This is a genomic window from Rugamonas rubra, from assembly GCF_900114705.1.
GTDB lineage: Bacteria > Pseudomonadota > Gammaproteobacteria > Burkholderiales > Burkholderiaceae_D > Rugamonas > Rugamonas rubra.
The window spans coordinates 1-55,063 of the sequence record NZ_FOTW01000017.1; the positions used below are offsets into that span (position 1 = coordinate 1).

Annotated in this window: 55 protein-coding genes, 1 tRNA gene and 2 pseudogenes (1 of these 58 cut by a window edge); 22 read left to right on the top strand and 36 right to left on the bottom strand. The window is 66.9% G+C overall.

What is annotated here, in order from left to right:
- Window positions 1–271, bottom strand: a 271-nt coding sequence (locus tag BM252_RS17700) for a transposase domain-containing protein (RefSeq protein WP_245774319.1), incomplete at its 3' end; no start/stop codon positions are given.
- Between the two features lie 117 nt (window positions 272–388).
- Here BM252_RS17700 and BM252_RS17705 point away from each other — a divergent pair.
- From BM252_RS17705 to gloA, 3 genes are all read left to right on the top strand, one after another.
- Window positions 389–1,720, top strand: coding sequence for a PQQ-dependent sugar dehydrogenase (locus tag BM252_RS17705; protein WP_093389002.1), 1,332 nt, complete (start codon window positions 389–391; stop codon window positions 1,718–1,720).
- Window positions 1,721–1,825: 105 nt separating this feature from the next.
- Window positions 1,826–2,251 (top strand): OsmC family protein, encoded by a 426-nt coding sequence (locus BM252_RS17710; protein WP_093389003.1) that lies wholly within the window; start codon window positions 1,826–1,828, stop codon window positions 2,249–2,251.
- Window positions 2,252–2,333: 82 nt separating this feature from the next.
- Window positions 2,334–2,741, top strand: a complete 408-nt coding sequence (gene gloA, locus BM252_RS17715) for a lactoylglutathione lyase (RefSeq protein ID WP_093389004.1) — start codon at window positions 2,334–2,336, stop codon at window positions 2,739–2,741.
- Window positions 2,742–2,918: 177 nt separating this feature from the next.
- On the opposite strand, the gene BM252_RS17720 is transcribed toward gloA, so the two are convergent.
- The 4 genes from BM252_RS17720 to BM252_RS17735 form a co-directional block, all read right to left on the bottom strand.
- A complete protein-coding gene (locus tag BM252_RS17720; protein WP_093389005.1) occupies window positions 2,919–4,265 on the bottom strand; it encodes a TolC family outer membrane protein in 1,347 nt (448 codons plus the stop codon).
- A gap of 135 nt (window positions 4,266–4,400) precedes the next feature.
- The gene (locus tag BM252_RS17725; RefSeq protein ID WP_093389006.1) at window positions 4,401–4,724 is read right to left on the bottom strand and encodes a rhodanese-like domain-containing protein; all 324 of its coding nucleotides are present in this window, start codon (window positions 4,722–4,724) and stop codon (window positions 4,401–4,403) included.
- 16 nt (window positions 4,725–4,740) lie between these two features.
- Window positions 4,741–5,394, bottom strand: coding sequence for a protein-L-isoaspartate O-methyltransferase family protein (locus tag BM252_RS17730; RefSeq protein ID WP_093389007.1), 654 nt, complete (start codon window positions 5,392–5,394; stop codon window positions 4,741–4,743).
- Window positions 5,395–5,565: 171 nt separating this feature from the next.
- On the bottom strand, window positions 5,566–6,216 hold the full coding sequence (locus BM252_RS17735) for a TetR/AcrR family transcriptional regulator (protein ID WP_093389153.1): 651 nt from the start codon (window positions 6,214–6,216) through the stop codon (window positions 5,566–5,568).
- 161 nt (window positions 6,217–6,377) lie between these two features.
- Here BM252_RS17735 and BM252_RS31415 point away from each other — a divergent pair, with 161 nt between their 5' ends.
- On the top strand, window positions 6,378–7,010 hold the full coding sequence (locus BM252_RS31415; protein ID WP_093389008.1) for a GIY-YIG nuclease family protein: 633 nt from the start codon (window positions 6,378–6,380) through the stop codon (window positions 7,008–7,010).
- 300 nt (window positions 7,011–7,310) lie between these two features.
- Here BM252_RS31415 and BM252_RS31720 read toward each other — a convergent pair.
- Window positions 7,311–7,559: pseudogene (locus tag BM252_RS31720) on the bottom strand (BrnA antitoxin family protein); the annotation flags it as partial.
- Between the two features lie 174 nt (window positions 7,560–7,733).
- Between BM252_RS31720 and BM252_RS17750 the strand changes: the two are divergent.
- Genes BM252_RS17750 through ampC form a run of 3 tightly spaced genes read left to right on the top strand, consistent with a single transcriptional unit; the run spans window position 7,734 to window position 11,166 of the window.
- A complete protein-coding gene (locus tag BM252_RS17750; RefSeq protein WP_093389010.1) occupies window positions 7,734–8,120 on the top strand; it encodes a BlaI/MecI/CopY family transcriptional regulator in 387 nt (128 codons plus the stop codon).
- Window positions 8,117–9,964 (top strand): class D beta-lactamase, encoded by a 1,848-nt coding sequence (gene blaOXA, locus BM252_RS17755; RefSeq protein WP_093389011.1) that lies wholly within the window; start codon window positions 8,117–8,119, stop codon window positions 9,962–9,964. Before BM252_RS17750 ends, blaOXA begins: the two co-directional genes overlap by 4 nt.
- A 38-nt stretch (window positions 9,965–10,002) precedes the next feature.
- A complete protein-coding gene (ampC, locus tag BM252_RS17760) occupies window positions 10,003–11,166 on the top strand; it encodes a class C beta-lactamase (RefSeq protein WP_425442340.1) in 1,164 nt (387 codons plus the stop codon).
- A 57-nt stretch (window positions 11,167–11,223) separates the two neighbouring features.
- On the opposite strand, the gene BM252_RS17765 is transcribed toward ampC, so the two are convergent.
- Entirely contained in the window at window positions 11,224–11,811 is a 588-nt protein-coding gene (locus tag BM252_RS17765; protein WP_093389012.1) for a TetR/AcrR family transcriptional regulator, read from the bottom strand.
- Window positions 11,812–11,955: 144 nt separating this feature from the next.
- Here BM252_RS17765 and BM252_RS17770 point away from each other — a divergent pair, with 144 nt between their 5' ends.
- The gene (locus BM252_RS17770; protein WP_093389013.1) at window positions 11,956–12,372 is read left to right on the top strand and encodes a 4-oxalocrotonate tautomerase; all 417 of its coding nucleotides are present in this window, start codon (window positions 11,956–11,958) and stop codon (window positions 12,370–12,372) included.
- A gap of 94 nt (window positions 12,373–12,466) precedes the next feature.
- Here BM252_RS17770 and BM252_RS17775 read toward each other — a convergent pair whose 3' ends face one another.
- Window positions 12,467–12,931: a cache domain-containing protein gene (locus BM252_RS17775; RefSeq protein ID WP_093389014.1), complete on the bottom strand. Its 465-nt coding sequence runs from the start codon at window positions 12,929–12,931 to the stop codon at window positions 12,467–12,469.
- A gap of 262 nt (window positions 12,932–13,193) precedes the next feature.
- Here BM252_RS17775 and BM252_RS17780 point away from each other — a divergent pair, with 262 nt between their 5' ends.
- On the top strand, window positions 13,194–14,840 hold the full coding sequence (locus BM252_RS17780) for a CehA/McbA family metallohydrolase domain-containing protein (RefSeq protein WP_245774321.1): 1,647 nt from the start codon (window positions 13,194–13,196) through the stop codon (window positions 14,838–14,840).
- Here the strand turns inward: BM252_RS17780 and BM252_RS32140 are convergent.
- A pseudogene (locus BM252_RS32140) lies at window positions 14,824–16,197 on the bottom strand (putative bifunctional diguanylate cyclase/phosphodiesterase); the annotation flags it as partial. The gene BM252_RS17780 and the pseudogene BM252_RS32140 sit on opposite strands and share 17 nt — an antisense overlap.
- Window positions 16,198–17,357: 1,160 nt before the next feature.
- On the opposite strand from BM252_RS32140, the gene BM252_RS17790 reads away from it, so the two are divergent.
- The gene (locus BM252_RS17790) at window positions 17,358–18,098 is read left to right on the top strand and encodes a response regulator (RefSeq protein WP_093389016.1); all 741 of its coding nucleotides are present in this window, start codon (window positions 17,358–17,360) and stop codon (window positions 18,096–18,098) included.
- Between the two features lie 34 nt (window positions 18,099–18,132).
- On the opposite strand, the gene BM252_RS17795 is transcribed toward BM252_RS17790, so the two are convergent.
- Entirely contained in the window at window positions 18,133–18,831 is a 699-nt protein-coding gene (locus BM252_RS17795; RefSeq protein ID WP_174900576.1) for a ribonuclease T2 family protein, read from the bottom strand.
- Between the two features lie 149 nt (window positions 18,832–18,980).
- On the opposite strand from BM252_RS17795, the gene BM252_RS17800 reads away from it, so the two are divergent.
- The 3 genes from BM252_RS17800 (at window position 18,981) to BM252_RS17810 (ending at window position 21,199) form a co-directional block, all read left to right on the top strand.
- Entirely contained in the window at window positions 18,981–19,997 is a 1,017-nt protein-coding gene (locus BM252_RS17800; protein ID WP_093389017.1) for a M14 family zinc carboxypeptidase, read from the top strand.
- Window positions 19,994–20,779: an alpha/beta fold hydrolase gene (locus tag BM252_RS17805; RefSeq protein WP_093389018.1), complete on the top strand. Its 786-nt coding sequence runs from the start codon at window positions 19,994–19,996 to the stop codon at window positions 20,777–20,779. Before BM252_RS17800 ends, BM252_RS17805 begins: the two co-directional genes overlap by 4 nt.
- Window positions 20,780–20,920: 141 nt before the next feature.
- Window positions 20,921–21,199: a YkgJ family cysteine cluster protein gene (locus tag BM252_RS17810; RefSeq protein ID WP_093389019.1), complete on the top strand. Its 279-nt coding sequence runs from the start codon at window positions 20,921–20,923 to the stop codon at window positions 21,197–21,199.
- Between the two features lie 24 nt (window positions 21,200–21,223).
- On the opposite strand, the gene BM252_RS17815 is transcribed toward BM252_RS17810, so the two are convergent.
- Both BM252_RS17815 and BM252_RS30255 read right to left on the bottom strand, forming a co-directional pair.
- A complete protein-coding gene (locus tag BM252_RS17815) occupies window positions 21,224–21,925 on the bottom strand; it encodes a hypothetical protein (protein WP_093389020.1) in 702 nt (233 codons plus the stop codon).
- Complete coding sequence (locus BM252_RS30255) at window positions 21,922–22,137, bottom strand: hypothetical protein (RefSeq protein WP_139236580.1); 216 nt, start codon at window positions 22,135–22,137, stop codon at window positions 21,922–21,924. Before BM252_RS30255 ends, BM252_RS17815 begins: the two co-directional genes overlap by 4 nt.
- Window positions 22,138–22,355: 218 nt before the next feature.
- Here BM252_RS30255 and BM252_RS17820 point away from each other — a divergent pair, with 218 nt between their 5' ends.
- Together BM252_RS17820 and recQ are read left to right on the top strand one after the other, a co-directional pair.
- A complete protein-coding gene (locus BM252_RS17820) occupies window positions 22,356–23,195 on the top strand; it encodes an undecaprenyl-diphosphate phosphatase (RefSeq protein ID WP_093389021.1) in 840 nt (279 codons plus the stop codon).
- Window positions 23,196–23,251: 56 nt separating this feature from the next.
- Window positions 23,252–25,075: a DNA helicase RecQ gene (recQ, locus tag BM252_RS17825; RefSeq protein WP_093389022.1), complete on the top strand. Its 1,824-nt coding sequence runs from the start codon at window positions 23,252–23,254 to the stop codon at window positions 25,073–25,075.
- A 10-nt stretch (window positions 25,076–25,085) separates the two neighbouring features.
- On the opposite strand, the gene BM252_RS17830 is transcribed toward recQ, so the two are convergent.
- Window positions 25,086–26,003: a helix-turn-helix transcriptional regulator gene (locus tag BM252_RS17830; RefSeq protein WP_093389023.1), complete on the bottom strand. Its 918-nt coding sequence runs from the start codon at window positions 26,001–26,003 to the stop codon at window positions 25,086–25,088.
- 211 nt (window positions 26,004–26,214) lie between these two features.
- On the opposite strand from BM252_RS17830, the gene BM252_RS17835 reads away from it, so the two are divergent.
- Entirely contained in the window at window positions 26,215–27,114 is a 900-nt protein-coding gene (locus tag BM252_RS17835) for a DMT family transporter (RefSeq protein WP_093389024.1), read from the top strand.
- A 103-nt stretch (window positions 27,115–27,217) separates the two neighbouring features.
- Here the strand turns inward: BM252_RS17835 and trmB are convergent, their stop codons facing one another.
- Window positions 27,218–27,904, bottom strand: a complete 687-nt coding sequence (gene trmB, locus BM252_RS17840; protein WP_093389025.1) for a tRNA (guanosine(46)-N7)-methyltransferase TrmB — start codon at window positions 27,902–27,904, stop codon at window positions 27,218–27,220.
- Window positions 27,905–28,054: 150 nt separating this feature from the next.
- Between trmB and BM252_RS17845 the strand changes: the two genes are divergently transcribed.
- Window positions 28,055–28,561, top strand: a complete 507-nt coding sequence (locus BM252_RS17845; protein ID WP_093389026.1) for a hypothetical protein — start codon at window positions 28,055–28,057, stop codon at window positions 28,559–28,561.
- A gap of 48 nt (window positions 28,562–28,609) precedes the next feature.
- On the opposite strand, the gene BM252_RS17850 is transcribed toward BM252_RS17845, so the two are convergent.
- The 7 genes from BM252_RS17850 to BM252_RS30270 form a co-directional block, all read right to left on the bottom strand.
- Window positions 28,610–28,909 (bottom strand): type II toxin-antitoxin system RelE/ParE family toxin, encoded by a 300-nt coding sequence (locus BM252_RS17850; RefSeq protein ID WP_093389027.1) that lies wholly within the window; start codon window positions 28,907–28,909, stop codon window positions 28,610–28,612.
- Entirely contained in the window at window positions 28,910–29,179 is a 270-nt protein-coding gene (locus BM252_RS17855; RefSeq protein ID WP_093389028.1) for a type II toxin-antitoxin system ParD family antitoxin, read from the bottom strand. It lies immediately after the preceding gene.
- Between the two features lie 169 nt (window positions 29,180–29,348).
- The gene (locus BM252_RS17860) at window positions 29,349–29,594 is read right to left on the bottom strand and encodes a hypothetical protein (RefSeq protein WP_093389029.1); all 246 of its coding nucleotides are present in this window, start codon (window positions 29,592–29,594) and stop codon (window positions 29,349–29,351) included.
- Between the two features lie 56 nt (window positions 29,595–29,650).
- Window positions 29,651–29,724 (bottom strand) — tRNA-Gly (locus BM252_RS17865).
- Between the two features lie 140 nt (window positions 29,725–29,864).
- Entirely contained in the window at window positions 29,865–30,185 is a 321-nt protein-coding gene (locus BM252_RS30260; protein WP_139236582.1) for a hypothetical protein, read from the bottom strand.
- A gap of 57 nt (window positions 30,186–30,242) precedes the next feature.
- Window positions 30,243–30,647, bottom strand: coding sequence for a hypothetical protein (locus BM252_RS30265; RefSeq protein ID WP_139236584.1), 405 nt, complete (start codon window positions 30,645–30,647; stop codon window positions 30,243–30,245).
- Window positions 30,648–30,992: 345 nt separating this feature from the next.
- Window positions 30,993–31,274 (bottom strand): hypothetical protein, encoded by a 282-nt coding sequence (locus BM252_RS30270; protein ID WP_139236586.1) that lies wholly within the window; start codon window positions 31,272–31,274, stop codon window positions 30,993–30,995.
- Between the two features lie 108 nt (window positions 31,275–31,382).
- On the opposite strand from BM252_RS30270, the gene BM252_RS17870 reads away from it, so the two are divergent.
- Complete coding sequence (locus BM252_RS17870; protein WP_093389030.1) at window positions 31,383–32,528, top strand: flagellin N-terminal helical domain-containing protein; 1,146 nt, start codon at window positions 31,383–31,385, stop codon at window positions 32,526–32,528.
- Here BM252_RS17870 and hpaR read toward each other — a convergent pair.
- Window positions 32,525–33,010 carry a homoprotocatechuate degradation operon regulator HpaR gene (gene hpaR / locus BM252_RS17875; RefSeq protein ID WP_093389031.1) on the bottom strand — a complete coding sequence of 162 codons (486 nt, stop codon included), beginning with the start codon at window positions 33,008–33,010 and terminating at the stop codon, window positions 32,525–32,527. The genes BM252_RS17870 and hpaR overlap by 4 nt on opposite strands.
- 127 nt (window positions 33,011–33,137) lie before the next feature.
- Here hpaR and BM252_RS17880 point away from each other — a divergent pair, with 127 nt between their 5' ends.
- Window positions 33,138–34,079 carry a bestrophin family protein gene (locus BM252_RS17880; protein WP_093389032.1) on the top strand — a complete coding sequence of 314 codons (942 nt, stop codon included), beginning with the start codon at window positions 33,138–33,140 and terminating at the stop codon, window positions 34,077–34,079.
- A gap of 23 nt (window positions 34,080–34,102) precedes the next feature.
- Here BM252_RS17880 and BM252_RS17885 read toward each other — a convergent pair whose 3' ends face one another.
- The 14 genes from BM252_RS17885 to leuS form a co-directional block, all read right to left on the bottom strand.
- Window positions 34,103–35,539, bottom strand: coding sequence for a flagellin N-terminal helical domain-containing protein (locus BM252_RS17885; RefSeq protein WP_093389033.1), 1,437 nt, complete (start codon window positions 35,537–35,539; stop codon window positions 34,103–34,105).
- 186 nt (window positions 35,540–35,725) lie between these two features.
- Window positions 35,726–37,297, bottom strand: coding sequence for a tetratricopeptide repeat protein (locus BM252_RS17890; protein ID WP_425442341.1), 1,572 nt, complete (start codon window positions 37,295–37,297; stop codon window positions 35,726–35,728).
- 46 nt (window positions 37,298–37,343) lie between these two features.
- Complete coding sequence (locus tag BM252_RS17895; RefSeq protein ID WP_245774329.1) at window positions 37,344–39,572, bottom strand: putative bifunctional diguanylate cyclase/phosphodiesterase; 2,229 nt, start codon at window positions 39,570–39,572, stop codon at window positions 37,344–37,346.
- Window positions 39,573–39,636: 64 nt separating this feature from the next.
- Window positions 39,637–41,739, bottom strand: a complete 2,103-nt coding sequence (locus tag BM252_RS17900; RefSeq protein WP_093389158.1) for an HDOD domain-containing protein — start codon at window positions 41,737–41,739, stop codon at window positions 39,637–39,639.
- Between the two features lie 284 nt (window positions 41,740–42,023).
- Window positions 42,024–43,307, bottom strand: a complete 1,284-nt coding sequence (locus BM252_RS17905) for a multidrug effflux MFS transporter (RefSeq protein WP_093389035.1) — start codon at window positions 43,305–43,307, stop codon at window positions 42,024–42,026.
- Between the two features lie 210 nt (window positions 43,308–43,517).
- Window positions 43,518–44,720, bottom strand: a complete 1,203-nt coding sequence (locus BM252_RS17910) for a THUMP domain-containing class I SAM-dependent RNA methyltransferase (protein ID WP_425442336.1) — start codon at window positions 44,718–44,720, stop codon at window positions 43,518–43,520.
- 71 nt (window positions 44,721–44,791) lie between these two features.
- The gene (locus BM252_RS17915; RefSeq protein WP_093389037.1) at window positions 44,792–45,394 is read right to left on the bottom strand and encodes a 2-hydroxychromene-2-carboxylate isomerase; all 603 of its coding nucleotides are present in this window, start codon (window positions 45,392–45,394) and stop codon (window positions 44,792–44,794) included.
- 10 nt (window positions 45,395–45,404) lie between these two features.
- Window positions 45,405–45,836, bottom strand: coding sequence for a CopD family protein (locus BM252_RS17920; protein WP_093389038.1), 432 nt, complete (start codon window positions 45,834–45,836; stop codon window positions 45,405–45,407).
- Between the two features lie 3 nt (window positions 45,837–45,839).
- Window positions 45,840–46,451: a hypothetical protein gene (locus BM252_RS30275; RefSeq protein WP_139236589.1), complete on the bottom strand. Its 612-nt coding sequence runs from the start codon at window positions 46,449–46,451 to the stop codon at window positions 45,840–45,842.
- Window positions 46,452–46,457: 6 nt separating this feature from the next.
- Window positions 46,458–47,864 (bottom strand): AAA family ATPase, encoded by a 1,407-nt coding sequence (locus BM252_RS17925; RefSeq protein ID WP_093389039.1) that lies wholly within the window; start codon window positions 47,862–47,864, stop codon window positions 46,458–46,460.
- A gap of 9 nt (window positions 47,865–47,873) precedes the next feature.
- Window positions 47,874–49,145 carry a glutamate-5-semialdehyde dehydrogenase gene (locus BM252_RS17930; protein WP_093389040.1) on the bottom strand — a complete coding sequence of 424 codons (1,272 nt, stop codon included), beginning with the start codon at window positions 49,143–49,145 and terminating at the stop codon, window positions 47,874–47,876.
- Window positions 49,146–49,198: 53 nt separating this feature from the next.
- Window positions 49,199–50,215 carry a DNA polymerase III subunit delta gene (holA, locus tag BM252_RS17935; protein WP_093389041.1) on the bottom strand — a complete coding sequence of 339 codons (1,017 nt, stop codon included), beginning with the start codon at window positions 50,213–50,215 and terminating at the stop codon, window positions 49,199–49,201.
- Window positions 50,216–50,234: 19 nt separating this feature from the next.
- Window positions 50,235–50,828: an LPS-assembly lipoprotein LptE gene (locus tag BM252_RS17940; RefSeq protein WP_093389042.1), complete on the bottom strand. Its 594-nt coding sequence runs from the start codon at window positions 50,826–50,828 to the stop codon at window positions 50,235–50,237.
- Between the two features lie 4 nt (window positions 50,829–50,832).
- Window positions 50,833–53,475 (bottom strand): leucine--tRNA ligase, encoded by a 2,643-nt coding sequence (gene leuS, locus BM252_RS17945; RefSeq protein ID WP_093389159.1) that lies wholly within the window; start codon window positions 53,473–53,475, stop codon window positions 50,833–50,835.
- Window positions 53,476–53,637: 162 nt separating this feature from the next.
- Between leuS and BM252_RS17950 the strand changes: the two genes are divergently transcribed.
- The 3 genes from BM252_RS17950 to BM252_RS17960 form a co-directional block, all read left to right on the top strand.
- A complete protein-coding gene (locus BM252_RS17950) occupies window positions 53,638–54,402 on the top strand; it encodes an AraC family transcriptional regulator (RefSeq protein WP_093389160.1) in 765 nt (254 codons plus the stop codon).
- Between the two features lie 74 nt (window positions 54,403–54,476).
- Window positions 54,477–54,842 carry a VOC family protein gene (locus BM252_RS17955; RefSeq protein ID WP_093389161.1) on the top strand — a complete coding sequence of 122 codons (366 nt, stop codon included), beginning with the start codon at window positions 54,477–54,479 and terminating at the stop codon, window positions 54,840–54,842.
- A 73-nt stretch (window positions 54,843–54,915) separates the two neighbouring features.
- Window positions 54,916–55,063: the 5' portion of a ParD-like family protein gene (locus BM252_RS17960; protein WP_093389043.1), read on the top strand. It continues 137 nt past the right edge of the window; 148 of the gene's 285 nt are visible here — the first part of the coding sequence; it begins with the start codon at window positions 54,916–54,918; its stop codon lies beyond the right edge, outside the window.

Here is a 55,063-nt window from a genome sequence, read left to right on the forward strand (position 1 = left end):
CGGCGCCATCACTCACAAACGGCGCCGCCATGTCCGGCAACGCCAAATCCAGCTCCCCCAGCACCTCAGCGATGGAGCGATGTCGATACAGCGCCAGCGCAATAACCAGCCAAACAACTTGCTGGGCCGGCAGACGGCGGCGGCGAATGCTGGCCTTGCCATGTTCGGCCAGTGCGGCTTCAATCATTTCGTAAGGTAAATGCTCGCCGAATCGGTTCCAGTCGAACGGATCAGGCACTTCATTGGCGAACAGTATGGCATCGGATAGCATCATGCCGAGAAGTTAACACAACGAAAACGCGTTTACAACCGCTATCGATTGCTTAAGTCAACGGCATTAGGGTCTGACCCTAGATTTGCGCCGCTGGGTTTTCTTAACCGAGAGGCATTGGCGGCCGGCCGGGCCGGGCGCGCGCTCGGCCTGGCGCTGGCCCTGCTGGCCGGCGCTGCCGCCGCCCAGTACGCGCCCGGCTTCGGCCCCAGTCCGGCGCTGCCGGAACCCGAACGCACGCTGATCCCCACCATCAACGTGGCGCCCGCCGAGCCCTGGCGGGACGACGCCACGCCGGTGCCGGCCGCCGGCTTCCGCGTCACCGCCTACGCGCGCGGGCTGGCCCATCCGCGCTGGCTGTACGTGCTGCCCAACGGCGACGTGCTGGTGGCCGAGACCAACGCGCCGCCCAAGCCGGACGACAACGCCGGCATCAAGGGCGCCATCATCAAGCGGCAAATGAAGAAGGCCGGCAGCGCCGGCGACTCGGCCGACCGCATCACGCTGCTGCGCGGCGTCGACGCCAAGGGACAGGCGCTGGGCCGCCACGTCTTCCTGCAAAACCTGTACTCGCCGTTCGGCATGGCCCTGGTCGGCCACGACTTCTACGTCGCCAACACCGACGCCGTGGTCCGCTTCCCCTACCGGGACGGCCAGACCGGCATCGCCGCCGCCGGCGTCACGGTGATGGAGCTACCGGCCGGGCCGCTCAACCACCACTGGACCAAGAACATCGCCGCCAGCCCGGACGGCAAGTTCCTCTACGTCACGGTCGGCTCCAACAGCAACGTCGGCGAGAACGGCATCGAGCAGGAACAGGGCCGCGCCGCCGTCTGGCGGCTGGAGCTGGCCGGCGCCAAGGCGCGGCCCTACGCCAGCGGCCTGCGCAACCCGGTCGGCCTGGCCTGGGAGCCGGTCGGCAAGGCGATGTGGGTGGCGGTCAACGAGCGCGACGAGCTGGGCGACGACCTGGTGCCCGACTACATGACGGCGCTGCGCGACGGCGCCTTCTACGGCTGGCCCTACAGCTATTTCGGCCAGCATGTCGACCGCCGCGCCAAGCCGGCCAATCCGGCGCTGGTGGCCAGCGCCGTCGCGCCCGACTACGCGCTGGGCGCGCACACCGCCTCGCTCGGCCTGGCCTTCTACCAGGCCGACTTGTTCCCGCCCAGCTACCGGGGCGGCGCCTTCGTCGGCCAGCACGGCTCGTGGAACCGGCGCCCACACAGCGGCTACAAGGTGGTCTACGTGCCGTTCAAGGACGGCAAGCCGGCCGGGCCGCCGCGCGACTTCCTGGTCGGCTTCCTCGACCGCGACGGCAAGGCGCACGGCCGGCCGGTCGGCGTGGCGGTCGCCGGCGACGGCGCCCTGCTGGTGGCCGACGACGTCGGCAACGTCGTCTGGCGGGTGGCGCCGATAGCGGCACCGGCGGCGCCGGCGGCGCGCTGAGGCCGGCGCAATCAAGCCCATGCACCGCGCTGCGTGCGCGAACGTACAGAAGCCCGACAGTGGGCGGCGCATGATGGCCCATCGCAACCCACCTGGGAGATCATCATGAAACGTACTGGAACAGCAGTCTGGAGCGGCGGCCTGAAGGACGGCACAGGCAAAATCTCCACCGAGAGCGGCGTGCTCGACAACGCGCAATACGGCTTCCACACCCGCTTCGAGCTGGGCGCCGGCACCAATCCGGAGGAACTGATCGGCGCCGCCCACGCCGGCTGCTTCACCATGGCCCTGGCGGCCCAGCTGGGCGAGGCGGGCATCACGCCGAAAAGCCTGATGACCACCGCCACCGTCACGCTGGACAAGGTCGACGACGCTTTTTCGATCACCGAGGTGCACCTGAACCTGGTGGCCAACATACCCGGTGCCGACCAGAAGGCCTTCGAGGAGGCGGCGCTGAAGGCCAAGCTGGGCTGTCCGGTGTCGAAGCTGCTCAACACCCACATCACGCTCGACGCGCGGCTGGACAACTAGGCCGCCGGCAGGTCGGCCCCGGCACGGAATCGGCAATGCGCTTAAAATCCTGTCTTTCTCTCCACCACCAACAAGGATTCATATGCGCATTCTGCACACCATGCTGCGGGTCGGCGACCTGCCACGCTCGATCGACTTCTACACCAAGGTGCTGGGCATGACGCTGCTGCGCACCAGCGACAACCCGGAATACCAGTACACCCTGGCCTTCCTCGGCTACGGCGCCAACCCGGAGCACGCCGAGCTGGAGCTGACCTACAACTACGGCCAGCACAGCTACGACATGGGCAACGCCTACGGCCACCTGGCCGTCTCCAGCGAGGACATCTACGCCACCTGCGAGGCGGTGCGCGCCAACGGCGGCAACATCACCCGCGAGCCGGGGCCGGTCAAGGGCGGCCAGACGGTGATCGCCTTCGTCACCGACCCGGACGGCTACAAAATCGAGCTGATCGAACGCAGCTTCGACGGCGCCGGCGCCGGCCTGTAGGCGGCGCACCGCGGCAAACGCCAAGGGCGGCTCCACGGAGCCGCTTTTTTTATGCCCGGTTGGCACGCCGTGCCGGCATGGTTCTCGCGCGCCAAGCCGATATTCACGAGTAATCGGACGCAAAAAAAACGCCGGCGACTGGCCGGCGTTGTTTGCTGCGCAGAGACTGCCGCCGGCTTAGCGCGCCAGCAGGGCGTTGATCGGCGCCAGATCGTCTTCCTTCAGGGTGCCGGCCGCCGCCTTCAGGCGCAGGCCGTTCATGATGGTGTCGTAGCGGGCCTTCGAGAGGTCTTTCTGGGTCGAGTACAGCAACTTCTGCGCGTTCAGCACGTCGATGTTGATACGCACGCCGACCTGGTAGCCCAGCTTGTTCGACTCCAGCGAGGACTTGCTCGACAGCTCGGCCGCCTCCAGCGCCTTGACCTGGGCCAGGCCGCTGTTCATGCCGAGGAAGGCCTGGCGCGCGCTCTGCGAGGCGGCGCGGCGGGTGGCTTCCAGGTCGTTGCGGGCCTTGTCCTCCAGCGCGATGCTCTCGCGCACCTTGCTGGTCACGGCGAAGCCGCTGAACAGGGGGATGGACCAGTTGACGCCGATCGAGTTCTGTTTCAACGTGCCGCTGGCGGTCTGGTTGTTGTGCGTGGTGCTGGCCACCAGGCTGGCGGTCGGGTAGTGGCCCGAGCGGCTGCGCTCGATCTCGCGCTTGGCGATCTCCAGCGACAACTCGGCGCCGACCACGGCGAAGTTCTGCCCCTCGGCCGAGCTGACCCACGGCTCCACGGCGGCCGGTTGCGGCGGCGCGATGCTCACGCCGGTGCGCAGCGGCGACAAGGCGGCCGGCGCCTGGCCGATGATGAGCTGCAGCGCGGCGCGCTTGTTGTCCAGATCGTTGATGGCGGCGAACTCCTGCGCCACCACCAGGTCGTAGGCGGCCTGGGCTTCATGGGTGTCGGTGATGGTCTGCGTGCCGACCTCGAAGTTGCGCTTGGCCGAGGCCAGCTGCTCCGTCGTGGCGACCTTTTGCGCCCGGGTCGAGCCCAGGTTGTCCTGCGCCGTCAGCACGTCGAAGTAGGCCTGCGCGACGCGGGTGATCAGGTCCTGCTGCGACTGGGCGAAGGCGGCCTCGCTGGCGGCCTGCGACAGCTTGCTCTGCTGGTACTGCTGCCAGCTGTTCCAGTTGAACAGCGGCTGGGCCAGCGAGACGGAGTATTGGTTGACGTGGTTGTCGCGGTCGCTGGCGGTGACGAAGCCCAGGCCGGCGCCCGGCACCGTGCTCAGCTGGCCGACGTTGGACGGCGTGAAGTCGCCCGTGTTGCGCGAGTTGCCCCCGCTGGCGATCACCGACGGCAGCAGGCCGGAGCGGCCCTGCGTGATCCGCTCCCGACCGGCGGCCTGGGCGGCGCGCGCGCTGGCGTACGTGGCGTCGTTGGCGAGCGCTTGCTGGTACACCTGGAGCAGGTCGGCCGCCTGTGCGTTGAGCGTCAACAAGGCGCTGGTGATCAGCACGGCGATAAGGGGTCTCTGCATTGCATTCTCCGTTGGAGTCGTCAAAAAAAGTTGAACAAATCAAAAAACAGGGGTCCGTCGCCGGCCGCGCGCGGCGCCGCCGGGTTGTCGCGGCGGCGCCGCCAGGGCGCCGCCGGCCGCATCGTTGCTATGGCCTCAATACTTCGGCATCGCGCCGTCGACCTGCAGCGCCCAGGCGTGGATGCCGCCGGTCAGGTTGTGGACCTTGCCGAAGCCGTGGCGCTCGAGGAAGGCGGCCACCTGCAGGCTGCGCGCGCCGTGGTGGCAGATGCAGACGATGTCGGCGTCCTCGTCGAGATCGTCGATGCGGGCCGGAATGGTCTGCATCGGCATCAGGGTCGAGCCGGCGATCCGGCAGGTGTCGAACTCCCAGTTTTCCCGCACGTCGAGCAGGAAGGGGCCGGGGCGCTTGTCGTCGGCCAGCCATTCGGCCAGCGCGGGGGCGGTGATGTGCTCCATGCGCGCGCGTGCCGCCTTAGAAGCTGAACTGCGAGGGCGTGGTGGCGTCCTTGAGCAGTTTGACTTCGGTTTCGAACAGGGTCTTGCTGTCGTAGGCCGACTCGCTGACGCGGGTCACCAACTGGGCCTTCATGGCCGGCGACGCGCCGACGATGGCGACCAGGCGGCCGCCCACCTTCAGCTGTTGCAGGAAGGCGTCCGGCAGCACCGGCAGGCCGCCGGAGACGACGATCACGTCGTAGGGTGCGCCCTTGCTCCAGCCCTGGGCGCCGTTGCCCAGCTCGACGGTGACGTTGCTGACGCCGTTGTCGGCCAAATTCTTTTCCGCCAGCGCCTTCAGCTCGGGAGAAATCTCCACCGAGGTGACGTGGCGGCCCTTGTGCGCCAGCAGCGCGGCCATGTAGCCCGAGCCGGCGCCGATTTCGAGCACATTCTCGTGCTTCTTCAGATTGATGTCCTGCAACAGGCGCGCCTCCAGCTTCGGCGTGAACATGGCTTCGCCGCCCGGCAGCGGGATTTCGCTGTCGACGAAGGCCAGGTTCTTGTAGGCGGCCGGCACGTAATTCTCACGCTTCACCACCAGCAGCAGCTCCAACACGTCCGGGTCCAGGACGTCCCAAGGGCGGATTTGCTGTTCGATCATGTTGAAGCGGGCTTGTTCGATATTCATCTTATGACTCGGCGGTAAGGAAGAATCCGTCATTTTATCGTTGAACTGGTCAGGAAGCACATGTTAACGACAAACAGGCGGGATCGCGGGAAATTGCGACAGTCTGCAGTTTGGAGGGGTTGAACGTACCAAATCGGCAACCCGGGGCGCGCCGGGGCGCCGGCCCGGCGCTCACGGCGCGGCGCCGGCGGGCGGCTGCAGGCCGCGCAGCGCCAGCGCGATGAAGTCGCGCATATAGGGTTCCGGCTCGATATGCGTCATGTCGCAGGGCAGGAAGCCGTGCGACCACATCATCAGCATGATCACCGGCGCGACCAGGATGGGGGTGATCGACAGCGGGTCGTGCGGCAGGAACTCGCCGCGCTCTATGCCGCGGCGCAACACCTTGGCGATCAGGCCGTTGCCGCGCGCCACCACCTCGTCGTTGTAGAACTGGGCCAGGTCGGGGAAGTTGTTGGCCTCGGCCATCATCAGCTTGGTGATGCCGGCCAGCCGGGTGGCGCCGATCTGCTCCCACCAGGTCATCATGATCAGGCGCAGCAGCTCGGCGCTGTGGCCCTGGTAGTCGGCCACGGCCTGCTCGGCGGCGCCGATCGGGCTGACGATGTTGTCGCGCACGACGGCCTTGAACAATTCTTCCTTGTTCTCGAAATACAGGTACAGCGTGCCCTTGGAGACGCCGGCGCGGCGCGCCACGTCCTCCAGCCGGGTGGCGGCGTAGCCGCGCTCGACGAACTGCTCCAGCGCGGCGGCGAGCAATTCCTGCGGCCGCGCGTCCTTGCGCCGCTCCCAGCGTGGTTTGGTTTCTATCGGGGCTGACATGGGGTCGCTCATTTAACTTACTCTTAGGTCATTAATATAGTCGCCTGCGTGGCTAGCGTCAAGCTTCACTGTTTGAGTTTCCTATCGTCAATGCGACGTAGAGACAGCATTCGATCGATCAGTTAAAGTGTCTGTAGCGCATAATTTCCTACGGATAAAACATGACATTTGCCGAACTGATCAAAGGTATCTTACGAGAACACCCGCAAGGACTAACACCGCAGCAGATCCGCGAGATCATCAAGCGCGAACACCCGACCTACTACGGTACCGAGGCTCACCAACGCAATGTAGAGAAGGGACACTACAAGGATTTGGAGCATGCTCTACTCGCTCAAATCTATGTGACCGCGCGGAGCGGTGGCCAGTTCTATGTGGACAAATCATTCAAGCCATTTGTCATGTCGCTGGTCCCAGGTGCGGCCCAGGAAGTGAACTTGCCAGATGAAGAGATTGAGACGGAGAGCCTGGAGAAGCTGGAAGCTGGCATTGGACGGCTGTACGTTTTGGGAACATCGCTCTACACTAATTCCGGCGAGGAAATCGTGAAGATTGGGATTACTACTGGTACCGTGGAGAATCGTATCAGTCAGCTCTACACTACTGGCGTACCGTTCCGGTTCCGAGTCATGAAGGACATCGAGACGAAGAATTACTACGAGCTTGAGCAGTCTCTTCACAAGCTGCTAGATCCATACCGCATCAATAAATCACGTGAGTTCTTCACTGAAAAATGCCTTTTGTTTGTTGATAAGGTTGTCGCGATTCATAACGAAATTCATTCAGGTCTGTAAGTAGACGACTCGGCTCGTCCGCTGCGCGATGCTGGATGGAGTGTCAAAGTAGGTGAACCTGATGACGAAGCGCTCCACTTACTGAATCAATGGCAGATCCCGTATCGCCGCATTGCCTATGTCCACGGTCAACACCTGCCCGCGCGCATCGTCGTCCCGGCCGGCTGCGCGCAGGTGCTGCTTGACCTTCTCCTTGGCTTGGCCCGAGTCCAAGGCCACGACTACGAACTCGCCCACTTTGTTCTGCTCGTTGCCGGTAGCCTGGACCGTGGCATGAAAACGATGGTGCAGTTGCCGCGTTTCGACAAGGTACTCCATCAGCACATCGTTGATACGTGTTTGCCAACCATCCCCTAAAGCCTTGAACGAGTCTAGTACCAAGTTGTCGAAACGGATGCTGGTGGGAACCTTGGTCGCTTCCTGCACTGGCCGGCCGCGCCCTCGCCGCGCTGGTTTGAGCTGGGCCAACTGCTCGTCGGTCAGCGGCGGGTTGTCCGGGTCCGACAACGCCGCTCGTGTGATCGCAGCATCCTCTTCATCGGTGGGCATCACTACCGAGCGTGCCTTGTTTCTGCGCACGGCCCGGAGCAAGTCCTCGTCGGATATTTATTGCGCATGCGAAAAGCTGTTTCTGCTCTAGGCGCGGTCCATCGGTGGAACTTCCTTGACGCGCACGCGACACATGTCGCACAATAGCGGCAACCGTCACAATGGAGCATCCTCATGGCAATCCCCTCAATATCCGAACTGACCGTGCTGAAGTCGCTATGGCGGCAGCAGCCGCTGAGCGCGCGCGAAATCCACCAGCAGGTCGAAGGCGAACTCGGCTGGTCGTACTCGTCGACGCGCAAGACGCTGGAACGCATGCTGGACAAGGGTTCGGTGCGCCAACACACCGTGCACGGCGTGCTGGTGTACGAGGCGGCGCTGGAGAAGGTCGACACCCTGGCGGCGTTCGCGCACGACTTCGGCAGGCGCGTGATGGAGATGGACACGCCCTTGCCGGTGAACATGTTCACCGGCAGCAAGCTGGTCGACGAGAACGAGCTCGCCCAGCTGGAACAACTGCTGCACGACTGGCCGGAGGACGGCCGCGACGAGGCGAAATGAGCCCGCTCGACCTGCTGGCTTTGCGCTTCCTCCTGGCCAGCTGCGGCTGCCTTGCCGCAGGGCTGGGCGTGTGGGCGCTGACGGCGCTGTGCCGCCGCTTTGCCGGCTTCGCCGCGCAACGCTCGCTGTGGCTGCTGGGCCAGGCCACCGTGCTGGCGGCCTTCCTGGTGGTGCTGCTGCCGCACAGCGAGCGTCTGCGGATGGTGCCACCGATCGAGTTGGCCGAAACGTCGCAGGCGCGCCCCGCCGTGCCGAGCGCGACGGGGCCGCTGGCGGCCGCCGCCGCCCCCGCCAACGTGCCAAACGTGGAGCAGAGCCAACGTTCCTGGCTGGCCTACGGCGCCCAGGCATGGCTGCTGATGTACCTGCTCGGCCTGGCCTACTCGATCACCAAGCTGTGGCACGCGCGGCGGATATTGCACGGCCTGTCCGCCGCCGGATGCCGCCTGCACGCGCTCGACCAGCACGATGGCTTTGCCGGCGCGCCGACGCGCACACCGGCGCCGGCGGTGGTCGAAGTGGACGCGCCGATCTCGCCGATGCTGTTCGGCCTGTTCCGCCCCCGTCTGCTGTTGCCGCTGCACCTGCGCAGCTTCGCGGCGGCACAGCAGCAGATGATCGTCGAGCACGAGCTCACCCATCTGCGGCGCGGCGACCTGTATTGGATGGGCGCCGGCATCCTGCTGCAAACGCTGCTCTGGTTCAATCCCTTCATGCGCCTGCTGCGCGAGAACCTGTCCTGGGCGCAAGAGCTGGGCTGCGACCGCGATGTGCTGCGCGGCCGTCCCCAGGCGCAACGCAAGGCCTACGCGGCGGCGCTGGTGGCGCAGTTGACGCTGCAGCACCGCACGGTGAAAACGGCGCTGGCTTTCGGCGGCGTCAGCGCTAGCACGCTGGCGGCGCGGATCGCGCTGATCCGCCGGCCGGCCGCCGCGCCGCGCGGGCCGTGGGCACGCTGCGCCTCGCTCGCCGGCCTGCTGGGCATCTTCGCCGCCAGCCTCGCCTTGCAACCGGCGCTGGCATGGCGTATCGACGCGTCGGCAGCAGCCGCGCAGCCGACGACGGAAGCATCGGCTTGGCCGCTCGGCGACGCCGCGTCGCCGACGGCGCTCAGCTGCACCGCGTTGGCCGACGCCGCCAGCGGCCAGCGCCTGGTCCTCGAAGGCCAGTGCGACGAACGGGTCACGCCGGCGTCGACCTTCAACATCGCCGTCAGCCTGATGGGCTACGACAGCGGCATCCTGAGCGACCAACACGCGCCGAGCTTGCCGTTCAAAAAGGGCTATGCCGACTGGAACCCGTCGTGGCGCGCGACGACCGATCCCAGCAGCTGGCTCAAGAACTCGGTCGTCTGGTACGCCCAGCAGGTCACGTCGCGGCTTGGCGCCGCGCGTTTCCAGCGCTACGTCGCCGACTTCAACTACGGCAACCACGACGTGTCCGGCGATGCCGGCAAGGACAACGGGCTGACGCTGTCATGGGTCAGCTCCAGCCTCAAGATCTCGCCGCTCGAGCAGCTGGCGTTCCTGCGCAGCGTGGTCAAGCGCGATCTGCCGCTGACGGCGAAGGCCTACGACATGACCGTCAGCATCATGCCGTCCCAGACCCTGGCCAATGGCTGGGAAGTCCACGGCAAAACCGGCACCGCCGCCGTCGTCCTGGCCGATGGCCGGGACGACCAGAAGCACCAGTACGGCTGGTATGTCGGCTGGGCGACCAAGGGCCAACGCAGCATCGTGTTCGCCCGACTGCTGCTGGACCGGCGACAGGCGAGCGGCGCCGCCGGCACGCGAGTAAAGGCAGCATTCCTGCGCGATCTACCGGCCCGTTTGGACGCGCTTTAACCACTCCATCAACAAAAGGAAACACCACTTTGAACAGCTTGCCCACACCCCGCAGCCGCCTTGCCGTCGCCCTCCTTGCCTCTTGCCTGCTGCCCCTCAACAGCTGGGCCGCCGACGACGCGGCGAGCATCCGCGCCTTGGTCGACACGGCGATCCGCCCGCTCATGGCCGAACACGACGTACCCGGCATGGCCGTCGCCGTGACGCTCAACGGCCAAGCGTACTTCTTCAACTACGGCGTCGCCTCGAAGGAGAACAACACGCCGGTCAGCGAGGCGACGCTGTTCGAGCTAGGCTCCATCAGCAAGACCTTCACGGCGACCCTGGCCTCCTACGCGCAGGTGCTCGGCAAGCTGTCGCTCGACGAGCACCCCGGCAAATACATGCCGCAGTTGCAGGGCAGCGCGATCGACAAGGCCAGCCTGCTCCATCTCGGCACCTACACGGCGGGCGGGCTGCCGCTGCAGTTTCCCGACGGGGTTGCGGGCGATCAAATGGTCGCCTATTTCCAGCAATGGAAAGCGGAAACCGCACCCGGCGCGCTGCGGCGCTATTCCAACCCCAGCCTCGGCCTGTTCGGCCACGTCGCCGCGCTGGCGCTGAAGAGCGATTTCGCCGACTTCATGGAACAGCAGTTGTTGCCGCAACTCGGCCTGCGGGGCAGCTATGTCCGTGTGCCGGAAAACAAGATGGCCAACTACGCCTGGGGCTACAACAAGGCCAACAAGGCCGTGCGGGTGAACCCCGACATCTTTTCCGACGAGGCCTATGGCATCAAGTCGTCGAGCGCCGACATGATCCGCTTCGTGCAGCTGAACATCGAGCCGAGCAAGCTGGCGGGGCCGATGCGGCGTGCGGTCGAGGCCACCCACGTGGGCTACTTCAAGACCGGCGACATGGTGCAGGGGCTGGGATGGGAGCAGTATGCCTATCCGGTCAGCCTGCCGCGCCTGCTGGCCGGCAACGCCCAGCCCGGCACCATGGAAGCCGACGCGACGACCAAACTGACGCCGCCGCAGGCGCCGTCCGGCGCCACCCTGTTCAACAAGACCGGCTCCACCAGCGGATTCAGCAACTACGCGGTCTTCGTGCCGCAGCAGAGGATCGGCGTCGTGATGCTGGCCAACAGGAGCTACCCGGTTCCCGCCCGCATCAAGGCGGCACACGCGATCCTGCGGCAACTGGCGCCGATGGTGAAATAGACTCCTGTCGCGGCGGCGGGCGAACAGAGGACGGCCGTCCGGCCTCCCGCCGCCGGCTCACTCGGCGGGAACGGCGAGCGCCAAGTCCAGCGCCGCCTTTTTGACCGCGCCGGCGACCGCCTCCGCCGTCGCCGCGTCCCTCAAGGCGCGGGCCAGCGACACCCCGCCCGGCAGGATCGACAACAAGGCCCAGGCGCGGCGCAGCCGGTCGGCCGCGTCGCCGCCGGGCAAACCGTCCGCGACGGTGCGCGCGAGCGCATCGAGATGCGACTGCAGCGCCGCCTTGACGTGCTCGTCGGCACGGCCGACCTCGGGCACCAGACTTTGCAGGGCGCAACTCTCGGACAGGTCGCAGGTGCGCTTCTGGCCGAGGTAGAAATCGACGAGGGCGGCGACCCATTGGCCGCCATGGGCCGCGCGCAGCTCGACGACGGCGGCGCGCAACTCCTCGATGCCCGCCGTCACCGATTCCACGAACGCCGCCTCCTTCGACGAGAAGTGCACATAAAAGGCGCCCGACGTGACGCCGGCCTGCTTGGCCAGACCATCGACGCCGATTCCGGCGAAACCACCCTTGCGGAAACCACGACCGGCGGCCTCGAGAATGCGCTTGCGGGTCATTGCCTTCTGTTCGTTGCGGGACATGTAGCGGCCTCCTGGCTGGTGAAAGCCCAATTATAGTTGACCACATAACGTTCGTTATGTATATTTTGGATAACGATCGTTATTTAAACGTTCGCGCCGGGCGCGACGCCGCGTCCGGTCCACTCTTTTTCAAGGATTCTTGCCATGCCGCTTACCCTCACACTCACCGAAGGCGTATTGCCACTGGGCACCGAAAAACTGGCCATCGCGCAGATCACGGACGCCTTCCTCAAGCACCACGGCCTGACCGACAACGCGACGATGCGCGCGAACATCACGGCGAACGTTCACGTGCTGCCCAGGGAAGCGACATTCGCGGGCGGGCGCAATTTCTCGGGGGCTTGGGTGGAATGGAAGGTGCCGTCGTTCGCGCTGGCCGAACGCCAGGTCCAACAAGGCTTTTTTACCGACGCGACGAACATCATCCATGAGTTGTCGGGCGGCGTGCAAGCGAAGGAGCACATCTATGTCAACGTCGTCCACGCCGTCGACGGCGGCTGGAATTTCAACGGCCAGGCCATGACGAACGGGGAAATCGCCGCAGCGATCAGCCAGGGCTAGCGGCGCGCGGGCCGAACCGGGCTGGCCGAGCCGGGGGGGGGGGCAAGGTCGCGACACCCTCCGGCTTCGCCAGCGCGGCCGCGACGCTGGCTTACTACTTGTAGATGCCGCAGCCGACCACCAGGTCGTCGATTTTTTCCACATAGCTCGACTTGGCCTCGATCGCCTTGCTCACCGGATTGGGCCATTTGTAGTCGAACCAGCCGCTGCCCTTGGTCTTGGCGACCTCGATCAGGCCCTGGATCAGATAGGTGCCCTCGGCGTCGCGCATGTCGAGCAGGTTTTTGCCGACCATCTTGCCGGCGTTGCCGTTGCCGATGGCCATGTTGGTGCCCTTCACGTCGTAGACGAAGATGTACAGGCTGCGGTCGACGAACTGGCCCTTCGGATTGCTGAACTCGGCGAAGGCCTTGTCCTTGCCGTTGGCCTTGATGTAGGCCACGGCTTTTTTCACCAGCGCCGTCGCCTCGGCGGCGGTGGCCCGTTCCTCGGCCTGCGCGCCCTGGCTAAGCGCCAGCGCCATCAGAGCGACGAAAATACTCTTCAACAATGCCTTCATGTGGTGTCTCCTGTGCGGTTCGAATAGATGGGGGACGGCATGTCGAAACAAAAACGATGCCATGGAGCACTATCCTGCGCCTTTTATGTTGTTAGGTCAACACAATGTGCCGCCCTCCGCGCCATGCCGCCGCCGCGACGGCGCGCTCTGTTGCCGGCTGTCATCACGCGGACATCTGCGGTCACTACCATGTTGCCAGCATCCCGGCACGGCCACGCCGCCGCGCCGCGCGCCTCGCTCAACCTACCCGGATGGACCTCCCATGCACCTGCAAGCCGCCACACACACCTCCCGCCGCGCCCGCCTGACCACGCTGGCCGTGCCGGCCGGCCTGGCCCTCGGCCTGATCCTCGGCGCGGCCGGCTGCGGCTCGTCCGACCGGCCCGCCGCCGCCACACCGCCGGCGCCCGCCCCGCCCGGCAAATGGAGCACCGGCGACCTGCACAGCCACACCACGCAGTCGGCCGACGCCGGCCAGGAGCAGACGCTGGACCTGCTGCTGAGCAAGGCCTTCGCCAGCTACGGCCTCGACTGGCTGGCCGTCAGCAACCACCTGCGCCCGTCAACCCGCGACCACAACGGCGCCGCCCTGCCCGCCCCGATCACCATGGCGCAGGGCATCGAGCGCTACGAGCTGCCGCGCATCGCCGCGCTGCAGGCGGCCGGCACCTATGCCGACAAGCTGGCCTTCTCCGCCTTCGAGTGGGACATGCCGAAGCACGACCACATCGGCATCGGCCTGTTCGCCGGCGGCGCCAAGCTGGCCACGGCGACGCGCGGCGTGGCCGAGTTCGAGTACCTGTTCACCAACCGCGACCCGGCCCTGTTCGCCGCCGCCGACGTCGCCGCCTGGAGCGCCAAGTACGCCGGCCGGCGCTACTACAGCACGGCCGACGACGCCCTGAAGGCGGTCGCCTGGCTCAGGGACAACTACCCGGACAACAGCTACGCGGTGATCAACCACCCCTCGCGCAACCGCAGCTACCGCATCGACGACTTCCGCCAGTTCAACGACATGGCGCCGTCCGTCTTCTTCGCCATCGAGGGCATGGTGGGCAACCAGATGGAGCCGGACCGGGGCGGCTACGGCGCCGCCCGCACGGCCGACAACGCGGCGCTGCGCACCTATGGCGGGGTCGACTACGTGGTGGCCCAGCTCGGCGGCGTGTGGGACGCCCTGCTCGGCGAGGGCCGGCGCATCTGGAACGTGGCCGACTCCGACGCCCACTTCAAGACGACCGAGCTGTACAGCAGCGGCTACTTCCCCGGCGAGTACGCCAAGACCCATGTGTGGCTGAAGGCCGACGGCATCGCCGGCCTGCTCGACGGCCTGCGCTCGGGCAAGTCCTTCGCCGTCTTCGGCGACCTGATCAACGCGCTCGACTTCAAGCTGGCCAAGGGCGCCGAGCAGCAGGAGATGGGCGGCGAACTGAAGGTGGCGGCCGGCGAACAGGTCACCGTCACCATCCGCTTCAAGAGCCCGGCCAGGAACAACTACGAGAAGCCGATCAACAGCGGCGTGGCGGCCGGCGTCAAGCCGCTGGTCGACCACGTCGACCTGATCGTCGGCGACGTCGGCGCCAAGGCGGCGCCGGGCACGCCGGCCTACAGCGCGGCGGTCAACCCAAGCACGCGGGTGCTCAAGCGCTTCACCAGCGCCGACTGGACGGTGGGCGCCGACGGCTACGCCAGCGTCAGCTACACGCTGACGGCGGCCAAGAGCCAGTACTTCCGCCTGCGCGGCAGCAACCTGGGCAGCAACGTGGCGGGCAAAACGCAGAACGGCGAACCGCTGGCCGACGCCAAGACCGAGACGGTGGACCACCAGCAGCGCTTCAACGATATCAACGACCGCAACTACGCCAGCCTGTGGTTCTATTCGAATCCGATCTTCATGACGGTACGCTGAGCGCCGGCGCGGCGGCGGCGTAGCCGCCGCGCCGCACGTAGCGTTCCAGCTCGGCCGGCGCCAGCGGCCGGCTGAAGAAGTAGCCCTGGTAGGCGTGGCAGCCGGCGCGGGCCAGGAAGTCGCGCTGCTCGCGCGTCTCGACGCCCTCGGCGATGACGTCGAGCTTGAGGCTGCGCGCCAGCGCGATGATGGTCTGGGCGATCGAGGCGTCGCTCTGGTCCTTGAGCACGTCGCGCACAAAGGAGCGGTCGATCTTCAGCTGGTCCAGCGGCAGCCGCTTCAGGTAGGCCAGCGAGGAGTAGCCGGTGCCGAAGTCGTCGAGCGCGAAGCCGACGCCGCGCGCCTTCAGCGCCGCCATCTTGGCCACCACGTCGCCGACGTCGGCCACCAGCAGGCTCTCGGTCAGCTCCAGCTTGAGGCGGCGCGGGTCGGCGCCGCTGCTGGCCAGCGCCTCGAGCACCTGGGCGACGAAGTCGTGCTGGCTGAACTGGCGCACGCTGACGTTGACGGCGATGCTCAGCCGGCGCGTCTCCGGCCGCCCCTCCCAGGCCAGCAGTTGGCGGCAGGCCGTCTGCAGCACCCAGCGGCCGAGCGGCAGGATCACGCCGATCTCCTCGGCCAGCGGGATGAACTCGGCCGGCGGCACCATGCCGCGCAGCGGGTGGCGCCAGCGCAGCAGCGCCTCGACCCCGGTCAGGCGGCCGTGCTGGTCGACCTGCGGCTGGTAGTGCAGCAGGAACTGGCGGCCCGGCACGGCGTCGCGCAGGTCGGTCTCGAGCGCGGCGCGCTCGAGCATGCTGACCTCCATCGCCGGGTCGAAGAAGCGCAGCGCGTTGCGCCCCACCGCCTTCGACTTGTACATCGCCAGGTCGGCCTGCTTGAGCAGGTCGTCGATGCTGCTCTGGCCGCCCAGGAACAGGGTGGCGCCGATGCTCGAGGTGCTGCGGTGGGACAGCTGCTTGAGCCGGTAGGTCCGGCTCAGCTCGTGCAGGATCTTGTTGCCGACCGCCTCGACCTGGCGCGCCGCCTCGGCCGCCGCGCCGTCCAGGCCGGTCAGCATGACGACGAACTCGTCGCCGCCCAGCCGCGCCACGGTGTCGCCGCCGCGCACGCAGGCGTTCAGGCGTTGCGCCACCTGGCGCAGCAGCAGGTCGCCCATGTCGTGGCCCAGCGTGTCGTTGAGGGTCTTGAAGTTGTCCAGGTCGATGAACAGGATGGCGCCGTGGCGGCCGCTGCGCAGGCCCGCCTGCATCGCCTGCTTGAGGCGGTCGAGCAGCAGGATGCGGTTGGGCAGGTCGGTCAGCTGGTCGAAGAAGGCCAGCTGCTCGATGCGCTGCTCGGCCTTCTTGCGCTCGGCCGACTGGGCGCGCCGGCGTCGCTGGATCAGCAGCAGGCCCAGCGTGCTGAACACCGAGATGGCGCCGAACAGCAGGCTCTGCACATAAAGCGCCTTGCGCCAGGGCGCGAACAAGACCTCGAGGTCGCGGCTGACGCCGATGCGCAGCAGCTCGCCGCCGCGCGGCCCGGCCGCCAGCAGGGTGCGCTGGGCGGCCAGCCGCCGGCCGCCGCCGGCGCCGGCCTCGGGCGGCGAGAACAGCAGGGGGCGGCCGGCGCCGTCGGCGATGCTGGCCCAGACGTCGGGCGCGTAGCGCACCGAGTCGAGCAGCGCGGCGACGTACTCGGGCCGCAGGCTGGCCACCACCATGCCGGCGAACTCGCCGCGCGGCCCGGCGACGCTGCGGTACAGGCGGATGCTGCGCCCGCCCGGCGGCGCGCTCAGGCGCAGCAGGTCCGGCTCCGGCCGGGCGGCGGCGGCGCGGAAGTGGGCGCTGGCGGCCAGGTCGACGCCGACCTGGCCCGGCGCGCTGCTGGCGCGCACGCGGCCGTCGGCGCCGACCAGCTGGATCGGCCCGATGCCGATCAACACCTCGTTGATCAGGCGCAGCTGGACGCCGTCGTCGGCCGCCCCGGCCGGCCGGCGCAGCACGCCGTCGATGACGCGGCCGGCCAGCGCCAGCTGCGGTGCCAGGTTCTTCTCGACGATCTCGGCCTGGATGGTGAGCCGCTCGCGCTCCTGGCTGTCGATGCGGCGGTATTCCTCGAACTGGGTGTAGGCGATGAAGCTGCCCAGCGCCAGCAGCACGGTGCCGTGGATCAGCCATTGGTGGAGGAAGTGACGGTTCTCGGTCTTTTGCGATACGCTCATGGTGCTGCCCTGGGACGGCCGCCGCGCCGGCCCGCGACGCGGGGCGGCGGGCGCCGGGCGGCAAGTGTAGGCGGCGGCGCGTAAAGACCGGGCAAAAATATAGATGCCACGTGTAAATATTTAGTAAACGACGGCAACATCGGCGCCGCCCCGGCGCGCCCCCCCCGGGCCGCCGCGCCGGCCGCCGGCGCGCCGCCTTTACGCCGCCTTTACGCCGCCGGGCCGCCTTTTTAGACGGTGTTTACGCCGGCCTTGCTAAGCTTGCCCCAGGCCGCAAGGCGCCGCCGGCGCCGCCCTCCAGGAGTCCCGCCATGCCATCGACCGCCCCACCGCCCGCCGCCGCGCCTGCCACCACCGCGCCGGCCACCACGGTCCTGCTGGTCGAGGACGAGGCGCAGATCCGCCGCTTCGTGCGCGAGGCGATGGAGCAGCAGGGCTGGCGCGTGGCCGAGGCCGGCGCCGTGCTGCCCGGCCTGGCCGCCGCCGGCACGCTGGCGCCCGACCTGATCGTGCTCGACCTCGGCCTGCCCGACGGCGACGGCCACGCCTTCCTGGCCGAGCTGCGCCAGTGGTCGTCGACGCCGGTCATCGTGCTGTCGGCGCGCACCAACTGCGGCGACAAGATCCGCGCCCTCGACGCCGGCGCCGACGACTACCTGGCCAAGCCCTTCAGCATGGCCGAGCTGCTGGCGCGCGCCCGCGCCACGCTGCGCCGGCAGCGCCAGGCCGGGCGGCGCGAGCCGGCCGGCCTGGTGCGCTTCGGCGACGTCGCCGTCGACCTGGAGGAGCGCCACGTCAGCAAGGCCGGCCGCCGGGTCCACCTGACGCCGACCGAGTACCGCCTGCTGGCGGTGCTGGCCGGCCAGGCCGACCGCACCGTCAGCAACACGCGCCTGCTCAGCGCGGTCTGGGGGCCGGTGCACAGCGAGGACGGCCACTACCTGCGCGTCTACATGGGGCAGCTGCGCCACAAGCTGGAGGACCAGCCGGCGCAGCCGCGCCACCTGCTCACCGAGACGGCGGTCGGCTACCGGCTGGCGCTGGCCGGCTGAGGCGCGGACGCCCCGTCCGGTCGGCGCCCGCCCCTCAACGCACGCTGGGCAGCAGGAAGGAGTCCTGGCCGCAGCTGCGGTTGGAGCGTTTGAGCTCGTCGGCCGAGCAGCTCAGCGAGGCGCCGTCCTTGCCCCAGCAGGCGTGCAGCTCCCGCAGGAAGCGGCCGCCGCCGCTGCAGAAGGGCAGCACGGCGTGCGCCGCCAGGCCGGGGTTGGCGCGCTGGAAGGCGGCGCCGAACTCGGCGATGCTGACGCGCACCGGCGCGCTCGGCGCCTGGAACTGCGGCGGGATCGCCAACTGCTTCTGCAACTTGGCGCTCAGCTCGAAGTAGGCGGCCGGCTCCAGGCCGGAGCAGGTGCCGTGCTTGGGCCACTCGTGGCCGATCAGGCCGGGCGAGGGGAACAGGCCGGCGTACTTGGCGCGCACGGCGGCCGGCAGCGGCTGCGTCGAGCAGCTCTGCGGATAGCCCTTTTGCCACTGCGGCCACAGGCCGTGCAGCACGAAGCCGAGGCGGCGTCCGCTGGCGCACTGGTTGGGGTCGTTGCGGGTGGCGCAGAACGAGGGCGACCAGCTCAGCGCCACGGCGTAGTAGTCGAACTGGCCGGGCTGGCCGTCGACGCCGGCGGCGCCGCCTTGCTGCTGCGGCCGCCTGGCCTCGGCCGCGCCGCCCAGCGCCAGCAGGGCGATCAACAACAGTTTGCCTAGACGCGATACGGACTGGGACGTGGACATGGTGCTACTCCTCTTCGAACGGGACGACGGGGCCGGATGGCGCAGGGGCGATTCTACCGCGCCACGGTGGGCTGCGGCGCGGCAGGCAAAACAGACAAGCGCCGGGCAAGCGGCTACACTGGCGGACACCTCCTTTCTGCGCCGCCTCCATGTCCGAGAAGAACCTGCCCGAGCTGATCGCCCTGAAGCGCCTGATCGACGCCGGCGCCGGGCATTTCCAGGTCGACACGCCGTGCACCGTGGCCATCGACGGGCGCCGGTTCCCGGTCTACTCGCTGGCCATCGGCAACCCGGACCCGGCGGTGCCGGCGCTGGGCTTCTTCGGCGGCATCCACGGCCTCGAGCGCATCGGCAGCCAGATCATCCTGTCCTTCCTCGAAAGCCTGCTGGCGCGGCTGCGCTGGGACCACACGCTGCACCAGCAGCTCGAGTCGCTGCGGCTGGTGTTCATGCCGCTGGTGAACCCGGGCGGCATGTGGCAGGCCACCCGCTGCAACCCGCAGGGCGTCGACCTGATGCGCAACGCCCCGCTGTCGGCCGTCGAGAAGGTGCCGTTCATGCTGGGCGGCCAGCGCTACAGCCGCCACCTGCCCTGGTATCGCGGCGCCGCCGACGCGCCGATGCAGGCCGAGAGCCGCGCCGTCTGCCAGCTGGTCGAGCGCGAGCTGCTGCCGCGCCAGTTCAGCATGGCGCTCGACTGCCACTCCGGCTTCGGCCTGCGCGACCGCATCTGGTTCCCGCACGCCCACACCCGGGTGCCGATCGCCCACCTTGCCGAGGTCGGCGCGCTGGAGGAACTATTCAGCGAGAGCTACCCCAACCACAACTACGTGTTCGAGCCGCAGAGCCGGCAGTACCGCACCCACGGCGACCTGTGGGACTACCTGTACCTGAACGGCACCGCCGACAACGCCCGCGTGTTCCTGCCGCTGACCTTGGAGATGGGCTCCTGGCTGTGGGTCAAGAAGAACCCGCGCCAGTTGTTCAACCGCGTCGCCATCTTCAACCCGACCGCCACCCACCGCCTGCAGCGCGTGCTGCGGCGCCACCTGGTGTGGTTCGACTTCCTGATGCGCGCCACCGCCAGCCACGTGCGCTGGGCGCCGCAGGGCCACGCGCGCAAGGACCAGCAGCACCGCGCGCTGGCGCGCTGGTACGGCGCATGAGCAACTGGGTGCTGCTGCGCGGCCTGATGCGCGAACAGCGCCACTGGGGCGGCTTTCCGGCCCTGCTGGCGCAGGCGCTGCCGGACGCCGTGGTGGCCACGCCCGACCTGCCCGGCAACGGCACGCGGCACCGCCTGCGCAGCGCGACGCGGGTGGCCGACATGGTCGAATTCTGCCGCGCCGAGCTGCGCGGGCGCGGCCTGGCGCCGCCCTACCACCTGCTGGCGCTGTCGCTGGGCGGCATGGTGGCGGTCGAGTGGGCCGCCCGCCATCCCGGGGAGCTGGCCGGCTGCGTGCTGCTCAACACCAGCATGCGGCCGTTCAGCCCCTTCCACCAGCGGCTGCGCTGGCAGAACTACGGCGCCATCGCCGCCCTGCTGCTGCGCGGCGGCGCGCGGCGCCAGGAGGAGCTGATCCTGCGCCTGACCAGCCGCGACGGTCCGCGCGCCGAGCTGCTGGCGCAGTGGCTGGACTACCAGCGCGAGTTTCCGGTGGGGCGCGCCAACGCGCTGCGCCAGCTGCTCTCGGCGGCGCGCTACACCGCCCCGGCGGCGCGCCCGGCGGTGCCGCTGCTGGTGCTGGCCGGCGCCGGCGACCGCCTGGTCGACCCGCGCTGCTCGCAGCGCCTGGCGGCGGCCTGGCGGGCGCCCTGCCGCATCCACCCGGACGCCGGCCACGACCTGCCGCTCGACGCCGGCGCCTGGGTGGCGCAGCAGGTGGCGGACTGGCTGGCGCGGCCGGCCGCGCCCACCGGCCTGGATGCCGGCCTGGCCGGGGATTGAGCCGCCGGCGCGGCGCACGGCCCGGGCACCGGCGGACGCGCTGGACGCGCCGGGCGGCTTCGGCCGCCGCGCCGGGCCGGCCGAAGCCGAGTAGAATAGCGCCCTGCCCGCCGCGCCGCTGCGGCGTCGCCGGACCCGTCCATGAACACTGCCCTCCCCCCCGTCGCCTGCCGTCCCGGCTGCGGCGCCTGCTGCACCGCTCCGTCGATCTCCAGCGCCATCCCCGGCATGCCCGACGGCAAGCCGGCCGGCGTGCGCTGCGTCCAGCTGGCCGACGACAACCGTTGCCTGATCTTCGGCCGCCCGGAGCGGCCAGCCTGCTGCGCCGGCCTGCAGGCCTCGGCCGAGATGTGCGGCGACAGCCGCGAGCGGGCGCTGCTGTGGCTCGGCGAGCTGGAGCGCGCCACCGCGCCGGCCTGAACGGTACGATGTCAATGCAGCTGGCTACGTCGCTGGTGGACGCCGCCTGGGTTTTCGGTTGCGCCCCATGGCGTTGCACTTCGCCCGAGCGTCGAGATATTCTTGTCCGGACAGTATTTTCTGGCCCCGGGGCAAGAACCACCCTTCCACACAACTGTTGTCCCGCAACGCAATCTGCACATGCGTTTCCTTGTGAAACCCAGATTTAGGCGCTACCTCACCACCTTGATGGAATGCCCCGCGCACGGCTTGAAACGGTTGCAATGGCGGGATGCTATTGGCCCGGACATCGTGTATCAATGTGAATACGGCGTTGTCCAGCTTGCGCAGAATGATGTCGGCATCATCTTCGCCCGCAGCGCAATTCTCTGGAACGGGGCTGCCGGTCTCTGCCAATCCAGCGAGTAAAACAGGATAGGCCATGCAGAATTCATTGATTCCTGCTTGCGTGGTCATGTCCAAGCAATGCTGAACTCGAAGCACGGCACCGACGACCGCAGGCGTGCCAATAGGTCTTGCCGTGTACATTTTCGCGGGATTGTTATGCGACGCATAAGCAAACATATACGCTCGCTCAATGTCCCCCTCAAAGAAATAGGCGCCTGGTCCCAGCCAGTCGTAAGGGTTGTGACTATGGTCGAGATGCGCAAGTCGGCCGCACACCAAATCATCCCGCGTCGTGATATCGCATCCGTGGTAGGCGAGGAGCAGCTGACCGGCAATCACTTGTAGACGCGTGTAAGCTTGCCGCCTGCGGTGACGATACCGGCACGCAGCACGGCCTTTGCGGCGGCCTGTGGCGACATGGCGTAGGGATTCGCTACCCTGCTTTGCGCCGGGCCAACTTCGCAGCGGCCAGCTGTGGGAGCGTCCTTGTGCGCAGCTTTCACTTTCACTTTCGGTTTCAGGGTGTCCATCGTTTCATTTTCCCACAACATGACAACTGCTGCAAATTTGGGCAGCCCCAAAAAAATGACCATGCAAGAAGGAGACGAAAGATTCCCGACTCCGCGCTGCGCCGCACAAAAATCCACCCCGCTTGTGCCCGATTGATGAACGCGGCGCCCCGGCATGGTAAGCTGCGAACCCGCGCAGCACGCGGCGACGCGCCCGGCTGTTTCCCGTCCCCAATTAGTACGTGTTAAAACAATAATTCATGGATATCATTCTCGCGCTCAAGGCCCTGGTCATGGGCTTGGTCGAAGGCTTCACCGAGTTCCTGCCCATCTCCTCCACCGGCCACCTGATCCTGGCCGACAGCCTGCTCAACTTCCAGGGCATGGAGGAGAAGATGAAGGTGTTCGAGATCGTCATCCAGGCCGGCGCCATCTTCGCCGTCTGCTGGGAATACCGCGCCCGCATCTGCAGCGTGCTGCGCGGCCTGTTCAGCGACGCCAAGGCGCAGCGCTTCGCCGTCAACGTCGGCATCGCCTTCGTGCCGCTGGCCGCCCTCGGCCTGGTGTTCGGCAAGGCCATCAAGGCGGTGCTGTTCAAGCCGGTGCCGGTGGCGCTGGCCTTCATCGTCGGCGGCGTCATCATCCTGCTGGTCGAGCGCCGCGCCAAGGCCAATCCGGTGGCGGTGCGGGTCCACTCGGTCGACGACATGACCGCGCTCGACGCGCTGAAGATGGGCATCGCCCAGGCCTTCGCCCTGATCCCAGGCACCAGCCGCTCCGGCGCCACCATCATCGGCGGCATGATGTTCGGCCTGTCGCGCAAGGTGGCCACCGAGTTCTCCTTCTTCCTGGCCATCCCGACCCTGCTCGGCGCCACCGTGTATTCGCTGTACAAGGAGCGCGCCCTGCTGTCGGCCGCCGACCTGCCAATGTTCGGCATCGGCACCGTGGCCGCCTTCGCCTCCGCCTTCCTGTGCGTGCGCTGGCTGCTGCGCTACATCAGCAGCCACGACTTCACCATCTTCGCCTGGTACCGCATCGTCTTCGGCCTGGTGGTGATCGCCACCGCCCACTACGGCCTGGTGGTCTGGGTCGACTAAGGCCGGCTAACGGCCGGCCCCGCGGCCGGCCAACCAAAGTAAAGAGTTAGAAGCATATGAACGAGCAGGACACCTCAGCGCGCGCGCTGCACCAGTTGCAGACCGTCTTCGGCTACCCGGCCTTCCGCGGCCAACAGGCGCAGATCGTCGAACACGTCAGCAACGGTGGCGACGCCCTGGTGCTGATGCCGACCGGCGCCGGCAAGTCGCTGTGCTACCAGATCCCGGCGCTGCTGCGCGACGGTGTCGGCGTGGTGGTCTCGCCGCTGATCGCGCTGATGCAGGACCAGGTCGACGCGCTGGCCGAGGTCGGCGTGCGCGCCGCCTTCCTCAACTCGACCCAGACCTACGAGGAGGCCAGCCGCATCGAGCGGCTGGTGCGCACCGGCGAGATCGACCTGGTCTACGTCGCCCCCGAGCGGCTGATGACCGAGCGCTGCCTGAACCTGTTCCAGAACTCGAAGATCGCCCTGTTCGCCATCGACGAGGCGCACTGCGTCTCGCAGTGGGGCCACGACTTCCGCCCCGAGTACATCAAGCTGTCGATCCTGCACGAGCAGTTCCCCGACGTGCCGCGCATCGCCCTGACCGCCACCGCCGACCAGCAGACCCGCGCCGAGATCGCCGACCGCCTGCAGTTGAACGACGCGATGCAGTTCGTCTCCTCCTTCGACCGGCCCAACATCCGCTACCAGATCGTCGAGAAGGGCAACGGCCGCAAGCAGCTGCTCGACTTCATCACCAGCGAGCACGGCGGCGACTGCGGCATCGTCTACTGCCTGTCGCGCAAAAAGGTCGAGGAGACCGCCGAGTTCCTCAACGAGAACGGCATCCGCGCGCTGGCCTACCACGCCGGCATGGACCACGCCAAGCGCAGCAAGCACCAGTCCCGCTTCCTGCGCGAGGAGAACATCGTGATGGTCGCCACCATCGCCTTCGGCATGGGCATCGACAAGCCGGACGTGCGCTTCGTCTGCCACCTCGACCTGCCCAAGAGCATCGAGGGCTACTACCAGGAGACCGGACGGGCCGGCCGCGACGGCGCCCCGGCCGACGCCTGGATGGCCTACGGCCTGCAGGACGTGGTGCTGCAGCGGCGCATGATCGACGAGTCCGAGGCCGACGAGACCTTCAAGCGCGTGCTCGGCACCAAGCTCGACGCCATGCTCGGCCTGTGCGAGACCTTGAGCTGCCGGCGCGTGCGCCTGCTCGACTACTTCGGCGAGCAGTCCTCGCCCTGCGGCAACTGCGACACCTGTTTGATCCCGCCGGTCTCCTTCGACGGCACGGTGCCGGTGCAGAAGCTGCTGTCGGCCATCTACCGGGTCGACCAGCGCTTCGCCGCCGGCCACACCATCGAGGTGCTGCGGGGCGTCGAGACGGAACGCATCAAGACCTGGCACCACGACTCCCTGTCGGTGTTCGGCATCGGCGCCGACCGCAGCGAGCAGGAGTGGCGCGCCATCCTGCGCCAGACCATCGCCCTCGGCCTGGTCACCGTCGACCACGAACAATACAGCTCGCTCAAACTGACCGACGCGGCCCGCCCGGTGCTCAAGGGCGGCCAGAAGGTGCAACTGCGCCAGTACCAGAAGCCGGTCAAGCAGAAGCGCCCGACCACCGCCTCGAAGGGCTATGTGGAGACCGACCTGTCGAACTCCGAGCAGGCCATCTTCGACAAGCTGCGCTGGTGGCGCGTCGAGACGGCGCGCACCCACAACGTGCCGGCCTACGTGATCTTCGTCGACGCCACCCTGCGCGAGATCGCCAAGGCCAAGCCGACCTCGCTCGGCGAGCTGCGCGGCGTGTCCGGCGTGGGCGAGAAGAAGCTGGCCTCCTACGGCGACGAGATCGTCGCGATGATCGCCGAGATGCTCTAGGCGGCCTGGCCTAGGCGCGCAGGATGGCGCGATAGCGGCTGGGCGGCACGCCCAGGCTGTCGCGGAAGCGGTGGCTGAAGTGGCTCAGGTCGGCGTAGCCGCAGGCGTCGGCCACCTGCTGCAGCGGCAGCTCGCCGTCCCGCAACAGCAAACGCGCGCGGTCCAGCCGGCGCGCCGCGATCCACGCCGACGGCGGCATGCCGAAGGAGATGCGGAACATGCGCGCCAGGTGGAACTCCGACAGATTGGCCTGCAGCGCCAGCATGCCCAGCGTGATGCCGCCCCCAAGATTGTGCTCGATGTAGTCGGCCAGCCGGCGCCGCACCAGCGGCGCCAGGCCGCCGCGCGGGCGGCCGTCCGGGCGCTTGTGCGCCGACTGCGACCGCAGCAGCTCGCTCAGCGTGGCGTGCGCCAGCTCGTTGGCGCGCAGCCGGTGGTCGGCGTCGTCCCAGGGCATGGCCACCAGCGCCTCGCACAGGCGGCCGAGGCGGCCGTCCTCGAAGTAGGTGCGGTCGGCCAGGGTCAGCTCGCGCGGCTCGCGGTCCAGCTCCACCACGGCGCGCCGCGTGAAGTGCTCCGGCATGAAGTACAGGTGCAGGAAGCGCAGCGGACCGCGCACCATCCAGCTCGACTCGTGCCAGTCCGGCATGGTGCACAGCAGGCGCGGCGCGCCGTACAAGCCGGGCCGCTCGCCGCGCGAGGTGCGGTAGCCGCCGCCCATGTAGTAGGACAGCGTGTGGTGGCCGGGCTGCTTGTAGTGGGTCTGCGCCTCGCGCGTGTCGCGCTGCCAGATGGCCGCAGCCAGGCCGTCGCCCAGCACGGCGAAGCGCTCCAGCGTCGCCTCGGTCGAGGCCATGGTGTTGAACACGGCGTGGGCCAGCGCGCCGGCGACGTGGTGGTGGTTGGTGGTGGCGGCGGCGCTCGGCATGGCTGGGCGTATGGTCAAGGAAGTGGCCGAGGGTGGCAAAAAGAGACAGCCAAGTCTAGCATGGCGGCGGCCCCGCCCCGGCGCGCCGGCGCCGAAAAGCGCAAGCCGGGACAAGTGCGGCGATACTGCGCAAGCCCAGACAAGCGGCGCCCGCCGCGCCGCGCCACACTGGCCGCACCGCTGCCACGCAGCCCGTCTAGGTGCCGATGCAATGAACGTTTTCCTCTACCTGCTCACCGTGCTGATCTGGGGCACCACCTGGATCGCCATCACCTTCCAGCTCGGCGTGGTGCCGGCCCCGGTGTCGATCGCCTACCGCTTCTGGCTCGCCAGCGCCGTGCTGATGGCCTTCCTGCTGCTGCGCCGCCAGCCGGCATGGCCGCCACGCCGGGCCTGGCGCTACCTGCTGGCGCAGGGAGTATCCCTATTCTGCTGTAACTTCCTGTGCTTCTACTACGCCAGCCAATGGGTGCCCAGCGGATTGGTCGCCGTGGTGTTCTCCACCGCGCCGCTGTGGAACGCCGTCAACGGCCGCCTGTTCCTCGGCCGCGCCATCCGGCCGCAGGTGATGCTGGGCGCCCTGCTGGGCCTGGCCGGCATCGCCCTGCTGTTCCTGCCGCAGATGCAGGGCCACTGGCACGACGGCGGCATGCTGCTCGGCCTGGGCCTGGCGCTGCTCGGCACGCTGTGCTTCTCCTGCGGGAATTTGCTGTCGAGCCGCATGCAGGCGCTCGGCCTGACGCCGTGGCTGACCAACAGCTGGGCCATGCTGATCGGCGCGAGCATCCTCGGCGCCGCCGCGCTGGCGCTGGGCATGCCGTTCGCGCCGGCGCCGGACGCGCGCTACCTGTCCTCGCTGCTGTACCTGGCGCTGGTCGGATCGGTGGTGGGCTTCACGGCGTACTTGCTGTTGGTGGGACGGATCGGGCCGGACCGGGCGGCCTACTCGACGGTGCTGTTCCCCGTCGTCGCGCTGACCCTGTCGACCGTCTACGAAGGCTACCGTTGGACCGCGCCGGCCTTCGCCGGCCTGGGCCTGGTGTTGGCGGGGAACCTGCTGGCCTTCCTGCCGTTGGGCGCGCGCGCCGGGCTGAAGCCGGCCGCCGCCTGAGCGGCATTGTGCGAAGCGGCGCCGGCGGCTACCAAACCCAAAGGGCGCAGAGCCAGGGTCAGACCCTCAGGGTCTGACCCTAGATTTGCGCCGCTGGGTTTTGTCAGCCAGGCTTCTTGAGGAAGACCAGATCCCAAACGCCGTGGCCCAGCTTGATGCCACGGTTTTCGAACTTGGTCAGCGGGCGGTAGGCCGGCTGCGGCGCGTAGCCCTCGACGCTGTTCTGCAGGCCGGCTTCGCCGCCCAGCACTTCCAGCATCTGCTCGGCGTACTCCTGCCAGTCGGTGGCGCAGTGCAGATAGCCGCCCGGCGCCAGCTTCTCGGTCAGCAGCTTGACCAGCGGCGGCTGGATCAGCCGGCGCTTGTTGTGGCGCGCCTTGTGCCACGGGTCGGGGAAGTAGATGTGCACGCCGTCCAGCGAGGCGTCCGGGATCATGTTGTTCAACACCTCGACGGCGTCGTGCTGGATCAGGCGCAGATTGGTGATGTCCTGCTCGCCGATCTGCTTGAGCAGGCTGCCCACGCCCGGCGTGTGCACCTCGACGCCGATGAAGTCCTTCTCCGGCATCGCCTTGGCGATGTGCGAGGTGGTCGCGCCCATGCCGAAGCCGATCTCGAAGATCACCGGCGCCTTGCGGCCGAAGGCCAGCTGGTAGTCCAGCGGCGCCTTCACGTAGGGCAGCATGAACTTCGGACCCAGCTCCTCCAGCGCGCGCGCCTGGGCGATCGACAGGCGGCCGGCGCGCGTGACGAAGCTGCGGATGCGGTGTTCGCTCGGGTCGTATAACATCGGCCGCGCTGGGCCGTTGGCTGGGGTATCTGAGGACATGGGATCGAGAGGGGAATCTGGCTAGGGACGCTATTATACGTTATGCCGTTTTGCATGGTCTAGCCGGCCACTTGCGCTAAGATAGCGTCCTTTCGACCTAGCGGACCTGTCATGAACCACCTGATTTCCCTCGTCATCATCCTGCTCACCGGACTGGCGGTGTACGCGATCCTCAGGAGCGGGCCAGCGCGGCCGGCCGCGCCGCCGCCGCGCGCCGGCGGCCCCTACATCCCCTCGCTGCCCGACACCAGCCCGGTGCGGCACTGGTCCGACGGCGGCCGCTTCCTGGTCGAGGTGAGCAGCGAGTCGCGCTACCAGGCCACCATCGGCGAACTGGCCGGCGAGCACGGCGCGCAGTCCGCCAACGCGCCCTACCAGGCGGTGCTGCTGCCGGACGACCACAACCACTACGAGGACAAGGCGGTGGCGGTGTTCATGGCCGGCCGCATGGTCGGCTACCTGGCGCCCAAGGACGCGCTGCGCTTCCGCCAGCGCCTGGCCGCCGCCGAGCTGGCCGGCCAGCCGACCACCTGCGACGCCATGGTGCGCGGCGGCGGCGACTGGCAGGGCAAGCGGCTGGCGTATGTGGTGGTGCTGGACGTGGAGCCGTTCGAGTAGCGCCGGCGAGACGAGCATGCTGCGAGGATGTCTAACACTTTCTACGGACTAGACTTCCTGGTGAAATTGGGCATCAATATCGCGCGCACCATGAAGTACCCGGACCACTTCGATACCGTCAACAATCGCAACGTAAAAGATCACGTAACGCTCGAACGGGAAGCTTTGCAAATCCGCAAGTAGCTCACCGCGACGCCGACCTAGACCTGGCCGCCCGGCCAGTACTTGGAACTTCGCATCGAGCCGGTCCAGAAAAGCATCTGCCCGCGCCTCGCTGTCTTCGGCGATGTAGTCCCAGATCTCGGCAACATCGGCGCTGGCACGCGGGCGCAGCCGCACCACCGGCATTTAAGCCTCGCCGCCGCTCTTCGCCTTGCGCCTGGCGCGCCCGGCGTGCTTCAGGGCTTCCGCATCCCACGCAACAGCTGGGCCGCTGTCCAGTCCGTCCTGTATTTCCTGTCGCAACTGCGCGAGCCGAGCCGCCCGCAGTTGGTCTTTCTCCTCCATCAGACGCAGAGCTTCCCGCACGACCTCGCTAGCCGACGTATACAAGCCGGACACAACTTTTTGTCGCACCATTTCCTCCAGCTGCGGAGTCAGATTGATATTCATCGCCATGGCATGCCCTTCGAACTCATTGTCCTCACAATTGTACTAGCCTTGGCAATCTTTGCCATATCTTGATCGTCATGGCCATGCCTCGCGCAAGGACAAAGGCAAGTAGGCGGCTGGCTGGCGTATGTGGTGGTGCTGGAAGTGGAGCCGTTCGAGTAGGACCGGCGTCGAATCAGGCCTGGTAGAGGTGGTTGACCATGTACAGCTGAAGAAAGAAACTGGCACCGGCGAACAACATGGGGAAGGCCGACAGCAGACGGTCCCGTGTGCGCCGGTGCCGATCTTCGCGCCGCCCCTGCGCATACGCCTTGACGCCGAAGTAGAAGCCCAGCGGCGGCAGAATGAAGATCGTCACCATGAACACCAGCGTCGGGTAGGAAACAAGCGTGCAGAGGATCGATGCCGTGGCGAATCGCATTGGACTTCCGAAGTGGCTGGGCTGGAGACTGCGGGCCGGGATAGCGAACGCTGTCCTGGAGCGGGTGAAGGGAATCGAACCCTCGTCGTAAGCTTGGGAAGCTTCTGCTCTACCATTGAGCTACACCCGCGATAGGCGCATTCTACGCGGCTTTGCGCATTGTTGACAACGTTTCTGAGTGGCCGCTGTGATCAAAAGTGTGATGGCCAATGTCACCAAGGTGTGATGGCCGAGAAGATATGGAATACAGATAATGCTATAGAAAGCTTGTTAATCTATAAGTTGGCCTCGGAAATTTGACGGCACTACATCGCCTAGCCACTGCAGATCATTTTTTTCCGTATCGCGGCAAAACTTATTCAACACGAGTTTCCCAGATTCGATTTCCCGGCAAGCCCATATCTTGGCACCGCTATGCACAAAATAATCCCAAGCCACTGCGTTCGGTAGAGTCGCATCTTTCTGGTGATTAGTTGTATCGGGTGGGGTATTTTTATTCTCGACTTCGCTTCTATTTTTTTCTTGAGCAACCGAACTAGCACAAGCAGTGATAAAAAAAACGATGGATGAAAGATAGATTAATTTTAACATAAATATTTCTCCATTTCCTGAATCACTAGTCTGAAGACTAGTAATTATAAATATTTATTAGAAATGTCCATGGACAGGTTGGTGTGGCTGTCCGACTATAATAGCATGTTCATCTGTGTGGAAACTGTTAGTGGAATCGGCTGGCGTATTGGCGAGAACGTTAGCTCCATCCCCATGTTGATGATTATGGGAAAACGAGTGCGATTCCTTTCCCATTTCTTGTTGGTAAGGGACATTTTGCCAATGACTTGCATCGTGCTTTCCTGGTGCTGTCGAAGGAAGAATGAGGATATTGCCCACGGAAATAATTCCACCGCCACCCGATGCGCCCGCTCCCCACCCCATGGCTGGAACAGTCTTTTCAGCGAGAGTTCCATTATATGTGCCGCTAACGGTATGCGTGCCATCTAAATTTTTTAGTAAATTGCCCATTTGCACTATATTCAGTTGAATTCTCGACATAAATCTTCTCCTGGGTAACAAGTTGATAATTTCCGCGAGTTGGCTCACCCAGTTCAAGTGCGATTTGCGTTTCGAAAGCTGTGGCTTGATTTTCGTCCATTCCTAATACATGCGCGATCTCATGCGCTAACGCCATCGCAGGGTATTGTATGCCGGCTTTGTAATCTGCTGAGTAAACCTGATGAGCAAGGTTGGGGTCCCAGTCAATCTGAGGTGTTGAACCATCGGAAGGAACACAGCGTCGAGTCTGAATTAGTATGATTAGTAGCAACGGTGAAATCATATGTTCTATGGACCGTGGCCGCAGTTTGGCTATCTTTATGATAATTAATCGCTATAGCCGCGTTAATCATATCTGCTGATGGCAGATAACTGTTGATTGAGGTGGAGTTTTTGCGTGATCGCATATTCACGCGTTTGAAACGCGCATGAATAGTGGCGTTTAGCGAGGCGGCAGGGCTTGGGAAGCTTCTGCTCTCCCATTGAGCCACACCCGCGATAGGCGCGCTCGACACGGCTTTGCGCATGGTTGACAACCTTCCACGGCGGACGGCGCAAAGCGCGCTCCGCCGGCCGCCCGCGCGGCACCCCATCCCGCCGCGCCTGGTCACCGATCAAACGCGGCATGACCGGAAACCAAGGTAAAACTATTACTCTTGGTTAACATCTTGTACAATGTAGCGACCACCGCCACCGCCCGATCCCGGCCCGATCCGACCCGCGTCAGACGCCCCCATGCTGAGCCTGCACACCAACACCGCCTCCTTGTCGGCACTCTCCTCGCTCGGCCGCACCGAGGGCAGGATGGCGCACGCCATGACGCGGCTGGGCACCGGCTACCGGGTCAACTCGGCGATGGACGACGCCGCCGGGCTGCAGATCGCCACCCGCCTGTCGGCGCAGAGCCACGGCATGGCGGCGGCGATGGGCAACATCCAGAAGTCGCTGTCCATGCTGCAGACCGCCGAGGGCGCGCTGAATGAAAGCGGCAACATCCTGGTCCGCATGAAGGACCTGGCCATCCAGGCCGCCGACGGCTCCACCACGAACGCCGACCGCACGGCGCTGCAGGCCGAGTTCACCGCGCTGAGCCATGAGCTGAGCCGTATTTCCAGCAACACCAGCTTCGGCGGCGCCAGGCTGCTGCTGGGCGACACCACGGTGGAAAAGGCCAACGTGGTCGCGGCCAGCGCGGCCGCCGCCGCCGCCAGCGGCGCCGCCGCCGCCGCCTTGGCGAACGCCCAAAACAACCACAACGCCGCCCTCGCCGCCGACCAGGCCGGCTCGACGGCGGCGACCCGGGCGGCGCTGGCCGCCGCCGCCGGCGCCATCGTCGGGGCCAGCGCCAACGCCGCCGTCGCCAGCGCGGCCGCCCTCGACGCCCAGCAGTACGCCACCGCCGTGGCGGCCGTGACGGCGGTCGACGGGGTCTTCTCGAAGGCGGTCGATTTCCAGATCGGCGCCTCGGGCCAAGAGGTCATGACGGTCCGGCTGACGGCGCAACTGGACGCCATGCACCTCGCCCTGCACGGCGCCGCCAGCACCTACGACACCTTCGGCGTCGACCGGCCGGGCGCCGGCACCGACCTGGTGATCGCCAGCGCGGCCTCGGCCAGCATCGGCAAGCTGCAAGGCGCGATCGACGCCGTCGCCGGCGTGCGCGCCAGCCTGGGCGCAAGCGCCAACCGCCTGGGCCACGCCGACAACAACCTGGCCAATATGCGCGGCAACACCCGCGTGGCCATGGGCCGCGTGATGGACACCGACTTCGCCCAGGAAAGCGCCAACATGCTGTCGAACCAGATGCTACTGCAGGCCGGCGGCACGGTGCTGCGCCAGACCAACAGCATCTCGTCGATGGTGATGTCGCTGCTCGGCTAGTCCTCTGTGTCGCCGCGCGCCGCCGGCGCCGGCAGCGCGGCGGCCGCCAGCGGCAGGCCGGCGGCGCGGTTGAACTCGTCGAGCGCCGCCAGCAGCCGGGCGAAGGCGTCGCCGCCCCAGGCCTGCTCCATGCGCGCGTATTGCTGGTCGATCAGCGGCCCCATCCGCGCCAGCAGCGCGGCGCCGGCCGGCGCCAGGCGCACCATGACGCGGCGCTGGTCGAGTTCCACGCGCTGGCGCGCCACCATGCCGACCTCCTCCATCCGCGCCAGCACGCCCGACAGGCTGGGCGCCAGCATCTGGCATAGCTCGACGATCTCGCGCGGCTCGAGCTCGGCGTGCTCGTCGAGCACGCGCAGGATGCGGTACTGCTGCTCGGTCACGCCGAACTGGTGCAGGATGGGACGGAATTGCGCCATCAGGTTGTCGCGCGCCTTCAGCAGGCGCTGCGGCAGGTTCGGATAGTGGATCTGGTGCGGCACGGCGCTCTCCCGGTGGCGCCTGTCGGGCCAGGCTGGGCCGATTATACCGCTTGACTCGTTAATATATTAATGATTTAATCGTTCATATATTAACGAATTCCTTGAGGTATATCATGGTTGAACTGGCATGATTGTGCGCGACCGCCCGTCGGGCCTGCGGCTGTTCCTGTTGTTGCGCGGCTCGGTGCTGCCGCGCATCCTGCCCAGCCTGATCCTCAACACCCTGCTGGCCACCCTGGTCACGCTCAGCCACGGCGACCTGTTCAAGCTGAAGATCACCCTGACCACCATCCCGTTCAGCATGATCGGCCTGCCGCTGGCGATCTTCCTCGGCTTCCGCAACAACGCCGCCTACGACCGCTACTGGGAGGCCCGCAAGCTGTGGGGCGAGCTGGTGCTGCGCGGGCGCAACCTGTCGCGCCAGTGCCAAAGCCTGATCAGCGGCGGCCCGCCGGCCCACGCCAGCCTCGGCCTGGACGACGTGCGGGTGCGCATGGTCTACCGCAGCATCGCCTACGTCTGCGCGCTGCGCGACCTGCTGCGCGGGCAGGACCGCAGCCACGAATACCGCTGCTATCTGCGGCCAGAGGAGGCGCGCGCGCTGGCCGGCGCCAGCAACAAGCCGGACCGCATGATGCTGGCGATGGGCGCCGACCTGCGCCACTGCCTCGAACAGGGCCGGCTCGATCCCTGCATCGCGCCGGCCATCGACGCCACCATCTCGGCGATGGTGGCCTCGGCCGCCTCCTGCGAGCGGATCAAGAGCACGCCCATCCCCTTCTCCTACACCCTGCTGCTGCACCGCACCGCCTACCTGTACTGCTTCCTGCTGCCGTTCGGCCTGGTCGACACCATCGGCTTCATGACCCCCTTCGTGGTGGCCATCGTCGCCTACACCTTCTTCGGCCTGGACGCGGTCGGCGACGAGATCGAGGAGCCCTTCGGCACCGAGGACAACGACCTGGCGCTCGACGCCATCTGCCGCTCGATCGAGATCGGCCTGCGCGAGAGCCTGGGCGAGACCGAGCTGCCGCCGCAGATCGAGCCGCGCAACTACTGCCTGAGCTGAGCGGCGACGGCCGGCGCCGGGCGCTAGCGCAGCAGCTGCAAGGCCTGGTTGGGCAGCAGGTTGGCCTGGGCCAGCATGGAGGCGCCGGCCTGCCGCAGGATCTGGGCGCGGGTCAGCTGCGCCATCTCGCTGGCGTAGTCGGTGTCGACGATGCGCGAGCGTGCCGCCGACAGGTTCACCACGCGGTCGAGCGCAGCGGCGTGCGCCGCGTCCAGCCGGTTCTGCAGCGCGCCCAGGCCGGAGCGGATCGTGCCGATCTCGTCGAGCTTGGCGTCGATGTAGTCCAGCGCGGCGGTGGCGCCGGCGAAGCTGCTCAGGTCGATCGGCGGCTCGCCGCTGGAGGTGGTCGCCTCGATGTGCACGGTGGCGCCGTTCGGCGTGGCGCTGGTGCTGCCCGGCGCCAGTCCGGCCAGGGCGGGATTGCTGCCGCCCACGGTGAGCGAGTGCTGCTTGAGGTCGGCCGTGTCGAGGATGTTGACGCTGCCGCGCGTGGTGCCGGTCGGCAGGCCGAGCAGGCCCCAGTTGGCGCCGGCCAGGTCGATGTTGCGGCCGTCGGCCGCCGTCAGCGTCAGCGTGCTGCCGTTGACGCCGGCCGTCACCCCGGCGCCGGCGCCGTTGATGGCGTTGGCCGCGCTGAGCGCCAGCGCGTTGGCGTTGGCGCCGTTGATGGCGCCCAGCGCGACGCCGTTGACGCTGATCGTGGCGTTGCCGATGGCGCCAGCGCCGCCGGCGAGGCCGGCCACGCTGGTGCTGGCGCTGGCGCCGACACCAGGGACGTTGGCGGCGTTGACGGCGTTGGCCACCGCGTAGGCGCTGGCCGCCGACTGGCCCGACGCCGCGCCGGCCACCGAGGCGCCGACCGCCACGCCGTTCAGCGTCAACGCGCCGGCGCTCAGCGCGCCGGCCACCGCCCCGCTCAGGTTCACCTGCAGCAGCGGCAGGTCGGCCATGCCGTGGCCGCTGTGGCGCTGCTGCAAGGCGGCGCCGACGGTCAGCGCGACGACGTCGCCGACGTTGGCGCCCACCTGCAGCTGGGTGTTCAGGCTGCCGTCGATCAGCCTGGCCTGGTTGAAGCTGGTGGTGTCGTTGATCTGGTAGTTGGCCGCCACCAGGGCGTCGACCTCGGCCTGGATGGACTTGCGGTCGAGGGCGTTGTTGCTGCCGTTGGCGGCCTGCACGGCCAGCTCGCGGATGCGCTGGAAGTTGTCGACGATCTGGCCCAGCGCGCCCTCGGCCACCTGGGCCAGCGAGATGCCGTCGTTGATGTTCTGCGCCGCCCGGTTGCTGCCGCGTATGCCGGTGCTGAAGCGCTCGCCGATCGCCAGCCCGGCCGCGTCGTCGCGCGCAGAGTTGATCCGCAGCCCGCTGGAGAGCCGCTGCAAACTAACGCTGAGCTCGTCACCGGAGCGCCGGTAGTGGCGCTGCGCGTTCAGAGACGGGAGGTTGCTGTTGATCTGCATGCGGCGGTCGGCTGGGGCGCGCTTCCTGGTTGGTCCGGCACGACGGGCGCACGGATGCCCGCTCGTCGTACCTGTAACGGCAGAAAACGGCAAATTCTTTAACCACGGCAACAGAAACCCCGGGCGAATGGCGCGCAGTGAGCGCTCACCTCGAATACAAGAAGGGCCGCCGGCGAAGCCGGGATGTTACTCGGCCGGCAGGGCGAGGCGCGCGCGCAGCAGCGCCAGCGCGCCGGCGTCGAGCCGGGCGGCGGCCTGGCGCAGGTACTTTCCGGCGGCCGGGCCGGCGCCGTTGCGCTCGGCCATGGCCAGCCACAGGTAGGCCTGGCCGGCGTCGGCCGGCGCGCCCTGGCCGCTCAAATACATCAGGCCCAGGTTGAACTGGGCGCGGCCGTGGCCCTGGCGCGCCGCCTGCAGATACCAGTCGTGCGCCAGCGCGTAGTCGCGCGCCAGGCCCTGGCCGTTGTCGTGGCGCAGGCCGAGGGCGAACTGGGCCTGGGCGTGGCCCTGCTCGGCGGCTTGGCGATACCAGGCGGCGGCCTGCAGCGGATCTGGCGCCGGCCCGTCGTCGTCGTCGTGCAGCAGGCCCAGCTTGAACTGGGCGGCGGCGTAGCCCTGCTCGGCGGCGCGGCGGAACCAGGCCAGCGCGGCGCGCTCGTCGCGCGCCACGCCCTGCGCCGTCTCGTAGCGCAGGCCGAGGTCGAACTGGGCGCGCAGGTGGCCCTGCTCGGCCGCCCGGCGCAGCCAGGCGACGGCGGCGCCGTCGTCCTGCGCCACGCCGTGGCCGGCCTCGCACAGCAGCGCCAAATGGTATTGCGCCGCCGGGAAGCCCTGCTCGGCCGCCATCAGATACCAGCGCGCCGCCTCGGCCGGGTCGGCCGCCACGCCCTGGCCGTGCTGGTGGCGCAGGCCGACGTTGTGCTGCGCCGCCGCGTGGCCCTGCTCGGCCGCCTTGCGGTAGCAGGCCAGCGCCTTGGCGTCGTCGCGCGGCACGCCCTGGCCGTTGTCGTAGATCAGGCCGAGGTTGAACTGCGAGCTGGCGTGGCCCTGCTCGGCGGCGCGGCGGTACCACAGGATGGCCTTCTGGCTGTCCTGGGCGATGCCCTCGCCCTTGTCGAAGCGCAGCGCCAGGTTGAACTGGGCCGGCGCGTAGCCCTGCTCGGCGGCCTTGCGGAACCAGGCGATGGCCTGGCCGGCGTCCTGCGGCACGCCCTGGCCGTTGTCGTAGCGCAGGCCGAGGTTGAACTGGGCCCGCGCGTAGCCCTGCTCGGCCGCCTTGCGATACCAGGCGATGGCCTGCTTGAAGTCCTGCGGCACGCCCTTGCCGGTGTCGTACATCATGCCCAGGTTGTTCTGCGCGCCGGCGTCGCCCTGCTCGGCGGCCTTGCTGAACCAGCGCATGGCCTGCTCGCTGTCCTGCGCGATGCCCTGGCCCTTGGCGTACAACCAGCCCAGGTTGTACTGGGCGGCGGCGTAGCCCTGCTCGGCGGCCAGCTGGTACCAGCGCGCCGCCTCGGGGAAGTCCTGCGCCACGCCCTGGCCCTTCTGGTACATCACGCCGAGGTTGTACTGGGCGTGCTCCAGGCCGGCGGTGGCGGCCTGGCGGTACCAGTCCAGCGCCAAGGCGTAGTCCTGGCCTATGCCCTGGCCGTTGAAGTACATGAAGCCCAGGCTGTGCTGGGCGTTGGCGACGCCGCGCTCGGCCAGCGCCTTCACGCGCAGGAATTCGGCGGTGAAGCCGGCCGCCGCCGCCGGCAAAACGGCGGCGTCGGTGCTGGCGGCGGCGCGGGCGGTCGGCACCGGCTCAGGCCTGGATGGCGACGTCGGCCAACTGCGGCGCCGGCGCGTGCAGCAGCGGCGCGCTGTCGCCGGCCTGCTGCTGCAGCACGCCGATGAAGTTCGACAGCGAGATCGGCCGGTGGTAGAAGTAGCCCTGCATGGTGGTGCAGCCGTGCGACTGCAGGTAGCGCGCCTGCAGCGCCGTCTCGACGCCCTCGGCCACCAGGTGCAGGCCGAGGCCGCGGGCGATCGAGATGATCGCCAAAATCACCGGGTAGTGGCCGTGCTCGTCGTGGATCTCCTTGACGAAGGACTGGTCGATCTTGATGGTGTGGATGGGGAAGCGGTGCAGGTAGGACAGCGAGGAGTAGCCGGTGCCGAAGTCGTCGATCGCCACCGACACGCCCAGCTGGCACAGCTTGTTGAGCTGCTCGATGGCGTACTGCGGGTTGCGGATGCAGATGTTCTCCGTGATCTCCACCTCGATCTGCGCCGGCGAGATGCCGTAGCGGGTCAGCGCGCCGCGCATCTTCTCGAAGAAGTCGCCGCGGTCCAAATACTGCGGCGACAGGTTGAGCGACAGGCGGATGGCGTCGCCGCCGGCGGCGTTCCACAGCAGCAGGTCGCGGCACAGCGCGCCGAGCATCCAGTCGGAGATCGGCAGCATCAGCCCGTTCTCCTCGGCGAAGGGCAGGAACTCGCCGGCCGACAGCAGGCCGCGCTGCGGATGGTTCCAGCGCATCAGGCCCTCGGCGCCGATGATGCGGCCGCTCGCCACGTCGACCTGCGGCTGGTAGTACATCTCCAGCTCGTTCTGCTCGAGCGCCTTGCGCAGGCTCTGCTCGAGGGCGATCTTCTGGTGCGACACGTCGAGCATCGAGTTGTGGTAAAAACTGTGGCCGTTCTTGCCCAGCGCCTTGACCTGGTACATGGCGATGTCGGCGTGGCGCAGCAGCTCGTCGATGCTCTCGCCGTCGCCCGGGTAGATGGCGATGCCGATGCTGGCCGAGATGTGCACCTCGTGGCCGTCCAGGTCGAACGGCTGCTGCAGGCTCTCGAGGAACTTGTCGGCGATGGCCTTGGCGTCCTGCCGGTCGCGCAGCTCGGGCAGCACGATGGTGAACTCGTCGCCGCCCTGGCGCGCCAGGGTGTCGCCGCGGCGCAGGCATTCCTTCAGGCGCAGCGCCACCTGCTGCAGCAGCTCGTCGCCCTTGACGTGGCCCAGCGTGTCGTTGACCAGCTTGAAGCGGTCGAGGTCGACGAACATCACCGCCAGCTCGCTCAGCTTGCGCTTGGCCTGGATCACCGCCAGGCCGAGGCGGTCCTTGAACAGCATGCGGTTGGGCAGGTCGGTCAGGATGTCGTGGTAGGCCTGGTAGGAGATCACCTCCTCGGCGCGCTTGCGGTCGGTGATGTCGCGCGCCACGCCGTAGATGCCGAAGTACTCGCGCTGGCGCGGCTCCTGCTCGGGCTGGTGCACGCCGATGGCGTTCAGCGCGATGGTCATCAGGGTGTTGCTGAAGGTGCGCTCGTGGCCGCCGCCCATGGCGTCGCCGCCGCACTTCAGGCGCAGCTCGACGCTGCGCGAGGCGCGCGTGTCGCCGCGCCGCTCGCTGAACACGTAGCGGGCCCGCTCCCGGTCCTCGTCGTGCACCAGCAGCGAGTAGTGCTTGCCGATCAGCTCCTCGCGCGAAAAGCCGAGCAGCTGCTGGACGCGGTCGTTGACGAAGGTGAAGCGGCCCTCGTGGTTCAGGGTGTAGATGATGTCCGGCGAGCTGTCGACCAGGTAGCGGTACATCTTCTCCGAGTTCTCCAGCTGCGAGGCGATGCGCGCGTTGTCCTGCGCCAGGCGGCGCTGCGACAGCGCGTTCTGCACCGTCTTGAGCAGCTCCTCGCGGCTGTAGGGCTTGCGCAGGTAGTCGTAGGCGCCGCGCTTGAGGGCGCCGATGGCCGCCTCGATGCCGACGTCGCCGCTCATCACGATGACGTCGCCCTCGATGCCGCGCTCGTTGATGAAGTCCATGATCTGGTGGCCGCTCATGTCGGGCAGGCGCAGGTCGAGCAGGATCAGGTCGAACTTCAACCGGTTCAGCTGGGCCAGCGCCTCGCTGCCGCAGGTGGCCGTGACCAGCTGGTAGTCGCGGTCGCGCAGCAGCTCGTAGAGCGAGGACAGCAGGCGCGGCTCGTCGTCCACCAACAGCAGGCGCGGGCCGCCGTTGGCGTGGCAAGCCGGCACGGCCGGGGTCATGTCCATCCGCGGGGTGTCGGCGGTTGGCGCGTTGGCAGCGGAGCTGCCGGGGTTCAGGTTCATCATGGCCTTAGACGGAGTCCATCGCCCGCGCTTGCACGCCGACGACTTGGCTGGCGCTGCCCCGGGCGGGCAGCAAAATTTCAAAACTGGTGCCGGCGCGGCCGGAGCGGCAGGTGATCAGGCCCTGCATCCTCTTGACCAGGTTGTGCACGATGGACAGGCCGATGCCGTGGTGCGGCCCCTCCTTGCTGCTGCGCACCGGCGCGAACAAATTGGCCAGCACCTCGGCCGACAGGCCGGGGCCGTTGTCGCTGACCACCAGCTCGAGGTAGAGCCGGCGCTCGCGGTTGACGTGGCCGCGGTTGGCGATGTCGATCTTGCCGCCGGCGGGCATCGCCTCGACGGCGTTCTTGACCAGGTTGACCAGGATCTGCTTGAGGATGTCGGCGTCGCCGTCGATCTCGGCCGGCTCCTCCTGCATGCGCACGACGATCTGCACCGAGGCCGGCACGAAGTCGGTGGCGCGGAACAGGCGCAGCACGTCGTCGACCACGCGGGCGACGTCGGTGTGGCGCGCCGTCTCGCTCGGCTGCAAATCGGCCAGGCCGTTGATCAGCTGGCCGACGCGGTCGATCTCCTCGTTGAGGATGGACATCTCGCCGACCACCGGCTCGCGCCGCGCCAGCTTGCTGTCGAGCACCGACAGGTAGTTCTTGATGATCGACAGCGGGTTGTTGACCTCGTGGACCACGCGGCGCGAGGCCTCGCGGTACTCCTCGGCGACGTGGGCCAGCTGGCGGCGGGCGTGGCCGCGCTCGCTCAAGGTGGTCTCCAGCGCGGCGGCGGCCTGGGTGGCGAACGATTGCATGAAGCGCTCGCGCTTCTGCAGGCCGGCCAGCTGCCAGGCGGCGGCGGCGCCGACCAGCACGCCCAGGCAGCGCTGGTTGGCCACCAGCGGCAGGCAGACCAGGGCCTCGCTGCCGAGGATGCGGAACAGCTGCTCCTCGGCCAGGGTCAGCGCCGCGTCGCCGCGCGCCAGGTAGGCCGGCCGGCGCTGCCGCGCCGCCTCGGCGATGGCGCCGCCCTTGGCCAGCGGGATGGCCAGTTCGGCCAGCCGTTGCTGCTGCTCGCCGCCGGCGCAGCCGACCAGGGCGTGGCCGGTGGGGTTCTCCAGCAGGGCCACGGTGCTGCCCAGGTCGAACAGGATGCGCGCCGAGCGGGTCATCGAGTCGAGCAGGCCGCTCTCGCCCTGCTGGCGGGCGAAGGTCTGGCCCATCTCGGACACCAGCACCATGTTGCGCACCTCCTCGGACAGGCGCTGCTGCACCGGGTCCAGCGGCGGCGGCGGCGCGTAGGCCGGCGGCGCGACGATGTCGTCGGCGCCGGCCAGCTCGATGCCCAGGTAGGCGGCCGACTTGTCGACCTGGCGCGCGGCGGCGTTGCGCACGGCGGCCAGGGTGTCGGGCTCCAGGCCGCACAGGCGGCTGGCGTCGGCGATGGCGTCCTGGTGGGCCTCCTCGTCGCCGTGGCTGCACAGCAGGTGCGACAAGCGGACGATGCGGATCAAGGGATGCGCCGCCTCGAGCCGGGCGGCCGGCTCGTGGTGGTACAGCACGCTGTCGGCCAGGAAGGAGTCCAGGTGCCAGCGCTCGATCAGCCAGGCGCCCGCCTCCGAGTGGGTGATCTGCAGGGTGCGCTGCTCGACGGCGCACAGGTCCTCGTCGTCGCGCGCCATGAAGTTCAGCGCGTACTCCTTGGGCGCGGTGGCCAGCAGGGCCAGCCGGCCGACGTTGTGCAGCAGGCCGGCCAGGTAGGCCTCCTCGGCGTGCGGGTAGTCCATGCACTTGGCGATGTCGCGCGCCAGCACGGCGGCGGTCAAGGAGTTCTTCCAGAAGCCGCGCAGGTCGGTGCTGCCGGAATGGGGAAAGCTGTTGAAGGTCTGGAACACCGATTCGCTGATCACCAGCGTCTTGATCATGTCGGTGCCGAGCGACACCAGCGACTGCTCCAGGCTGACGCTGCGGCTGTGGCGGTGGTAGGCCGAGCTGTTGGCGACGCTGAGGATTTTGCTGGTCATGCCGGCGTCCTTGGCGATCAAGGCGGCCAACTCGGGCATGCCGGCGTCGTCGGCCTGCAGGTGCTCGATCAATTTGATGAGGATCTGCGGCATGGCCGGCAGGCGGGCAATCAACAAGCGATTGCGGATATCGTGTTCTGATTGCTGCATCGTATCAAGCATTGCCGCCAAGGGACATTGAATGGGAAGCGGCACTCAAGGTCGAAGGGCCACCACGGTGTTATTTGGTTAACTGTTGTAACAAGAAAACGTCGCTGCGACGGCTTGGTAAACCGTCTGACCGTGCTTAAAAATCGATAGTAGCATAAACAAAGGCATAACTAATCAACAAGAAAGATTTCCTACTAAACTTTTTTAACTTTCCTGCCGTTAATGAATTACCTGGTCGGATGGCGTAATAGCATGCTCCGGTAAGCGCGCGACGTCAACCACAAAGCGAGAGCAGAGGCACTAAAGGCCATCTGTCCGGCGGCTAGCCACAATACCGAATGTGATAGGAAGGGCGCGATCACGCCCGCCACCAGGGCGGCCAGCAGGGTCGAGGCGAACGATTGGCAGGACGCCACCGTGCCGCGGATGTGCGGGAACAGGTCCAGCGCCAGCAGGGTCGCGCCGGGCGCCACCATCGACATGCCGAAGGTGTAGACGAACATCGGCGCCACCGTCCAGGGCAGCGCCGGCGGCAGCCACAGGTGGTAGCAAACGTTAAATATCGAGGCCGCCAGCAGGAAACAGAAGCCAATACCAATTTGTCGCGAAAATGAGATCCTGCCGGCCACGCGGTTGGCCGCCAGGGCGCCGAGGAAGATGCCGCTGACGGCGGGCAGGAACAGCCAGGCGAACTGGTCGGGGCCGAGGCCCAGGTGCACCGGCAGCAAGACCGGCGCCGCCGTGATGTAGACGAACAGGCCGGCGAAGTTCAGCGCCACCACGCCGGACTTGAGGTGGAACAGCGGCGAGCGGAACACCTGGCCGTAGTTGCGCATCAGGTAGCGCGGGTTGAAGGGCTGGCGCTTGTGCGGCGGCAGCGTCTCGGGCAGGCGGCGGTAGCACAGCACGAACAACAGCACCGTGTAGCCGAACAGGAACAGGAAGATGGCGCGCCAGTCGAGCAGCTTGACGATCCAGCCGCCGGCCACCGGCGCGATGGCCGGCGCGATCGAGAAGATCATCGTCACCATCGACAGCAGCCGCGCCGCCGCCGCGTCGGCGTACAGGTCGCGGATGATGGCGCGGCCGACCACCACGCCGGCGCCGGCCGAGACGCCCTGCAGCGCGCGGAAGGCCCACAGGTAGTGCACCGTGTGCGAGGCGGCGCAGCCCAGCGTGCCGATGGCGAAGGTGACCAGCGCCACCAGCACCACGTTGCGCCGGCCGAAGGCGTCCGACAGCGCGCCGTGCCACAGCACCATCACCGAGAACGACAGCATGTAGAAGGTCAGGCTTTGCTGCACCTCCAGCGGGCTGGCCTGCAGCGAGGCCTGGATCGCCGGGAAGGCCGGCAGGTAGGCGTCGATCGAGAACGGGCCGAGCATCGACAAGCCGGCCAGCATCGCGGCCAGCAGGCCGTTGCCCAGCGCGCGGCGGTGGCTCGGTTCGGGTGGCGGTGGAATGTCGGGGGCGGGATCGGGCGGCAGGATGGCGGGCGGATTCGGGAACATGGGTGGTCCGGTTGGGCGCCGGACCGGCCGCGCCGGCCGCGCCTTGTTATGGGGGGATGAGGATGGCGCCGCGCCGGCCGGGCGGCGCGCTACCCCGCAATGCGGCAGGAAGGGGGCGGCCCCCGTCCGGCGCCAAGGCGGCGGGCTGCCCCCGGCGTCCGGGTTGCGGGGCGCGGCTCAATCACATGGCGAAAAAGCCGGCGCCGCCGCTTAGACGGTCTTCGGCTTGGCTTCCTCGCGGCGGTTGTAGCCGGCCACCATGTCGAAGCGGAACAGGCGGCATTCCAGCGCGCCGTTGAAGAACGGCGTCTTGCGCGCCTCCTTCAGGCGCAGCAGGCGCGGCAGGCCCAGGTCGGCGGTGAACAGGAACACGGTCCAGCCGGCGAAGCGCTGCTTGAGCGTGGTGCCCAGCGCCGAGTAGAAGGTGGTGGCCAGCTCGTCCTCGGGCAGGCTGCTGTCGCCGCGCACGCCGATCCGCTCGCCGTACGGCGGGTTGGTCAGCAGGATGCCGGGCGCCTCGGTCGGCGCCTTGACCTCCTGCGCCTCGATCTGCTTGAGCGGCACCTCGAACAGGATGCCGGCGCAGCGCAGGTTGTGGCGGGTCATCTCCACCATGTCGCCGGAGATGTCGCTGCCGAAGATGGTCGGCGACTCGGGCAACGGGTTGACCTTGACGGCGGCCTTCATGGCCTGCCACGGCGCCGGGTCGAAGCCGTTGAAGTTCTCGAAGGCGAAGCGGCGCCGCGCGCCCGGCGGGATGCCCTGCACCATCTGGGCGGCCTCGCACAGGATGGTGCCGGAGCCGCACATCGGGTCGAACAGCGGCGTGCCCGGCTTCCAGCCCGACACGCGCAGCAGGCCGGCGGCCAGGTTTTCGCGCAGCGGCGCGTCGCCGGTCTCCTCGCGCCAGCCGCGCTTGAACAGCGCCTCGCCCGAGGTGTCGAGGTAGATGGTGAACTGGCGCGCGTCGAGGAAGCCGACGATGCGCATGTCCGGCGCCTTGGTGTCGACCGAGGGACGCTTGTTGAACTGGTCGCGGAAGCGGTCGCAGACGGCGTCCTTGATCTTCAGCGTGGTGAACTCCAGGCTGCGCAGCGGCGACTTGACGGCGGTGACGTCAACGCGGATGGTGTGGTCGACATCGAACCAGTCTTCCCACGGCTGGGCCAGCACCAGGTCGTAGATGTCGTTCTCGTTCTGGTAGCCGGTGACGGCCATGCGCATCAGCACGCGCGAGGCGATGCGCGAATGCAGGTTGATGCGGTAGGCGTCGTGCAGGTCGCCCGAGCAGTGCACGCCGCCGGGAACCTGGTTGTGCACCTTCAGGCTGGTGCTGTCCTGGGCGATCTCGCCGAGTTCCTCGGCCAACGCCGCTTCCATGCCGCGCGGGCATGGGCAAAAATATGAAGCCATGGTGTACCTTTTATCCGTTAAAAAACAAACACTAAAAATCAATTCGGGTGAAACACATCGGGTGGAACAGACTACTTGGCCAGGGCCCGCTCGAGGAAGTCGAGGCGGTCCTGGCCCCAGAAGCTCTCGCCCTGGTAGACGTACCACGGCGCGCCGAACACGCTGGCGGCGCTGGCGTCGTCGGTGTTGCGATCATACTCCGCCTGCACGCTGGCCGTGTCGACCGACTTGAGCAGCATGCGGCCCTCGAGGCCGAGGCCGTTGGCGATCTGCGCCAGCGTCTCCTCGTCGCCGATGTTCTTCTCCTCGGCCCACAGGCCGCGCATGATGGCGCCGCTCAGCTGCAAGGCCGTGTCGACGCCCAGCGCCAGCCGGGTGGCGATGATCAGCCGCGCCGCCAGGTCGGGCGAGACGGGGAAGAACTTCGGCTGCACGTTCAGCGGCAGGTCCAGGAACGCCGCCCAGCGCGCCAGCTCGGTCAGGCGGTAGGCCTGGCGCTGCGGCGCGCGCTTGGCCAGCGGCAGGCCGCCGGACTGGCCGAACACCTTGCCCAGGTCGAGCGGGCGCAGGTCGATCTGCGCGCCGTGCCGGCGCGCCATGGCGACGAAGCGCTCGTGGCCCAGGTAGCTCCACGGCGAGTGGGGCGCGAAATAATATTGGCAGACTTTAGTCATACGGCCCCGCTCAGAAAGGTTTGACCACGACCAGCACGACGATGGCCAGCAGCATGAACACCGGCAGCTCGTTGAACACGCGGAACCACTTGTGGCTGCGCTGGTTGGCGCCGTTCTCGAACTTGCGCAGCAGCGAGCCGCAGGCGTGGTGGTAGCCGATCACCAGCAGCACGACGAACAGCTTGGCGTGCATCCAGCCGGGCATCTTGAAGCCGTCCGGGCCGCCGCCGTACTGCAGCCACAGCAGGGCGAAGCCGAGCAGCACGGCCGGCACCGACAGCAGCGTGGTGAAACGGTACAGCTTGCGCGCCATCAGCAGCAGGCGTTCGGTGGTCACCGTCTCGTTCTCCATCGCCAGGTTGACGAACAGCCGTGGCAGGTAGAACAGCCCGGAAAACCAGGACGTGATGAAGAGGATGTGCAACGCTTTAATCCAAAGCATATATTAAATTTCCCGTAATATTTCAAGCAGTTTTTCTTCAAAAACATCAAACGATAGCAGCCCGCGCAGAGCGGAGAAATCAGTGGTCCTTTGCGCGACAAGAGCTCGTTGGCGTGCGGGGCTAAACTTGCTGAGCGCACGCCCCGACTTCCCCGAGGCCGCGATCAACGCGTCAAAAAGAACACGCTTGGGGTCGTTCACGGTCTCCCAGTTTCTCTTGGCAGGCAAATTGAGTGGTGCGCGGCCGGCCCGGTTTTCAGCGGCGGAGCGAATCGCAAGTTCGTCAGACAAAAGCCAAGCCTCCGTCATTCGGATGGGAACAATTGGCACGTACTTGACATGTAAATCACGAGTGACGGCGTCGATTTCATCCATCCTTCGCTGCAGGGGTTCACCTTCCGCATCGCGATGAACAAACAATATATCGCAAGGAAATAGCCTTATGGCCTGAGGAACTCTTGCTGCGAGCGCTAGTCCGACAGTGCCCATATCCTTGGCCAATTCACCGATCAAACCAATCTCTGGACGATGCTGGGCGACCAGCCATTCTATGATCGGTTTTAATGCAACATCAGAACTTCCATCAGTCACCAGCGTGTATCTTATTGTCTTCATCCCCGATCAATTCAGTTGCAAATCAAACTGATGACGGAACTCCTGCATGACATTAGCCTTTCCAATAACCGTTTTCTCGTTCGGATCATCCTCCGCCAAGTAAGCCAGCAATGCGCCAAATGCGACAGCATGAACGTTTCCGCCAGACTCATTCGTCATTTTTTCACGCCAAGTCCCAATCAACGGACTAAAAGTAGATAAGGACGCTCCATCCCGGCGACTAACCTGCGAAACTATTACTTCCTCTGTTTGCAATCGTTGAATCACCAATGGCGAATGCGTATTAATTATTATTTGACGCAACGGGTTATCAGGACTAATTTGACTATCCAAATCGACGACCATTTGCCTCAACAGCTCAACGATTGCCGGGATACGCGCCGGATGAATGCCATTCTCTGGCTCCTCCAAGCAAATGACACCACCAAAAGCTGGGTCGGCACCAATAATAGAAAGAGCAAGAAAGCGCAAGGTGCCATCGGACAGAGAGCGGGCCTCATGTCGAATTCCACTTGTAGTTTCCAACAACAGCGTCTTTAGTTGTCGTTTTTCATCGATATCAACGAAGACATTCGCCACGTCCGGTAGCAAGTTCGATAACTGGCTGGCGATCTCTTCATTTTTCTTTAACCTATCAAGCGCTGCCGGCAAGTGTTCACCAGCCGCCGATACGGTGCTGGCGGCCGAAAAATCATCTGGCTTTCGCAATGAGCTAGACTCCAATTGTAGGAGAACCCATGACTGCATTTCGCGACGCGCAGCTAGAGCAGTAGGTCTATCAATGGTATTTATGTTGCTCAGCACCGTACGTCCAGCTTTGGCGATAGGGATGCTAATTGGCTGGCCAGCGGTCTGATCTTGACGGATTTTCACCACGCCAACGGCATTATCATCCATGTAGATGAAGTCATTTTTACTGGTGCCGTAGTACGCAGAATTGAAAAAATCTTTCGACATTTCAAACCCCAACTCGCGACGCGCCTCACCCTTTTGAATAAATCCCAAAGATTCAGACGCGAGCTCGATTCCCTCCGGGGAGGTGCCGGAAGCCGGAATGTACTTCAGCGCAAGCTTATAGCGAAGATAGGTAACTTTTGCCTTAGCCTCCCGCCCGAAATCATCTACTACTGTTTTATCCACCAAAAAATCAGCTTCAAACTCCATCAATTCTGCCTGGTGGGTGGCCGTCTTTGTGAACAAAGAAGAGATATTTACGCGCTGCCGCCCACTGTTCCTGATTTGCGTCGCGGCCTCAATAATTGGGGCATCCGCCAAGTACTTCAGAAACAATATCGCATCGAATAGATTTGATTTTCCAACGCCGTTTACGCCCGCAATACATGTCAGCGGGCCAAAACGAACCTCGACATCCTCAAGACTTTTAAAGCCCTTCACCCGCAGTCGCGTAAGCATAGTTGCCCCCTAGGAACGCACTTCACCATGGCCGAACACCACATATTTTAACGAGGTTAACCCCTCCAGCCCGACCGGGCCGCGGGCGTGCAGCTTGTCGTTGGAGATGCCGATCTCGGCGCCCAGGCCGTATTCGAAGCCGTCGGCGAAGCGGGTCGAGGCGTTGACCATCACCGAGGCCGAGTCGACCTCGCGCAGGAAGCGCATGGCGTCGCTGTAGTTCTCGGTGACGATGGCCTCGGTGTGCTTGGACGAGTAGCGGTTGATGTGGTCCATCGCCTCGTCCATGTCGGCCACCACCTTCACCGCCAGGATAGGCGCCAGGTATTCGGTGGACCAGTCCTCCTCGGTGGCGGCGGCCAGCTGCGGGTAGCCGGCCAGGATGGCCTGCGCCTCGGCGTCGGCGCGCAGCTCGACCTGCTGGCCGGCGTAGCGCTCGGCCAGCAGCGGCAGCACGGTCGGCGCGACGGCGCGCGCCACCAGCAGCGTTTCCATGGTGTTGCAGGTGCCGTAGCGGTGGCACTTGGCGTTGAAGCCGATCTCGACCGCCTTCTGCAGGTCGGCCTGGGCGTCGATGTAGACGTGGCAGATGCCGTCCAGGTGCTTGATCATCGGCACGGTGGCCTCCTCCATCAGGCGCGCGATCAAGCCCTTGCCGCCGCGCGGCACGATGACGTCGACGTACTGCGGCATGGTGATCAGGGCGCCGACGGCGGCGCGGTCGGTGGTGTCGACCACTTGGACCGCATCGGCCGGAAGGCCTGCCCCCAGCAGGCCTTCCTTGACCAGCTTGGCCAGCGCGCGGTTGCAGTGGATCGCCTCGGAGCCGCCGCGCAGGATGGTGGCGTTGCCGCTCTTGATGCACAGGCCGGCGGCGTCCACCGTGACGTTGGGACGCGACTCGTAGATGATGCCGATCACGCCCAGCGGCACGCGCATCTGGCCGACCTGGATGCCGGACGGGCGGAACTTCAAGCCGGAGATCTCGCCGATCGGGTCGGCCAGGGCGACGATCTGGCGCAGGCCCTCGACCATGGTGTCGATGGCCTTGTCGGACAGGGCCAGGCGGTCGAGCATGGCCGGCGCCAGGCCGGCGGCGCGGGCGCTGTCCATGTCCTGCTGGTTGGCGGCGCGCAGCAGCGCGCTGTCGCGCACGATGGCGTCGGCGATCAGCGACAGCGCGCGGTTGCGCGTGGCGCTGTCGGCCCGGGCCATGGCGCGCGAGGCGGCCCGCGCCCGCTGGCCCACTTGTTCCATGTACTGCTTGATATCGCTTGTCATTGCCTGTCCCTGTGCAGAGTGTTCGTGTCGGTCCGTCGCGCCGGCGGCGGCGGCTAGCCGCGCGCCACCTTCAGCGCCAGTTGCAGCATGGCGTCCCAGGCGTCGCCGGCGAAGGCCTTGGCGCGCAGCCCCTTGATCATCTTGTCGACCTGGGCGGCGTCGCGCATGGCCGCCTCCAGCGTGGCCAGCGGGATGCGGCGCAGCGCCGGGTCCATCATCCGCTCGCGCGGCCCCCAGATGCGGTATTCCTTCAGCAGCGCGCCCAGCGGGCGGCCCTGGGCCATCGCGGCCTTCAATTTTAACAGCGTGCGGATCTCCTCCGACACCGCCCACAGCACCAGCGGCAGCGCCTCGCCCTCGCCCTTCAGGCCCTCGAGCATGCGCACCAGCCGCGCCGGATCGCCGGCCAGCATGGCCTCGCTCAGCTTGAACACGTCGTAGCGCGCCACGTTGAGCACGGCGTCGTGCACCTGCTCGTAGGCCAGCTTGCCCGGCTCGTGCAGCAGGGCCAGCTTCTGGATCTCCTGGTGCGCCGCCAGCAGGTTGCCCTCGACCCGCTCGGCGATGAAGTCGATGCTCTGCCGGTCGGCGCTCTGGCCTTGGGCGGCCAGGCGCTGGCCTATCCAGTTGGGCAGCTGGGCCCGCTCGACCTGCGGGATGTCGATGTAGACGGCGGCCTGCTGCAGCGCCGCCACCCAGGCCGCCTTCTGCGTCTGCCAGTCAAGTTTGGGCAGGGTGATCAGGGTCAGGTTGTCCGGGCTGAGGTCCTTCACATAGGCCTGCAGCGCGGCGCCGCCGTCCTTGCCCGGCTTGCCGGTGGGGATGCGCAGCTCGATCAGCTTCTTGTCGCCGAACAGCGAGAGCGACTGGTTGGCCGCCAGCAGCTCGCCCCATTTGAAGCTGCGCTCGACACTCAGCACGTCGCGCTCCGAATAGCCCTGGGCGCGGGCGGCGCGGCGGATCTTGTCGGCCGCCTCCAGCGCCAGCAGATGTTCGTCGCTGGTGATCACGTACAGCTGGGCCAGCGGTTTCCCGACATGGCCGTCCAGCGCTTCAAGCCGCAATTGCATGCCTCGTCCTCGGTCCTGGTTACTGCTGCGGCGCCGACGCGGGCGCCCGCGCCGGCACGTCCGGCGCCAGCGACATCGCCGCCACCGGCTTGATCGCCGCCATGCGGCGCATCATCTGCTGCACCAGGTCGGACTGCATGTCCTTGTACAGCAGCGCCTCCTCCTGCTCCTTGGCCAGCAGCTGGGTCTCGTTGAAGTCCAGCGCGCGGGTCAGGTTGATCTGCGTCGGGCCGAGCAGCAGGTTGCCCTGCTGGTCGCGCACCTGGAACACGATGGCGTAGGACAGCAGGTACTGGCGCACCCGGCCGCTGGCGTTGAGCGACAGGATCGACTTGCTGCGCGTCTTCTCCGGATCGCTCAGCACCTCGATGATGCCGTCGGCCTCCTTCGGCGTGGCGACGATGGTGGTGCCGCCGTAGGCGCGCACGGTGCGCTTCAGGTCGATCGCCAGCGGCGACGACTCCGGCAGGCCGACGTACAGGGTCGGGAAGGGCAGCAGGTACTGGCTGCCCTGGCCGCGCAGGTGGAAGCCGCAGGCCGACAGCAGCAGCGTCAGCGCCAACAGGGCGCCGCACAGGCCGGCCCGGCGCATCGTCGGGGAGGTGGTGGCCATCGTCTTAGACCACGATGCTGATCAACTTGCCCGGCACCACGATGATCTTCTTCGGCGGCGTCTCGATGTACTTCTGCACCGCCTCGCAGGCCAGCGCGGCGGCCTCGATCGAGGCCTTGTCGGCGCCCTTGGCGACGGTGATGCTGCCGCGCAGTTTGCCGTTCACCTGGATCATCATCTCGATCTCGGCCTGTTCCAGCGCGGCCGGGTCGACCTGCGGCCAGGCGGCGTTGAGCAGGTCGCCGAACACGCCGGCGTAGCCCAGTTCCTGCCACAGCACGTGGGTGATGTGCGGCGCCACCGGATTGAGCAGGCGCAGGAAGATCGAGAAGCCCTCGGCGATCAGCGCGTTCGATTCGGCGCTGTCGTCCAGCTTGGCCGACTCCATCGTGTTGAGCATCTTCATGCAGGCCGAGACGACGGTGTTGTACTGGATGCGTTTCAGGTCGTAGTCGGCCTGCTGCAGGATCTTGTGCAGTTCGCGGCGCAGGGTTTTCTGCGGCTCGGTGGCGACCGGCGCGGCGGCCGACGTCAGCGCGCCGCCGATGCGGCCGGCCTGGGCGTAGCCGTAGGCCCAGACGCGGCGCAGGAAGCGGTTGGCGCCCTCGACGCCGCTGCCCGACCATTCCAGCGTCTGCTCCGGCGGCGAGGCGAACATGGTGAACAGGCGCGCGGTGTCGGCGCCGTACTGTTCGATCTGCGCGGCCGGGTCGATGCCGTTGTTCTTCGACTTCGACATTTTTTCCGTGCCGCCGATGTTGACCAGCTGGCCGTCGCTCTTCAGCGTGGCGCCTTGCGGGCGGCCCTTGTCGTCCAGGGTCAGGTCGATGTCGGCCGGGTTGAACCAGGTCTTCTTGCCGGAGGCCTCCTCGCGGTAGTAGGTCTCGTTGAGCACCATGCCCTGGGTCAGCAGGTTGACGAAGGGCTCGTCGAACTTGACCAGGCCGAAGTCGCGCATGATCTTGGTCCAGAAGCGGGCGTACAGCAGGTGCATGACGGCGTGTTCGATGCCGCCGATGTACTGGTCCATCGGCATCCAGTAGTCGTTGCGCGCGTCGACCATGGCCGCGTTCGAGCCGGGCGAGGTATAGCGCATGTAGTACCACGACGAGTCGACGAAGGTGTCCATGGTGTCGGTCTCGCGGCGGGCCGGCTTGCCGCACTGCGGGCAGTCGCACTTGAGGAAGGCCTCGTGCTTGTTGAGCGGGTTGCCGCTGCCGTCGGGCACGCAGTCCTCCGGCAGCACGACCGGCAGGTCTTTTTCCGGCACCGGCACGGTGCCGCAGTCGGCGCAGTGGATCATCGGGATCGGCGTGCCCCAGTAGCGTTGGCGCGAGATGCCCCAGTCGCGCAGGCGGAAGGTGATCTTCTTCTCGCCCAGGCCCTTGGCGGCCATTTCGGCGGCGACCGCCTCGACGGCGGCGGCGTAGTTCAATCCGTCGAACTGGGCCGAGTTGCAGACCACGGCCTGCTCCTTGTCGCCGTACCACTCCTGCCAGGCCTCGGTGGAGAACTCCTTGCCTTCGGCGGCGATGACCTGCTTGATCGGCAGATGGTATTTTTTGGCGAAGGCGAAGTCGCGCTCGTCGTGGGCCGGCACGCCCATCACGGCGCCGTCGCCGTAGCTCATCAGCACGTAGTTGCCGACCCAGACCTCGACCTGGGCGCCAGTCAACGGATGGGTGACGAACAGGCCGGTCGGCATGCCCTTCTTCTCCATCGTCGCCATGTCGGCCTCGATCACCGAGCCGAGCTTGCACTCGGCGTTGAAGGCGGCCAGCTCGGGGTTGCTCTGCGCGGCGTGCACGGCCAGCGGGTGCTCGGCGGCGACGGCGGCGAAGGTCACGCCCATCACGGTGTCCGGGCGGGTGGTGAAGACGTACATCTTGCCATCGCCGATCAGCGCGCCGGCGGCGTCCTGGATCTGGTGCGGGAAGGCGAAGCGCACGCCGGTCGACTTGCCGATCCAGTTGGTCTGCATGGTGCGCACGCGCTCGGGCCAGCCGGGCAGCTTGGTGTCGACGTATTCCAGCAACTCGTCGGCGTAGTCGGTGATGCGGGCGTAGTACATCGGGATCTCGCGCTTTTCGATCAGCGCGCCGGAACGCCAGCCGCGGCCGTCGACGACCTGCTCGTTGGCCAGCACGGTCTGGTCGACCGGGTCCCAGTTAACGGTGCCGGTCTTCTTGTAGATGATGCCTTTTTCCAGCATCTTGAGGAACATCCACTGGTTCCACTTGTAGTATTCCGGCTTGCAGGCGGTCATTTCACGCGACCAGTCGATCGCCAGGCCCATCGACTCCATCTGCTCGCGCATGTGGGCGATGTTGGAATAGGTCCACTGCGCCGGCGGCACGTTGTTGGCCATCGCCGCGTTCTCGGCCGGCATGCCGAAGGCGTCCCAGCCCATCGGCATCAGCACGTTGTAGCCGTTCATCCGCAGGTAGCGGTACATCACATCATTGATCGTATAGTTGCGCACGTGGCCCATGTGCAGCTTGCCCGAAGGGTAAGGCAGCATCGAGCAAGCGAAATACTTGCCTTTCGGGAAACGCGGGTCGTTCTCGACGGCTTTGTAGGCGTCGATCGCCTTCCAGTGGGATTGGGCGGCTTGTTCGACGTCGGCGGGACTATATTTATCTTGCATGATATGTGCGGCCAGCGTGGGGGCCAAAAGTGAATATGAACCGGACATTATACTGGCTGAATCAGTTGTGTAGCACGCCGGGGCCGGCGGAGTGCTGCATTGCGGCAAAATCGGCGGCGCCCGCCCGGCCCGCGCACCGGGCCGGGCGGTAGAATGGCGGCCATGCTCTATCAGGAATATGCCCCCCATCCGGCGCTGGCGCGCCATGTCGACTGCCTGTGGACCTGCCGCGTGCACGGCCGCGCGCAGGCGGTGTCGCACCGCGTGCTGCCGGACAACTGCGTCGACATCCTGTGGCAGAACCAGCATCCGGACGGCTTCGCCGTCGGCATGATGAGCGGCGCCATCGAGGTCGTCAGCAGCGGCCTGGTGCAGACCGTGGCGGTGCGCTTCAAGCCGGGCGCGGCCGGCCGCTTCCTCGCGCTGCCGCTACACGCGCTGACCGACCAGCGCGCCGGCATGGATGAACTATGGGGGCGTGGCGAGGCGGCGCGCCTGGCCGACGCCCTGTGGACCGACGAGCTGGCCGAGCGCGCCCGCCTGGCCCTGCTCGAGGCGCAGCTGCTGGAGCGGCTGCGGCGCGGCGCCGACGCGGCGCGCGCCAACTCCAGCGAGGCGCTGGTGGCCGCCGCCCTGGCCGCCATAGCCGGCGACGGCGGCGCCGGCCGCATCGCCGGCCTGGCCGAGCGGCTGGGCGTGTCGCGCCAGCACCTGGCGACGCTGTTCCGCACCCGCGTCGGCCTGGCGCCCAAGCTGTACGCGCGCATCTGCCGCTTCCGCCGCGCCACCGAGGCGCTGCGCGGCGGCGCCGCGCCGGACTGGGCGCAACTGGCGCTGGACTGCGGCTACTTCGACCAGTCCCACCTGATCCACGACTTCCAGGAGTTCGCCGGCCGCGCGCCGGAACGCTTCCTGGCGGCCGACTGAGCTTCCATTTTTCCAATCGCCCCGGCCGGCGGCGTGGCAAGATGCTGTTTTCCAAACAACCTCAGGAGAGCAACATGATCAAAGGCTTGCGCGCGGTGATGTACCCGGTGCCGGACATGCAACAGGGCAAGGCCTGGTACAGCCAGGTGCTCGGCGTGGCGCCCTACTTCGACCAGCCGTTCTACATCGGCTTCGCCGTCGGCGGCTTCGAACTGGGCCTGTTCCCCGATGGCCAGCCCGGCATCAGCGGCAACCGCGCCCACTGGGGCGTCGACAAGATCGAGGACGAGGTGGAGCGCATCGTCGCGCTGGGCGCCACCGTGTTCTCGGCGGTGCAGGACGTCGGCCAGGGCATCAAGGTGGCCGAGCTGCTCGACCCCTACGGCAACATCTTCGGCCTGATCGAGAACCCGCTGTTCGACCCCAAGGCGATTAACTAGGGTCGACTGTACGCCGCCCGTCCGTTCGTGATAATATACGTTTCATATATAAACCGTATAGAGGGCGCACGAGATGGGCATAGTAAAGATTTCCGACCAGATGCACGAGAACCTGCGCATCGCCAGCGGCGCGCTGAGTCGTTCGATGAACGCCCAGGCCGAGCACTGGCTGCGCATCGGCCTGCTGGCCGAGACCAACCCCGACCTGCGCTACAGCGACA

Bases quoted from the DNA above. Each gene is read 5' to 3' on its own strand.
- BM252_RS17710 (WP_093389003.1), top strand. From the start codon at position 1,826: ATGAAACGTACTGGAACAGCAGTCTGGAGCGGCGGCCTGAAGGACGGC.
- gloA (WP_093389004.1), top strand. From the start codon at position 2,334: ATGCGCATTCTGCACACCATGCTGCGGGTCGGCGACCTGCCACGCTCG.
- BM252_RS17720 (WP_093389005.1), bottom strand. From the start codon at position 4,265: ATGCAGAGACCCCTTATCGCCGTGCTGATCACCAGCGCCTTGTTGACG.
- BM252_RS17725 (WP_093389006.1), bottom strand. From the start codon at position 4,724: ATGGAGCACATCACCGCCCCCGCGCTGGCCGAATGGCTGGCCGACGAC.
- BM252_RS17730 (WP_093389007.1), bottom strand. From the start codon at position 5,394: ATGAATATCGAACAAGCCCGCTTCAACATGATCGAACAGCAAATCCGC.
- BM252_RS17735 (WP_093389153.1), bottom strand. From the start codon at position 6,216: ATGTCAGCCCCGATAGAAACCAAACCACGCTGGGAGCGGCGCAAGGAC.
- BM252_RS31415 (WP_093389008.1), top strand. From the start codon at position 6,378: ATGACATTTGCCGAACTGATCAAAGGTATCTTACGAGAACACCCGCAA.
- BM252_RS17750 (WP_093389010.1), top strand. From the start codon at position 7,734: ATGGCAATCCCCTCAATATCCGAACTGACCGTGCTGAAGTCGCTATGG.
- blaOXA (WP_093389011.1), top strand. From the start codon at position 8,117: ATGAGCCCGCTCGACCTGCTGGCTTTGCGCTTCCTCCTGGCCAGCTGC.
- BM252_RS17765 (WP_093389012.1), bottom strand. From the start codon at position 11,811: ATGTCCCGCAACGAACAGAAGGCAATGACCCGCAAGCGCATTCTCGAG.
- BM252_RS17770 (WP_093389013.1), top strand. From the start codon at position 11,956: ATGCCGCTTACCCTCACACTCACCGAAGGCGTATTGCCACTGGGCACC.
- BM252_RS17775 (WP_093389014.1), bottom strand. From the start codon at position 12,931: ATGAAGGCATTGTTGAAGAGTATTTTCGTCGCTCTGATGGCGCTGGCG.
- BM252_RS17780 (WP_245774321.1), top strand. From the start codon at position 13,194: ATGCACCTGCAAGCCGCCACACACACCTCCCGCCGCGCCCGCCTGACC.
- BM252_RS17790 (WP_093389016.1), top strand. From the start codon at position 17,358: ATGCCATCGACCGCCCCACCGCCCGCCGCCGCGCCTGCCACCACCGCG.
- BM252_RS17795 (WP_174900576.1), bottom strand. From the start codon at position 18,831: ATGTCCACGTCCCAGTCCGTATCGCGTCTAGGCAAACTGTTGTTGATC.
- BM252_RS17800 (WP_093389017.1), top strand. From the start codon at position 18,981: ATGTCCGAGAAGAACCTGCCCGAGCTGATCGCCCTGAAGCGCCTGATC.
- BM252_RS17805 (WP_093389018.1), top strand. From the start codon at position 19,994: ATGAGCAACTGGGTGCTGCTGCGCGGCCTGATGCGCGAACAGCGCCAC.
- BM252_RS17810 (WP_093389019.1), top strand. From the start codon at position 20,921: ATGAACACTGCCCTCCCCCCCGTCGCCTGCCGTCCCGGCTGCGGCGCC.
- BM252_RS30255 (WP_139236580.1), bottom strand. From the start codon at position 22,137: ATGTTGTGGGAAAATGAAACGATGGACACCCTGAAACCGAAAGTGAAA.
- BM252_RS17820 (WP_093389021.1), top strand. From the start codon at position 22,356: ATGGATATCATTCTCGCGCTCAAGGCCCTGGTCATGGGCTTGGTCGAA.
- recQ (WP_093389022.1), top strand. From the start codon at position 23,252: ATGAACGAGCAGGACACCTCAGCGCGCGCGCTGCACCAGTTGCAGACC.
- BM252_RS17830 (WP_093389023.1), bottom strand. From the start codon at position 26,003: ATGCCGAGCGCCGCCGCCACCACCAACCACCACCACGTCGCCGGCGCG.
- BM252_RS17835 (WP_093389024.1), top strand. From the start codon at position 26,215: ATGAACGTTTTCCTCTACCTGCTCACCGTGCTGATCTGGGGCACCACC.
- trmB (WP_093389025.1), bottom strand. From the start codon at position 27,904: ATGTTATACGACCCGAGCGAACACCGCATCCGCAGCTTCGTCACGCGC.
- BM252_RS17845 (WP_093389026.1), top strand. From the start codon at position 28,055: ATGAACCACCTGATTTCCCTCGTCATCATCCTGCTCACCGGACTGGCG.
- BM252_RS17850 (WP_093389027.1), bottom strand. From the start codon at position 28,909: ATGCCGGTGGTGCGGCTGCGCCCGCGTGCCAGCGCCGATGTTGCCGAG.
- BM252_RS17855 (WP_093389028.1), bottom strand. From the start codon at position 29,179: ATGGCGATGAATATCAATCTGACTCCGCAGCTGGAGGAAATGGTGCGA.
- BM252_RS17860 (WP_093389029.1), bottom strand. From the start codon at position 29,594: ATGCGATTCGCCACGGCATCGATCCTCTGCACGCTTGTTTCCTACCCG.
- BM252_RS30260 (WP_139236582.1), bottom strand. From the start codon at position 30,185: ATGTTAAAATTAATCTATCTTTCATCCATCGTTTTTTTTATCACTGCT.
- BM252_RS30265 (WP_139236584.1), bottom strand. From the start codon at position 30,647: ATGTCGAGAATTCAACTGAATATAGTGCAAATGGGCAATTTACTAAAA.
- BM252_RS30270 (WP_139236586.1), bottom strand. From the start codon at position 31,274: ATGCCGCGTTTGATCGGTGACCAGGCGCGGCGGGATGGGGTGCCGCGC.
- BM252_RS17870 (WP_093389030.1), top strand. From the start codon at position 31,383: ATGCTGAGCCTGCACACCAACACCGCCTCCTTGTCGGCACTCTCCTCG.
- BM252_RS17880 (WP_093389032.1), top strand. From the start codon at position 33,138: ATGATTGTGCGCGACCGCCCGTCGGGCCTGCGGCTGTTCCTGTTGTTG.
- BM252_RS17885 (WP_093389033.1), bottom strand. From the start codon at position 35,539: ATGCAGATCAACAGCAACCTCCCGTCTCTGAACGCGCAGCGCCACTAC.
- BM252_RS17895 (WP_245774329.1), bottom strand. From the start codon at position 39,572: ATGGACATGACCCCGGCCGTGCCGGCTTGCCACGCCAACGGCGGCCCG.
- BM252_RS17900 (WP_093389158.1), bottom strand. From the start codon at position 41,739: ATGCCGCAGATCCTCATCAAATTGATCGAGCACCTGCAGGCCGACGAC.
- BM252_RS17905 (WP_093389035.1), bottom strand. From the start codon at position 43,307: ATGTTCCCGAATCCGCCCGCCATCCTGCCGCCCGATCCCGCCCCCGAC.
- BM252_RS17910 (WP_425442336.1), bottom strand. From the start codon at position 44,720: ATGGCTTCATATTTTTGCCCATGCCCGCGCGGCATGGAAGCGGCGTTG.
- BM252_RS17915 (WP_093389037.1), bottom strand. From the start codon at position 45,394: ATGACTAAAGTCTGCCAATATTATTTCGCGCCCCACTCGCCGTGGAGC.
- BM252_RS17920 (WP_093389038.1), bottom strand. From the start codon at position 45,836: ATGCTTTGGATTAAAGCGTTGCACATCCTCTTCATCACGTCCTGGTTT.
- BM252_RS30275 (WP_139236589.1), bottom strand. From the start codon at position 46,451: ATGAAGACAATAAGATACACGCTGGTGACTGATGGAAGTTCTGATGTT.
- BM252_RS17925 (WP_093389039.1), bottom strand. From the start codon at position 47,864: ATGCTTACGCGACTGCGGGTGAAGGGCTTTAAAAGTCTTGAGGATGTC.
- BM252_RS17930 (WP_093389040.1), bottom strand. From the start codon at position 49,145: ATGACAAGCGATATCAAGCAGTACATGGAACAAGTGGGCCAGCGGGCG.
- holA (WP_093389041.1), bottom strand. From the start codon at position 50,215: ATGCAATTGCGGCTTGAAGCGCTGGACGGCCATGTCGGGAAACCGCTG.
- BM252_RS17940 (WP_093389042.1), bottom strand. From the start codon at position 50,828: ATGGCCACCACCTCCCCGACGATGCGCCGGGCCGGCCTGTGCGGCGCC.
- leuS (WP_093389159.1), bottom strand. From the start codon at position 53,475: ATGCAAGATAAATATAGTCCCGCCGACGTCGAACAAGCCGCCCAATCC.
- BM252_RS17950 (WP_093389160.1), top strand. From the start codon at position 53,638: ATGCTCTATCAGGAATATGCCCCCCATCCGGCGCTGGCGCGCCATGTC.
- BM252_RS17955 (WP_093389161.1), top strand. From the start codon at position 54,477: ATGATCAAAGGCTTGCGCGCGGTGATGTACCCGGTGCCGGACATGCAA.